The organism is Streptomyces sp. NPDC003393 (assembly GCF_053589015.1).
Genome location: NZ_JBSFRB010000008.1, coordinates 120463 through 176491, shown reverse-complemented (window position 1 = coordinate 176491; position 56029 = coordinate 120463). Strand labels below are relative to the sequence as shown.

General features: G+C 68.2%; 51 protein-coding genes and 6 pseudogenes. 28 read left to right on the top strand and 29 right to left on the bottom strand.

All coding sequences use genetic code 11. The features are described 5' to 3' along the window. Positions 1-38 precede the first annotated feature (38 nt). The 3 genes from ACWDUZ_RS11460 to ACWDUZ_RS11450 all read left to right on the top strand — a co-directional run bounded on the left by ACWDUZ_RS11460 (position 39) and on the right by ACWDUZ_RS11450 (position 2294). On the top strand, positions 39-449 hold the full coding sequence (locus tag ACWDUZ_RS11460; RefSeq protein WP_451631584.1) for a hypothetical protein: 411 nt from the start codon (positions 39-41) through the stop codon (positions 447-449). 274 nt (positions 450-723) lie between these two features. Continuing rightward, positions 724-1665 (top strand): MerR family transcriptional regulator, encoded by a 942-nt coding sequence (locus ACWDUZ_RS11455; RefSeq protein ID WP_451631583.1) that lies wholly within the window; start codon positions 724-726, stop codon positions 1663-1665. Positions 1666-1721: 56 nt separating this feature from the next. Beyond that, the gene (locus ACWDUZ_RS11450; RefSeq protein WP_451631582.1) at positions 1722-2294 is read left to right on the top strand and encodes a GNAT family N-acetyltransferase; all 573 of its coding nucleotides are present in this window, start codon (positions 1722-1724) and stop codon (positions 2292-2294) included. A gap of 191 nt (positions 2295-2485) precedes the next feature. Here ACWDUZ_RS11450 and ACWDUZ_RS11445 read toward each other — a convergent pair whose 3' ends face one another. Further along, a complete protein-coding gene (locus tag ACWDUZ_RS11445) occupies positions 2486-4774 on the bottom strand; it encodes a M4 family metallopeptidase (RefSeq protein ID WP_451631674.1) in 2289 nt (762 codons plus the stop codon). Between the two features lie 744 nt (positions 4775-5518). Between ACWDUZ_RS11445 and ACWDUZ_RS11440 the strand changes: the two are divergent. Both ACWDUZ_RS11440 and ACWDUZ_RS11435 read left to right on the top strand, forming a co-directional pair. Then, positions 5519-5674, top strand: a pseudogene (locus tag ACWDUZ_RS11440) (VOC family protein); the annotation flags it as partial. Further along, positions 5654-6238, top strand: a complete 585-nt coding sequence (locus ACWDUZ_RS11435; RefSeq protein WP_451631673.1) for a 2-phosphosulfolactate phosphatase — start codon at positions 5654-5656, stop codon at positions 6236-6238. The pseudogene ACWDUZ_RS11440 and the gene ACWDUZ_RS11435, both read left to right, overlap by 21 nt. 29 nt (positions 6239-6267) lie before the next feature. Here the strand turns inward: ACWDUZ_RS11435 and ACWDUZ_RS11430 are convergent, their stop codons facing one another. Both ACWDUZ_RS11430 and ACWDUZ_RS11425 read right to left on the bottom strand, forming a co-directional pair. After that, the gene (locus ACWDUZ_RS11430; RefSeq protein ID WP_451631581.1) at positions 6268-6690 is read right to left on the bottom strand and encodes a PPOX class F420-dependent oxidoreductase; all 423 of its coding nucleotides are present in this window, start codon (positions 6688-6690) and stop codon (positions 6268-6270) included. A gap of 297 nt (positions 6691-6987) precedes the next feature. Further along, positions 6988-7455 (bottom strand): pyridoxamine 5'-phosphate oxidase family protein, encoded by a 468-nt coding sequence (locus ACWDUZ_RS11425; protein ID WP_451631580.1) that lies wholly within the window; start codon positions 7453-7455, stop codon positions 6988-6990. A 355-nt stretch (positions 7456-7810) separates the two neighbouring features. Between ACWDUZ_RS11425 and ACWDUZ_RS11420 the strand changes: the two genes are divergently transcribed. Continuing rightward, complete coding sequence (locus ACWDUZ_RS11420; protein ID WP_451631579.1) at positions 7811-8302, top strand: DUF2975 domain-containing protein; 492 nt, start codon at positions 7811-7813, stop codon at positions 8300-8302. Next, positions 8302-8523 (top strand): helix-turn-helix domain-containing protein, encoded by a 222-nt coding sequence (locus tag ACWDUZ_RS11415; protein WP_451631578.1) that lies wholly within the window; start codon positions 8302-8304, stop codon positions 8521-8523. The genes ACWDUZ_RS11420 and ACWDUZ_RS11415 overlap by 1 nt, the downstream gene beginning before the upstream one ends. 110 nt (positions 8524-8633) lie before the next feature. Here the strand turns inward: ACWDUZ_RS11415 and ACWDUZ_RS11410 are convergent, their stop codons facing one another. Continuing rightward, complete coding sequence (locus ACWDUZ_RS11410) at positions 8634-10028, bottom strand: MFS transporter (RefSeq protein ID WP_451631672.1); 1395 nt, start codon at positions 10026-10028, stop codon at positions 8634-8636. A gap of 154 nt (positions 10029-10182) precedes the next feature. Between ACWDUZ_RS11410 and ACWDUZ_RS11405 the strand changes: the two genes are divergently transcribed. Further along, positions 10183-10584, top strand: coding sequence for a winged helix-turn-helix transcriptional regulator (locus ACWDUZ_RS11405; protein WP_451631577.1), 402 nt, complete (start codon positions 10183-10185; stop codon positions 10582-10584). Here the strand turns inward: ACWDUZ_RS11405 and ACWDUZ_RS11400 are convergent. Next, a pseudogene (locus ACWDUZ_RS11400) lies at positions 10562-10699 on the bottom strand (IS701 family transposase); the annotation flags it as partial. The gene ACWDUZ_RS11405 and the pseudogene ACWDUZ_RS11400 sit on opposite strands and share 23 nt — an antisense overlap. Before the next feature lie 113 nt (positions 10700-10812). Further along, positions 10813-11709 (bottom strand): LysR family transcriptional regulator, encoded by an 897-nt coding sequence (locus tag ACWDUZ_RS11395; protein ID WP_451631576.1) that lies wholly within the window; start codon positions 11707-11709, stop codon positions 10813-10815. Positions 11710-11851: 142 nt separating this feature from the next. On the opposite strand from ACWDUZ_RS11395, the gene ACWDUZ_RS11390 reads away from it, so the two are divergent. After that, a complete protein-coding gene (locus ACWDUZ_RS11390) occupies positions 11852-12316 on the top strand; it encodes an ester cyclase (RefSeq protein WP_451631575.1) in 465 nt (154 codons plus the stop codon). A gap of 95 nt (positions 12317-12411) precedes the next feature. Then, positions 12412-12762, top strand: a pseudogene (locus ACWDUZ_RS11385) (transposase); the annotation flags it as partial. A 206-nt stretch (positions 12763-12968) separates the two neighbouring features. Here ACWDUZ_RS11385 and ACWDUZ_RS11380 read toward each other — a convergent pair. The 10 genes from ACWDUZ_RS11380 to ACWDUZ_RS11335 form a co-directional block, all read right to left on the bottom strand. Further along, positions 12969-13448 carry a transposase gene (locus ACWDUZ_RS11380; protein WP_451631574.1) on the bottom strand — a complete coding sequence of 160 codons (480 nt, stop codon included), beginning with the start codon at positions 13446-13448 and terminating at the stop codon, positions 12969-12971. Positions 13449-13686: 238 nt separating this feature from the next. Then, entirely contained in the window at positions 13687-14607 is a 921-nt protein-coding gene (locus ACWDUZ_RS11375; protein ID WP_451631671.1) for a dioxygenase family protein, read from the bottom strand. Positions 14608-14624: 17 nt separating this feature from the next. Next, positions 14625-15689 (bottom strand): maleylacetate reductase, encoded by a 1065-nt coding sequence (locus ACWDUZ_RS11370; RefSeq protein ID WP_451631573.1) that lies wholly within the window; start codon positions 15687-15689, stop codon positions 14625-14627. Continuing rightward, a complete protein-coding gene (locus ACWDUZ_RS11365; protein WP_451631572.1) occupies positions 15686-17479 on the bottom strand; it encodes an FAD-dependent oxidoreductase in 1794 nt (597 codons plus the stop codon). The genes ACWDUZ_RS11370 and ACWDUZ_RS11365 overlap by 4 nt, the downstream gene beginning before the upstream one ends. Before the next feature lie 527 nt (positions 17480-18006). Continuing rightward, positions 18007-18852 (bottom strand): GNAT family N-acetyltransferase, encoded by an 846-nt coding sequence (locus ACWDUZ_RS11360; protein WP_451631571.1) that lies wholly within the window; start codon positions 18850-18852, stop codon positions 18007-18009. A 241-nt stretch (positions 18853-19093) separates the two neighbouring features. Next, positions 19094-19393, bottom strand: coding sequence for an antibiotic biosynthesis monooxygenase family protein (locus ACWDUZ_RS11355; protein WP_451631570.1), 300 nt, complete (start codon positions 19391-19393; stop codon positions 19094-19096). 294 nt (positions 19394-19687) lie between these two features. After that, positions 19688-20572: a helix-turn-helix domain-containing protein gene (locus tag ACWDUZ_RS11350; RefSeq protein ID WP_451631569.1), complete on the bottom strand. Its 885-nt coding sequence runs from the start codon at positions 20570-20572 to the stop codon at positions 19688-19690. Between the two features lie 329 nt (positions 20573-20901). Continuing rightward, complete coding sequence (locus ACWDUZ_RS11345) at positions 20902-22551, bottom strand: AMP-binding protein (RefSeq protein WP_451631568.1); 1650 nt, start codon at positions 22549-22551, stop codon at positions 20902-20904. A 77-nt stretch (positions 22552-22628) separates the two neighbouring features. After that, complete coding sequence (locus ACWDUZ_RS11340) at positions 22629-23600, bottom strand: alpha/beta hydrolase (RefSeq protein WP_451631567.1); 972 nt, start codon at positions 23598-23600, stop codon at positions 22629-22631. Positions 23601-24172: 572 nt separating this feature from the next. Further along, entirely contained in the window at positions 24173-25552 is a 1380-nt protein-coding gene (locus ACWDUZ_RS11335) for an FAD-binding oxidoreductase (protein ID WP_451631670.1), read from the bottom strand. Positions 25553-26170: 618 nt separating this feature from the next. Here ACWDUZ_RS11335 and ACWDUZ_RS11330 point away from each other — a divergent pair. Beyond that, a complete protein-coding gene (locus ACWDUZ_RS11330; RefSeq protein ID WP_451631566.1) occupies positions 26171-26371 on the top strand; it encodes a hypothetical protein in 201 nt (66 codons plus the stop codon). Between the two features lie 54 nt (positions 26372-26425). Here ACWDUZ_RS11330 and ACWDUZ_RS11325 read toward each other — a convergent pair. Continuing rightward, positions 26426-27077, bottom strand: a pseudogene (locus ACWDUZ_RS11325) (transposase family protein); the annotation flags it as partial. A gap of 260 nt (positions 27078-27337) precedes the next feature. Here ACWDUZ_RS11325 and ACWDUZ_RS11320 point away from each other — a divergent pair. Further along, on the top strand, positions 27338-27601 hold the full coding sequence (locus tag ACWDUZ_RS11320; RefSeq protein WP_451631565.1) for a hypothetical protein: 264 nt from the start codon (positions 27338-27340) through the stop codon (positions 27599-27601). After that, positions 27598-27963 carry a hypothetical protein gene (locus tag ACWDUZ_RS11315; protein ID WP_166634730.1) on the top strand — a complete coding sequence of 122 codons (366 nt, stop codon included), beginning with the start codon at positions 27598-27600 and terminating at the stop codon, positions 27961-27963. The genes ACWDUZ_RS11320 and ACWDUZ_RS11315 overlap by 4 nt, the downstream gene beginning before the upstream one ends. Positions 27964-28121: 158 nt before the next feature. Here ACWDUZ_RS11315 and ACWDUZ_RS11310 read toward each other — a convergent pair whose 3' ends face one another. Continuing rightward, complete coding sequence (locus ACWDUZ_RS11310; protein WP_451631564.1) at positions 28122-28313, bottom strand: hypothetical protein; 192 nt, start codon at positions 28311-28313, stop codon at positions 28122-28124. 550 nt (positions 28314-28863) lie between these two features. Between ACWDUZ_RS11310 and ACWDUZ_RS11305 the strand changes: the two genes are divergently transcribed. After that, positions 28864-29262, top strand: a complete 399-nt coding sequence (locus tag ACWDUZ_RS11305) for an MmyB family transcriptional regulator (RefSeq protein ID WP_451631563.1) — start codon at positions 28864-28866, stop codon at positions 29260-29262. Between the two features lie 173 nt (positions 29263-29435). Then, positions 29436-30065, top strand: a complete 630-nt coding sequence (locus ACWDUZ_RS11300; protein ID WP_451631562.1) for a TetR/AcrR family transcriptional regulator — start codon at positions 29436-29438, stop codon at positions 30063-30065. Between the two features lie 397 nt (positions 30066-30462). Here ACWDUZ_RS11300 and ACWDUZ_RS11295 read toward each other — a convergent pair whose 3' ends face one another. Together ACWDUZ_RS11295 and ACWDUZ_RS11290 are read right to left on the bottom strand one after the other, a co-directional pair. Then, entirely contained in the window at positions 30463-31824 is a 1362-nt protein-coding gene (locus ACWDUZ_RS11295) for an FAD-binding oxidoreductase (RefSeq protein ID WP_451631561.1), read from the bottom strand. Then, a complete protein-coding gene (locus tag ACWDUZ_RS11290; RefSeq protein ID WP_451631560.1) occupies positions 31821-32720 on the bottom strand; it encodes an LLM class flavin-dependent oxidoreductase in 900 nt (299 codons plus the stop codon). The genes ACWDUZ_RS11295 and ACWDUZ_RS11290 overlap by 4 nt, the downstream gene beginning before the upstream one ends. Positions 32721-32808: 88 nt before the next feature. Between ACWDUZ_RS11290 and ACWDUZ_RS11285 the strand changes: the two genes are divergently transcribed. The 6 genes from ACWDUZ_RS11285 to ACWDUZ_RS11260 all read left to right on the top strand — a co-directional run bounded on the left by ACWDUZ_RS11285 (position 32809) and on the right by ACWDUZ_RS11260 (position 40164). Then, the gene (locus ACWDUZ_RS11285; RefSeq protein WP_451631559.1) at positions 32809-33174 is read left to right on the top strand and encodes a winged helix-turn-helix transcriptional regulator; all 366 of its coding nucleotides are present in this window, start codon (positions 32809-32811) and stop codon (positions 33172-33174) included. A gap of 388 nt (positions 33175-33562) precedes the next feature. Then, the gene (locus ACWDUZ_RS11280) at positions 33563-34402 is read left to right on the top strand and encodes an oxidoreductase (protein WP_451631558.1); all 840 of its coding nucleotides are present in this window, start codon (positions 33563-33565) and stop codon (positions 34400-34402) included. 295 nt (positions 34403-34697) lie between these two features. Continuing rightward, positions 34698-37079: a SpoIIE family protein phosphatase gene (locus ACWDUZ_RS11275; RefSeq protein ID WP_451631557.1), complete on the top strand. Its 2382-nt coding sequence runs from the start codon at positions 34698-34700 to the stop codon at positions 37077-37079. A 50-nt stretch (positions 37080-37129) separates the two neighbouring features. Further along, positions 37130-37705: a TetR/AcrR family transcriptional regulator gene (locus ACWDUZ_RS11270; protein WP_451631556.1), complete on the top strand. Its 576-nt coding sequence runs from the start codon at positions 37130-37132 to the stop codon at positions 37703-37705. Positions 37706-37819: 114 nt separating this feature from the next. Then, positions 37820-38614, top strand: coding sequence for an oxidoreductase (locus ACWDUZ_RS11265; RefSeq protein WP_451631555.1), 795 nt, complete (start codon positions 37820-37822; stop codon positions 38612-38614). A 539-nt stretch (positions 38615-39153) separates the two neighbouring features. Further along, positions 39154-40164 (top strand): LuxR C-terminal-related transcriptional regulator, encoded by a 1011-nt coding sequence (locus ACWDUZ_RS11260; RefSeq protein ID WP_451631554.1) that lies wholly within the window; start codon positions 39154-39156, stop codon positions 40162-40164. A gap of 196 nt (positions 40165-40360) precedes the next feature. Here the strand turns inward: ACWDUZ_RS11260 and ACWDUZ_RS11255 are convergent, their stop codons facing one another. After that, complete coding sequence (locus ACWDUZ_RS11255) at positions 40361-40837, bottom strand: MarR family winged helix-turn-helix transcriptional regulator (protein ID WP_451631553.1); 477 nt, start codon at positions 40835-40837, stop codon at positions 40361-40363. 612 nt (positions 40838-41449) lie between these two features. On the opposite strand from ACWDUZ_RS11255, the gene ACWDUZ_RS11250 reads away from it, so the two are divergent. After that, entirely contained in the window at positions 41450-41851 is a 402-nt protein-coding gene (locus tag ACWDUZ_RS11250) for a hypothetical protein (protein ID WP_451631552.1), read from the top strand. A gap of 1378 nt (positions 41852-43229) precedes the next feature. Here the strand turns inward: ACWDUZ_RS11250 and ACWDUZ_RS11245 are convergent. After that, positions 43230-43787, bottom strand: a complete 558-nt coding sequence (locus ACWDUZ_RS11245) for a GNAT family N-acetyltransferase (RefSeq protein ID WP_451631551.1) — start codon at positions 43785-43787, stop codon at positions 43230-43232. 157 nt (positions 43788-43944) lie between these two features. On the opposite strand from ACWDUZ_RS11245, the gene ACWDUZ_RS11240 reads away from it, so the two are divergent. Next, positions 43945-44373, top strand: a complete 429-nt coding sequence (locus ACWDUZ_RS11240; protein ID WP_451631550.1) for a VOC family protein — start codon at positions 43945-43947, stop codon at positions 44371-44373. A 60-nt stretch (positions 44374-44433) separates the two neighbouring features. Here ACWDUZ_RS11240 and ACWDUZ_RS11235 read toward each other — a convergent pair. Continuing rightward, positions 44434-44568: pseudogene (locus ACWDUZ_RS11235) on the bottom strand (IS5/IS1182 family transposase); the annotation flags it as partial. A 96-nt stretch (positions 44569-44664) separates the two neighbouring features. Between ACWDUZ_RS11235 and ACWDUZ_RS11230 the strand changes: the two are divergent. The 3 genes and pseudogenes from ACWDUZ_RS11230 to ACWDUZ_RS11220 form a co-directional block, all read left to right on the top strand. Continuing rightward, positions 44665-44976: a helix-turn-helix domain-containing protein gene (locus ACWDUZ_RS11230; RefSeq protein ID WP_451631549.1), complete on the top strand. Its 312-nt coding sequence runs from the start codon at positions 44665-44667 to the stop codon at positions 44974-44976. Next, positions 44976-46511, top strand: coding sequence for a helix-turn-helix domain-containing protein (locus tag ACWDUZ_RS11225; protein ID WP_451631548.1), 1536 nt, complete (start codon positions 44976-44978; stop codon positions 46509-46511). The genes ACWDUZ_RS11230 and ACWDUZ_RS11225 overlap by 1 nt, the downstream gene beginning before the upstream one ends. 142 nt (positions 46512-46653) lie before the next feature. Continuing rightward, a pseudogene (locus ACWDUZ_RS11220) lies at positions 46654-46819 on the top strand (IS5/IS1182 family transposase); the annotation flags it as partial. A gap of 208 nt (positions 46820-47027) precedes the next feature. Here the strand turns inward: ACWDUZ_RS11220 and ACWDUZ_RS11215 are convergent. From ACWDUZ_RS11215 to ACWDUZ_RS11200, 4 genes are all read right to left on the bottom strand, one after another. Then, the gene (locus tag ACWDUZ_RS11215) at positions 47028-47762 is read right to left on the bottom strand and encodes a DUF6193 family natural product biosynthesis protein (RefSeq protein ID WP_451631547.1); all 735 of its coding nucleotides are present in this window, start codon (positions 47760-47762) and stop codon (positions 47028-47030) included. A 247-nt stretch (positions 47763-48009) separates the two neighbouring features. Next, positions 48010-48804 (bottom strand): SDR family NAD(P)-dependent oxidoreductase, encoded by a 795-nt coding sequence (locus ACWDUZ_RS11210; protein ID WP_451631546.1) that lies wholly within the window; start codon positions 48802-48804, stop codon positions 48010-48012. Between the two features lie 423 nt (positions 48805-49227). Then, the gene (locus tag ACWDUZ_RS11205; RefSeq protein ID WP_451631545.1) at positions 49228-49449 is read right to left on the bottom strand and encodes a hypothetical protein; all 222 of its coding nucleotides are present in this window, start codon (positions 49447-49449) and stop codon (positions 49228-49230) included. A gap of 361 nt (positions 49450-49810) precedes the next feature. After that, positions 49811-50719: a LysR family transcriptional regulator gene (locus tag ACWDUZ_RS11200; RefSeq protein WP_451631544.1), complete on the bottom strand. Its 909-nt coding sequence runs from the start codon at positions 50717-50719 to the stop codon at positions 49811-49813. 339 nt (positions 50720-51058) lie between these two features. Here ACWDUZ_RS11200 and ACWDUZ_RS11195 point away from each other — a divergent pair, with 339 nt between their 5' ends. Together ACWDUZ_RS11195 and ACWDUZ_RS11190 are read left to right on the top strand one after the other, a co-directional pair. Continuing rightward, positions 51059-51826, top strand: a complete 768-nt coding sequence (locus ACWDUZ_RS11195) for an enoyl-CoA hydratase/isomerase family protein (RefSeq protein WP_451631543.1) — start codon at positions 51059-51061, stop codon at positions 51824-51826. Between the two features lie 8 nt (positions 51827-51834). Beyond that, the gene (locus ACWDUZ_RS11190) at positions 51835-52647 is read left to right on the top strand and encodes a maleylpyruvate isomerase family mycothiol-dependent enzyme (RefSeq protein ID WP_451631542.1); all 813 of its coding nucleotides are present in this window, start codon (positions 51835-51837) and stop codon (positions 52645-52647) included. A gap of 440 nt (positions 52648-53087) precedes the next feature. Here ACWDUZ_RS11190 and ACWDUZ_RS11185 read toward each other — a convergent pair whose 3' ends face one another. Next, positions 53088-54335: an MFS transporter gene (locus ACWDUZ_RS11185; RefSeq protein WP_451631541.1), complete on the bottom strand. Its 1248-nt coding sequence runs from the start codon at positions 54333-54335 to the stop codon at positions 53088-53090. Between the two features lie 499 nt (positions 54336-54834). Further along, complete coding sequence (locus ACWDUZ_RS11180) at positions 54835-55632, bottom strand: endonuclease/exonuclease/phosphatase family protein (RefSeq protein WP_451631669.1); 798 nt, start codon at positions 55630-55632, stop codon at positions 54835-54837. Positions 55633-56029: the final 397 nt, after the last annotated feature.

The following is a 56029-nucleotide window of genomic DNA, read 5'->3' as shown; positions in this document are numbered from 1 at the left end:
GCGTATGTCCACCCTCCCCTCCTCATCCCGGTGATCCCATGTCCTACACACTGAACAGTTTCACTCACCCCGGAGTGCACTCGCCCGACGAGCAACTGCGGCAGCGGACACGGGCCACCCTCGCCGTGCGGCGGCTCGGAGACGCCGAGTTGGCCATCGACCTGGTCCGGGCCCTGATCCGCGCGGGGTTCGCCATGCAGACCGGCACGGCGGCGGGAGGTGTGGAGATCCGCTCCTGCCCCGAGTATTACGGGCCCCGTTCCGTGCTGCTCAGCTGGGCGCCGCACGAGGCCGCCTACGCCCCCATCGACCCACACACCACCCAGGTCGAGGAGGTCATGGCCTGCGCGTTGCTGGAGACCGTACGGGCCCTCGGCTTCAGCGCGAAGCGGTTGTGTCCGTCGTTCTCCATACAGGTGCAGCCGTGGAGCTCCGACGGTTCTGATTGAGCTCGTGAGAAGGACGTCACGGACGTCCCGGAGCAGCGGTGTCCTGATCCTGGCGATCCTCGGCACGACCGTGTGCGCCATGGTGCCCCTCACCAGCGTGGTGCACGCGCACCGCTTCTCCCGATCCGCTGCGGGTGCAGGCGCGCAGAGATACGACGGACCTCGTCCCGTGTCGAGTCCAGCCAGGAGTCATGGTTCAGACTTGTGGAGGGATCCGTCCTCGCCATGCGCACGGGCTTGAGTCTCCCGTAGGGGGAGACGTCAAGGTGGGGGCATGGACGGCGACACGCTCTACTCGATCGGCGAACTGGCCCGGCGGACCGGCCTGACGGTCAAGACCATCCGGTTCTACTCCGACCGCGGCATCGTGGCGCCGACGGACCGCAGCCCGGCCGGCTACCGCCTCTACGACATCGACGCCGTCGCACGCCTGGACCTTGTGCGGACCCTGCGGGACCTGGGGGTGGACCTGTCCACGATCCGCAGGGTCGTGGACCGGGAACTCTCGCTTCCCGAGGTCGCCGCGACGCACGCCGAAGCCCTGGCCGTGCAGATCCGCGTCCTGCGCCTGCGGCATGCGGTGCTGACGGCGGTGGCCGAGCGCGGACTCACTGCTGAAGAGGCGGATCTCATGCACAAGCTGGCCCAGCTCTCCGACGGCGAACGCCGACGTCTGATCGGGGACTTCCTCGATGCCGTCTTCGGCAGTCCGGACACCGACTCGGCGCTGGTGGGCATCAGACGCTCGATGACCCCCGAGATACCCGACAGCCCCACAGCGGAGCAGGTCCGGGCATGGGTGGAGTGGGCCGAACTGGCCGCGGACCCCGATTTCCGCGCCGGCATGCGGCGGTTGTCCGAGGACCACGCGGCCGAACGGGCACAAGGTGACGTCACGGGTCCGCGGCGCGACCTCGGCGCAGTCGTCCGCGACCGGGTCGGCCCCGCCCTGGCGGCGGGCATCGCCCCGACTTCACCCCGCGCCGATCCGATAGTGGCGGCCATTGCGGCTCACTATGCACACGGCCTCGGCCGCCCCGACGACGCCGAGTTGCGCCGCCTGCTGCTGGCCCGGCTGGAGGGTGCGAACGACCCGCGCCGGGACCGGTACCTCCATCTGCTCGCCGTGATCAACGGCTGGCCCGCTCCGGAGAGCCTTGCGCCGGCGTTCGACTGGTCCATCGAGGCCGTGCGCGTCCGGATGGCACGGCAGTGAACCGGGGATCGTCGGCGTGGGGGGAGAGGGGCGGAGCTCCCGCCTATGATCGGCAGGTGAACGACATCGTCACCCTGCACGCGGGCCCGATGGCATCCGCCCCCGCCCCCGCCCTCGTCCTGCGTCCGTGGTGCATGGACGACGCCACTGCCCTCGTCGATGTGTTCCAGGATCCCGCTCTGCGTCACTGGATCAGCTCGGGCATGCAGAACGAGGGCGATGCGATGCGGTGGGTGCGGCGCCAGGAACGAGGCTGGGAAGCGGGGGACCGGTTCGCCTTCGCGGTTCTTGAGACGCGACATGGTTCGCCCCCCGCCCGGTTGGCGGGACATGTGGTCCTCAAGGAGGTGGCCTCCGTCAAACGGTCGGCCGAGGTGGGCTACTGGACCGCGGCGCATGCCCGCGGACGGGGTGTGGCGCCGCGCGCTGTGGAGGCGCTCACCGGCTGGGCCTTCGACGTCCTGGGGGCCGACGCGCTGGAGCAGCTGGAACTCCTGCACCAGGTGGACAACCAGGCCTCGTGCCGGGTGGCACTCAAGAGCGGGTACGACCTCGGCACGGTCCTGTCCGCGGCGCCGCCCTCCTTCCCCCGCGAGGGTCATCTGCACGTACGGCGCAGGAACGCCTGAGTCCACACGGAGCGCGGCGGGGGAGTCGTAGAGCGCGAGCGACGCGTCGACGTCGGCGGTGATGTCCTTCATGGTCGTGAGCGGACGGCCACCGCATGATGTCCCGGGAGCCACAGGCTCCTGGTGGCCATGCGGTGGCCGTTGCGCTCTCTACCGGGTGGGGTGCCGGTTACGACCGTCGGGCCGCGGCCTCAGAAGGTCAGGCTCCAGCGCAGCAGATGACCCGGGTCCAGGTCGTAGAAGCCCGGGGTGCCGTCGGTGACGCGCAGCTTCCAGGTGCCGACCCTCGTGACGGCCGACGCGTCGACCGTGTAGCTCTCGTGCAGCTCGGGCGTGAGCGCCCAGGGTCCCCAGGGCTTGACGTTGATGACCGTGCCGTCGGGAGCGACCAGGTCGATGACCATGGCGTTGCTGAACTCGTGCTTGAGATCGACCGTGACCGTGAGGTCACTCGGTGCCTTGCCCGGCTGCCCGTGCACGATCAGCGGGGACTCGACCACACCCCACTTGGGGATCACGTACGTGCTGGGGTTGACGAAGTAGTGTCCGCCGGATTCCAGAGCGGTCCAGGTGAACGAGAACTTCCGGGTGTCCCCGGCCGCGTTCGTGATGGCGATCACCGAGGGGTAGTCGCCCGCCTTGGTGGGGGTACCGGTGACCAGACCGGTGGTCCGGTCGAGGGACAGGCCTCGCGGCAGCCCCTTGGCCGAGTAGGTCAGCGGGCCGGGACGGCTGCTGTACGCGGTGATCTGACGGCTGACCGGCTGGCCGACCGCCACCGGCTCGGTGGGCAGCGGGTCGGCGGCGATGTGGTTGACGTAACGGGCCCCGACGTTGACGGCCGCCCAGGCGTTGGCGACGGCCTCGTAGGCGTCGCTCTGGTCGCCGTAGAGGTCGGCGGCGGCCTGGAGCGTCGCGGTCCGGGCGCCCGCGTAGTCGGTGGTGCTGGTCATGTAGACGGTGAGCGCGCGATACACCACCTTGCTCGCGTCGGCCAGGCCGACACCCGCCACCGGCAGCCCGTCGTACGTGGGGCTGTCGTAGTCCACGCCGTTGATGGTCTTGCGTCCGCTGCCCTCGGCGAGCAGGTAGAAGAAGTGGTCACCCACGCCCGCCACCATGTGCGGTTCCTGCGACTTCGCCTGCGGCGTCCAGTAGTCCAGCGGCGCGTAGCCGACCGAGCTGACGCCCGCCTTGGAGGGACGGTCCATGTAGCGGATGGGCTTGCCGTCACCGTGCAGGTCGTCCAGCTCGGCCATCGTGTAGTCGGGCACGTCGTTGGGGTTGTCGGCGTAGAACTCGACGGCGGCGGCCATCATGTCGCTGATCGCCTCGTTGAGGCCCGGTGACTCGCCGTAGCTGCCCAGTCCGGCGGTGGCGGAGGTGACACCGTGCGTCATCTCGTGCGCGGCGATGTCCAGGGACGTCACCGGGTGCTGCCCGTCGGCGCCGTCACCGTAGCTCATGCAGAAGCAGCCGTCCTGCCAGTTGGCGTTGGCGAGCGGGACCCCTGGCGTGGCTTGGTAGTGGACTCGGGAGCTGCTGCCGCGACCGTCGTCGGCTATGCCGTTGCGGCCGAAGCTGTCCTTGTAGAAGTCCCACGTCGTCTGCGCGCCGTATGCGGCGTCCACCGCCGCGGTCTGGGGGCTCGCCGCGGTTCCGTCGCCCCACACGTCGTCATCGTCGGTGAACAGGACGCCGCTGGAGTTGACTGTCGAGTCGAGCGTCCGGTGACCGCCGTGCTTCGGGTCGATCAGGGCGTAGGTGCCGTCGTCCTGTCGGGTGGAGCCGAGCGTGACCTGGCCGCTGTAGAGGCTGTTGCCCTGGGCGGACTTCACGTGTTCGGCGTTCTCCAGAACGGCGTCGCTCGCGGCGTCGGTGACGACGTGACGTTCGCTGGGGGACCCGTCCTGCTGTACGCCGGTGACGACCGTCTCCCAGGCCAGCTTCGGGGCATCGCCCATCATCCAGACCACCTGGTGCGGTCCGGCCTTCGAGCTCGCCTTGCGGGTGCCCTTCGCCGCAGCCTTGCTCAGGGCCGACTTCTTCGCCGCGGCCGCGGAGACCTTGGGTGTGGTCGTCGGAAGTGTCAGCTTCTGCTCGGAGGCGTACGTGACCGTGCGGGAACCGTGTCGCTGATGGACCACCAGGTCGCCGCCGATCACGCGCAGTCCGGCGTAGGTCCGCTCGTACCGGGTGTGGAGCGTCCCGTCGGCGTCCTGGATCACGTCCTTCGGGATCAGCTTCTCCCGCGTGCCGAGCTTCAGCGAACGGGCGGTGTCCGGTGCCGCGTCCGCCGCCTGGTCGAGCAGCTGCCGGCGCTTCGCGGGCGAGAGGTGAACGTTACTGGCCCCGGGTCTGGCCGTCGCCTTGATCTGCGGTGGCGATCCCGCTCTGCGGCTGCTCCCGGCCGCGTCGGAGGCGGTGCCGGCCGAGGCGGGCAGGGCGGAGAACATCAGTGCTGCGGCCGTGAGCACCACGGTAGCGGTCAGGCGCCGCCTGGGCCGGTGCGAACCCTGTGGGGACGCAGCGGCGTTACTGGAGGAATTCAATCTGGAAGGTCCTTCCATTCGGCCGTCTGCCGATGTCGACGGCCGCTGGTACCGGAGGCCGCAGAACACGGCCTCGTAGTGGAACATCGGTTGTGCGGCGCGTCGTTGCGCCCGCGACTCGTACTGCACCCTCGCTGCCGCACGTGCGCCCTGACAAGGAGAAGCCGGATGGGAGAACTCGCAGTTGCGCAGGTGTGAAATCGGCGCCCTCACCAGGACGGACCGGTCCGGATCCGGACACGGTACGTCGGAGCTCGGTCCGAACTGGCAGCCTGGTCACGCGCACCAGGGGAAGCTCACCTCGCACCTCGAGGCGGCCTGGCACTCCATGCCTCAAGGCCCCACCGCCCCGACGTTCGCCCCGCTCAACCGGGCTCAGGCGATGTCTGCTTCGCCGGCGACTGTCCGAGCTGTCCGGACCCCTGGCAGAGCGGCGCGATCTCCTCCGCCCGCAAGGTCGCGACCGAACCGCATCAGCGGGTTCCGGTCGCCTGATGTGCTGTCCTCTGCAGGAGTCCGCGTCGCCCGGCGGCCCTCGGTCCGTCCCGGCGTCTGCCTCGGGTCGAAAACCCTTGGTGGTCACGCGTTTCCCCGTGATCGAGACGGGGGCGGTGGAGCGGGTGATGGTGTGGTGCCGGCCTCGTTCGATCCCGGCCCTGGCAGGAGGGCGGTATGGAACGAGTGCTTGGAATCGGCGGCTACTTCACGCGGGCCGCCGACCCGGCCGCGCTGAGCGCGTGGTATCGCGACTGTCCGGGTCTGGATGCCGACGAGCACGGCCTGTGGCGTCAGGCACCCGGGCCGACGGTGTTCGCCGCGTTCGAGTCCGTGGGGCGGCGAGCGGCCACGTCGGACTCACCGTGGTCGCTGTCTCCGGCGGCACTCCGGCGAGCCCCGTTCACCCCCCGACTCGTGCTGCCCTCGCCCAACGGATCCCCCATCGCCGCGGCGGCAGGCGGTTCGGTGGTCGTCGCCGGCTGTCTCCGTAACGCAACAGCTGTGGGCCGTTGGCTGGCCCGCCGAGGCTACGGGACCCAGGAACGTCCCGTGGCGGTGATCGCCGCGGGGGAGCGGTGGCCGGACGGAAGCCTGCGACCCGCCCTGGAAGACCTGTTGGGCGCGGGGGCGATCATCGCCGCACTGCGGTTGCGAGGCGTGGGCACGCTGTCGCCCGAGGCGGCTGCCGCGCGGTCGTTCTTCACGGCAACCGCGGATGCAGCTGGTGCCGTGGCCGGGTGCTCTTCCGGGATCGAACTGTCCCGCGGCGGGTTCGCCGACGACGTGGCGATCGCCTGTGAACTGGACGCCAGTGCCGTGGTGCCCGTCCTCACCGACGGAGCCTTCGCCGACAGCGCCGACAGCGCCGACAGCGCCGACAGCGCGGAGCCGTAGCGCCGTGGGTTCAGGACGCCGGAGGCTGGTCAGCCTGCCTGACCGCTGTCCTTGTACCTGCCCCACCCGTGCCAGCGCTCGATCTCGATCCAGGCGCTGACCCGCGCCCGGTCCCGTCGGCCGTAGGGCTTGCCGAGGTACTGACGGCTGAGCCGGTCGATACCGGCGAGATCCGTGTCGTCCCTCATCTCGGCGACCCGGCCGATGAGGCTGATGTGGTTGTACCAGTCGGCCTCGTCCAGCACGGTGAGGGTGACTCGCGGATCGTTGCGTACGTGCTCCAGACGTTTGCGGCCCTCGTCCATGTTGACCAGCACTCGGCCGTCGTCCTGCCACAGGTACCAAGTGGCCGTGGAGACCGGGTGGCCGTCCGAACGGAGGGTGGTGATGACCGCCGGGTTGGCCTTCTTGAGCATGGCGACCGCTTCGTCGGTCAGCGGAGGCTTCGACATGGTGCTTCTCCTCAAGAGCGGTACGGGCGGGGTGCCCGCCTTGCTGTGACCGTGGACACGCTGTCACAGCGTGTGCCGAAACGAGCAGCCGCACGCCGCTTCCCGCCGCGATCGCACGCGAATCCGTCCGATGACGTCTCGTGCCACTCGCGGCCGGCAAGGCGCGCGAAGACGCCTTGCCGGCCTGTCCGTACCGAGGCGGCGGAGGGTGGCCGGGGGACAGGCAGAGGCACGAGGGAGCGGCTGACCATCCGCGGCCCATGCGGGCCGGCCGTAACGGTCACGGGCGGTCCGGTGTCACGGCGAGTCGTGTTCCACGCCGTAGGTGTGGGCCCAGGCTCGCTTCAGATCGTCCTCGCTCCAGTGACCGAAGGTGTAGGCGGGCGACTCGACCGGCAGCGCCGTGTCCACCCGGATCAGCACCGCCTCGTGGCACGGATATGCGGGACCGTGCGTGTCCAGCACCCACTGGCGGATCCACGCGTAGGCGGGGTCGCCGTCACCCCGGAGCTCCGCGGTCCCTCGGAAGCGGTAGCCGCGCCGCAGAAGGAAGTCGATCACGTTCACCTCCAGACGGGAGTCGCGCCTGAGGTTCGCCACGGTGGTCGGCGAGGCCATGTTCATGAACACCAGGTGATCGTCGTCGTAGACGAGCAGCGACCCCTTCGGGGACAGATTGGGCGAGCCGTCTTCGCGGACCGTCGCGACGAACGCGAGCTTGGCGCTGTCGACGATCTCGCGCATGTCCTGCGTGATGATTCCCATGGTTCCCTCGCACCTCTGCGCGTTGCTTGTGCGGCGGTGGGGCGTGCCTGTCGGCAGGGCGAGCCGCGGCACCCGCCGGATACCAATGTCGGCGTCACTGTCCCGGAACGCGCGGCGACGTGCGGCGGCGTCCGCCGAATGACGGCCAGCCGCTGGGCCGGACAGGCCGATCGGCTGGGCCGCGGCCGGCTGTGTAGGACCGTGCCGGACCCGTCGCGTCGGCATGTTCCGGCCCCGGCTCGACGCGCCGCCTCGGACGTTGCGGGAGGCACCGCGGCCCCGTGCGCCGCCCAGCTCTTGCCTCACCTATCGAATATCGATAGGTTTCCATCGAAAGTCGATGGAAGGATGAGTCGTGGGAAAGCTGGCAGTGCGTGCGCTGCGCGCCGTGCTCGTGGTGGTGCTCGCGGGCACCGTGTTCGTGCAGGCGGGGATGGTGTGGACGTTGGTCAGCGGGAGCGACCCGGAGGACGGATCGCTCCCGCTGACCCCGCTGCGGGTGCTCACGATCCTGGGCATGGTGTCGGTCCAGGTCGTCTTGGTCTGCGTCTGGCGGTTGGTGACGATGGTGCGACGCGGAACCGTGTTCTCCGACGCCGCCTTCCGGTACGTGGACGGCGTGATCGGCGCGATCGTGGCGGCTTCCCTTGTGTGGTTCGCGGTCACGGCCCTCAATGCGCCGGGCCAGCGGGACGACCCGGGCGTCACCGTCATCATGGGCGGGATCGGCGTGGGGATATTGGGGGTCGCGCTCCTCGTGCTCGTGCTGCGGACGCTGCTGGCCCAGGCCGTCGCACGCGACATCGAAGCGGCGCGGATGCGGGCCGAGTTGGACGAGGTGATCTGATGCCGATCGTGGTCGACATCGACGTGATGCTGGCCAGGCGGAAGATGTCCGTGGGCGAGCTCGCGGAACGCGTCGGGATCACCCCCGCCAACCTCGCGGTTCTCAAGAACGGCCGTGCCAAGGCGGTGCGCTTCGCGACGCTCGCCGCCCTCTGCGAGGTGCTCGACTGCCAGCCGGGCGACCTGCTGCGCTGGGAGGCCGAGGACTCCATGGGCGGATGACGTGCCCCGGGGCGGGGCTCAGAAGTGCGCGGGGGTGACGGACGAGCGAACGACAGGCTCGGTCCTCCCGCCGGCCCGGGAATCCCCGCCCCCGCGGCGGCGCGGCCTGGTCAGTGGGCGGCTTTCTCGGCGACAGGTGTGTCCTCGACCGCTGGATGTTGCGCTGGGGCGGGGGATCGCAGCAGTGCTGCGGCGAGGAGCAGGGAGACGACGACGACGCACGCGCCGGCGCGGAAGGCGAGTTGGTAACCGGCTGTGAGTGCGCAGGCGGAGTCGGCCCCGGAGTCGAGCAGGGCGCCCGTGTGGGCGTCGGCCACCGTGCTGAGCACCGCGAGGCCGAAGGCGGCGCCGATCTGCTGCGTGGTGTTGAACATGCCGGAGGCGATGCCGGAGTCCTCGGGTGTGGCCGCCGACATCGCCAGCGTGGCCACAGCGGGCATGGCGAGGCCGAAACCGATGCCGAGCGGCAGCAGCGCCGGCAGGACGTCCACGGCATAGCTTCCGTCCGCCGGTACGCGGCCGAGCGCGGCGAGACCCGCCGCGATCAGCGCCAGTCCCGGGAGAAGCACGGTACGGGGGCCGAAGCGCGCGATGACCTTGGGCGACAGGCCGAGGGACAGCGCGCCGATCGCGACGGGAACGGGAAAGACACTGAGGCCGGTGTGTATTTCGTCGAAGCCGAGCACCTTCTGCAGATACAGGACGCCCAAGAACTGGAAGCTGAACATCCCGGCCACCATGAGAGCCTGGACGCCCATCGCCCCCGAGACGTTGCGTGACCGGAACACACGTAGCGGCAGCAACGGCAGGGTCGCCCTGGCCTGGCGGGCGACGAACGCCAGGAGCAGGGTCAGCGCCACGGCACCGAAGCTCAGCGTGTGCACCGAGGCCCAGCCGTGGCCGTTGGTCTCGACGATCGTGTAGACGCAGAGCATCAGGGCGGAAGTGACCAGGAGCGCGCCCACCGCGTCGCTGCCCTTGCGGAGGCGGGAACGCTGCTCGGGCGCGAGCACGCGGCCGGCCGCCACAGCGGCCACCATGCCGATGGGGACGTTGACGAAGAAGATCCAGTGCCAGCCGATGCTCTGCGTCAGGACACCGCCGGCGAGGAGGCCCAGCGAGCCGCCGGCGGACTGGACGAAGCTGTAGACACCGATGGCCTTGGCCCGCTCCTTCGGCTGCGGGAACAGCGTCACGATCATGCCGAGGGTGACGGCGGAGGTCGCCGCGCCGCCGACGCCCTGGACGAACCGGGAGGCGAGCAGCATCGCCGGGTCCTGGGACAGTCCGCAGAGCAGGGAGGCAGCGGTGAAGATGCCCAGACCCGCGATGAAGACGCTCCTGGGCCCGATGAGATCGCCGAGCCGTCCGGCGAGCAGCAGCAGGCCGCCGAAGGGGACCAGGTAGACGTTGACCACCCAGGGCAGGTCGGACGAGGAGAACCCGAGGCTGTGCTGGATGGAGGGCAGCGCCACGCTCACGATGGTCCCGTCGAGGATGACCATCAGCTGCCCGGCACAGAGCACGGCCAGAGCGACCCGACGCGCCGTGTGTGCCGATGAGTTGGTTGTCGGCAAGGGGATCCCCTTCCAAAGGTGCACGATTTGTTACAGCGCTCATCTTCTGTAACCATGACGCGCAGCGGAAGGAGGCACTTTCATGTCCCGCAGTCACACCGATGTGTCCGACCAGGTCAGCAACGAGGCGTGCCCGATCACCGAGGTCCTCGACCACGTCGCGGGCAAGTGGAGCATCGGAATCCTCGTGGCCGCAGCACACAGGCCGGTGCGTTTCACCGAGCTCGAACGGACCATCACCGGCATCAGCCGACGCATGCTCACCCTGAACCTGCGCAAGCTGGAACGCGACGGCCTGCTCGTGCGGACCGTGTACCCCACGGTGCCACCGAAGGTGGAATACAGCCTCACACCCATGGCCCGCGAACTCCACGCAACTCTCACCGGGCTCGTCGGCTGGGCGGAACGCCACCGAGCCGACATCACCGCCGCCCGCGCCGCCTACGACACCGCCGCATCTGCTCCCGACAGGAACGGCGCTTGAACCTCTGCCTCGGCGGGCCGGGAAAGAGCTCGTGCACCGGGTGATCGACGGTCCAACGAGTGACGATGGCGTCGTGGCGGGTGGTGGCCATGACGTGGAAAACATCGTCTTGCTCCCAGCCCGGACCCCCGTCTCCGCACCGTAACGGCTGTCACGGGGCCGAATGCCGGACGCGTCGGGCGGAACCCGCCATGGGGATTCTCGCCTTCCACCCCGTCGGCGTCTCAGCTAATCCTCATAGGGTTCCCGCAGGGCCCGGACGATGATCTCGTGCGTTTCCACTCCGTCATTCCTGGTGACCGCAAGAATGCTCCGTCCAAGCCAGTTCGGGTCGTCCACGCGCACCAGGGCGATGCTCTCCGGGACGACCGGGGCGAGAATGTCTGGAATGACGCAGACCCCGAGACCGGCGGCGACGAGTCCAAAGCGGCTGTGCCAGGTCCGCGTACGGAAGGCGACGAGCGGATCGGTCAGCGTGGGCCATGCGCCGAACTGTGGTTCGTCACGGGCCCCCTTGCCCACGATCCATGACGCGTGGGCGAGTTCACCCACCGGGACGGCGCCTTCCGCCGCGGCGAGAGGGTGCCCGCGTGGCACGCCCACCGTCAGCTCGCCGCCCGGCAGCGGGGCGATCCGCAACCCCTCCAGGGCCGGCTGTGGCAGGCCGGGCCCGGAGGCCACGACCGCGACGTCCAGCCGCTTGCTGATGATCTGGTGCACGAGTTGCGGCGAGGACGCCTCGGTGAGCGCGAACGCCAGCCGGGGCTGCTGCTCCAGCGCCCTGGCCAGTGCGAAGGGGAGCAGAGCAGCGTTCGCGGCGGGGAAGGCCCCCACCCGGACCCGCACCTCGGGTCCGTAGGTCAGCTCGTCGAGCCGTTCGTCCAGCCGGTCAAGGCCGGCGAGGGTCTCGGTGGCGAACCGGGCGACAAGCTCCCCCGCGCGCGTCGTCCTGACGCCGCGCGCGCCGCGTATGAAGAGGGGCTGCCCTACGGCTTTCTCAGCGGCCGAGACCTGCCGGGAGATGGCGGGCTGGGAGTAGCCGAGGGTGCGGGCCGCGCGACTCAGGGAGCCATGTGCGGCCACCGCGCGCACGACGCGGAGAGCGGTGATGCTGAGTTCGGGCACGGCACCATCGTAGCCATCGGAGCCATGCACAGCCGTTATGGGAGCGGGCCGGTAATTGCATGTCGCGCAGGGCCAAAAAGGAGTTTTCAGGGTCTAGTGTCGAAAGCGGCGGCAACGCCACTACCCCCGAAAGGATTTTCTGGTGAGCGAGTTCATTTCCCCTGACGACACCCGTTACGACGAGCGGTCGCGCGCCCTGGTGCGGATCGGCCGCGAGGCGATCGCCGTGGCTGACGACGAGAAGCTGGACGCCTACTTCGCGGACGACTTCGTTTTCCACGGCCCCGACGGCGACATGACGTACGCGCAGCTGCGTTCCTTCTTCGCGGCCATGCGTGCCGCGTTCGAGGGATTCGCATGCGAGCGGCGCACCATAGTCAGCGAGGGTGAGTACATCGGTTCGCGTACCTGTATGTCGGGGCGTTTCACCGCGCCCTTCGAGGCGTCCCCGATCGGCACGATCGCGCCGAACGGACAGCCGATGCGACTCGAACTGATCAACGTTTTCCGCTACCACGAGAACGGCCAGTTGGCCGAGGAATGGGTCCAGTACGACAACGTCGGCTTCCTGCGTCAGCTCGGTGTCGACCTCATCGAGGGGCACTGACCGATACTCCGGCGGCTGTCTCGCCGCCCGGCTACCCTGTCGTATCGGGCGGCGATGCCCGGCCAAGCTTTTAGCCTGTTGATCAGGCACTGGACGTGACCATGGCCAAGGCGATGGTCCGACGTGCCCTCGCCGATCGCATCCCGTTCCACTGGGTGACCGCGGACGCCGCTTACGGCGTCAGCAAGGGCTGGCGGTCCGAGCTGGAGCAAGCCGACGTGTTCCACGTCATGGCCACCACCCGCCACGACATCGTCGTCACCCCCTGGGCCGTCGATCACCCCGGGCGCGAGCTCTTTCCCGGCCTGCCGAGGCAGAAGTGGAAGCGCCGTTCCTGCGGGGACGGCGCCCATGGCCGACGCATCGACGACCGGACACGCGTCGAGGTCAGGCCCTGGCACCGTGAGGACCGACGGCAGTGGATCCCGTCTCAGCGACCGCCGTCCCCCACCCGTCGAGCACACCCTGCACTGGTCGACCCGGCGTCGGCGGCGACAACGCCAGGCCCGCACCAGCCACTACATAACGCCGCGGGCACAGCCCCTGACCTGGCCGGCAGTCACGGCAAGCACCGTTGCGGTACTAAGGGCTGTCCCGTAAATGATCTACGATCGGTTTCGGGTGAGGTCGGGCGTTGTACCGGGCCGCTGGCCTATCCGGCGAGGGCGAGGTTGTGCATCCGTGCGGTACCGAGCATGGCGTGGTGGACGCCGTCGCCTCTGAGACGGCAGTCGCGGAGGATCTTCCAGGTCTTCATGTGGGCGAAGACATGCTCGACGCGGGCGCGGACCTGCTTGTGGGACCGGTTGTGTTCCTCTTTCCAGTCGGGGAGTTCGGCCTGGCCCTTGGCCTTGCGGTGCGGGATGACCAGTCCGGTGCCCTGGTAGCCGCCGTCGGCGATTGTGGTGGTGCTGCCGACGGCGTCCTTGGCGCCGGACTCCTCCCAGCCGCGGGAGTAGGCCGCGACCAGCAAAGCCCGTTCTTCCAGCGGCAGGCTCCAGGGCCGGCCCTTGCGGACCGCGTCCGCACCCTCACGCCGCAGAACCGTGACCAGCTTCCCGAAGGCACGCGGGCTCAGCCCGGTGAACGGGGCTATCCAGGACGGCTCCGACGCCGTGATCACACCAGTCACACCAAGAACATCTCACTATGACCAGCAGTTACGGGACAGCCCTTAGCCCCGTGATCAATCTTGCCGATGGCCTCTCTTCCCGATCCATCCCGAGGTCGAGTGACATCAATTCTCATCGACATTGATCATGTTGACGGGCGGCAGGTGACTCCCGCACTCGCGTCGAAATGACATCCAAGGGAAGTGACACGGCCAGCCCGTCGAGTGTGCGGGCCCGCCGAGCGGTGCAGGCGCCCGGTCACGATCCTTCGGGCGCGAGGACGATGTCGAACCTGACCCGTGACCACGGGGTGTCCAGTTCGCGGCCGTCAGGTGTCGCCGTATCGGCCGGCTGCCGGTCGAAGTCCTTCACCAGCGAGTCCTTCACCCCGAACACCGCATCGCCGATCTTGAGCTGTTCGTCGCCCCGAACGAAGACGTGCGTCACCAACCTGCGCAGTCCCGGCGCCGTCACCATGAAGTGCACGTGCGCCGCCCGCATCGGCGACCGGCCGGTCGCCGCCAGCAGGGCGCCGACCGGCCCGTCGTGCGGGATCGGGTACGGCGTGGGGGTCAGCGCCCAGAACGCGTACCTGCCCTCGTCGTCGGTGTGCAAATGGGCACGCGCCGCGGTGCGGGAGTCGTCGTACTGGACGTCGTAGAAGCCGTCCCCGTCGGCTTCCCACACCTCGATCTCCGCCCCCGCGACGACCTGGCCCTCGGTGTCGGTGACCGTACCCTCCACCCAGCACGGCTCTCCCACCGCACCCGCCGACATGTCTGCGCCGATCGCGATCTCCGGGCTGCCCTCCACGAAGAAGGGGCCGAACACCGTCGCCTCGGTCTCGTGGTCGTAGACCTCGTTGTTGACTGCGACGGTCTGCATGGACACACCCAGCACATCCGAGAGCAGGATGAACTCCTGACGCCGGTCGTCGGACCTGTGTCCCGTGGCTGTGAGGAACTCGATGCCCTTCGCCCACTCCTGCTCGGTCAGGCGCACCTCGGTCACGAACGCGTGCAGATGGCGCGTCAGTGCCTGCATCACCTCCGTCAGGCGCGGATCAGGGCCGCCGTCGAACGACCGCAGGACCTGCTCGACCAGCGCGGCCTCCCTGGCCCGCTGCTCGGCGGAGACGGGGTGCGACCCGGCCGTCCCTGTTGTCGGTGTTCCGGCCATCGTTGTCGGTGTGTCGGTCATCGTGGTTCTTCTCCTTCCCAGGCCGCCCGCAGCAGTGCGGTGACGTCCTGAAGTGTCACAGTGCGTGGATTGCCGGCCGGTACGGCCTTGAGCACGGCGGCCGCCGCCGCGTCGATGCCCTCTTCGAGCATGTCGTAGTCGCGCAGCGCGCGCGGTGCGTCGAGCTGTGTGCGCAGCCGGTTCAAGCCCTCCGTCGCGGACGGCGCGTCGAAGGCCGCCGCGATCCGCTGTCCGGCGTCCGGTGCAGCCGCCGCGTTGTAGGCGAGCACATGCGGAAGGACCACGGCGTGGGTCTGGGCGTGCGGCAGGTCGAACATGCCGCCGAGCACATGGCAGATCTCGTGGTGGAGGCCCGATCCGGCCGAGGCGAACGCCGCGGCGGAGAGATAGGCGCCGTACAGGGCGTGCTCCCGGCCCTGAAACCCCGAGGGGTCCTCGGTGATGAGTGGCAGCCCGGTGCGCAGCGCCCGGATGCCCTCGCTCGCCAGGGCGCAATTGATCGGGTCGGCGTGCGGAGCCCACATCGAGTCGACACAGTGGGCGAGGGCGTTCAGGCCGGAAGCCACACTGAGGTCGACGGGCAGGGAGAAAGTGAGCGAGGCGTCGTAGACGATCGTGCGGGGCAGTACCCGGTCGTCGGTGCCCGTTGTCTTGCGCCCGCCCGCGGTGAGTCCCCAGACGTTGGTGGCCTCCGAGCCCGCGTACGTGGTCGGCACCGCGACGACGGGCAGGCCCGAGGCGAGGGCGACCGCCTTGGCCAGACCGGTGGTGGAGCCACCGCCTACGCTGACCAGGGCGTCCACGGCGTAGGTCGCCGAGGCGGCGCGGGCGCGCTCGGCCACTTCGACCGGGACGTGCCGTATGACCTCGTGATGCCGGCAGACCACCGGGAGCCCGTCCGCCACGGCGTGCGCGAGCTCCCGGCCCGACTCGGAGGCGATCACCATGACCCGGGAGGCGCCGAGCACGGCGATCTCCGCGGCCAGGTTGTCGGCGGCGGCCCCGGAGGCGAAACGCACCCGCTGCGCGAGGGTGTCATGGTCGAACCGCGTGTGGCTCATCCTCGACCCAGCAACTCGGCCACGGCGGTACGCAGGGCGCCCGCCGGGTCCTCCGGAAGAGCCATGACCCGCCAGGCTACGTGCTTGTCCGGCCGGACCAGCAGGGCTCCGCTCTCCTCGATCTCCCGCAGTTTCGCCCAGTCGTAGTACAGGTCGGTGACGTCGCGGCCAGGCCCGATCACCACGGCCGTGAGCGGAAGGCCGAACTCCTGGCCGACCTTCTCGGCGGCGGCCTCCCAGGGCTCGCCGGCGATACCGGTGAGGAGCGTCCAGCGCGTGTACGGGGCGAGGTCCATCAGCGCGAGCCTGCGGGAGCTGTCGCCGACCCAGGCGTGCGGCAGGTGCGAGCCCGGCACGGTGGACATCTCGTAGTACAGGTCGGGGTCGCGGGACGGGCGGGGCCGCAGGGAACCGTCGCGGATCACTGCCGACGACGTGTAGAACTGCCCCAGTTCCACGCCGTGCGCGTTGAACTCGTAGTTCTTCAGCTCCATCGCCCGTACCAGGGCCGCCCGCTTCGCCAAACCCTGTGGGGTGTTGGCCTTGCGTTCCTCGATCGCGACGGCCATCTCGGCCTCGGTCTCCGCGTCGAGCACGCCGAGCGCCTTGAAGATATCCACGAACTCCCGGCTGGAGCGGTTCGCCCGCTTGACGATCCGCTCGGCGACCGGCGCGCGTTCCTCGGAGTAGGTGTCCAGCAGGGAGGGGGCCGCCTGCCCACGCAGTACGGCGGCCAGCTTCCAGACGAGGTTGTAGGCGTCCTGGACGGAGGTGTTGGAGCCCAGCCCGTTGCTCGGCGGGTGCCGGTGCACGGCGTCGCCGGCGCAGAAAACGCGTCCGTGCTGGAGGTTGGTGGCGTACATCTCGTTGTTGCCCCACAGGCTGGTGCCCGTGATCTCGACGTCGAGGTCGGGCATGCCGAGCAGGTTCCGCACGATCTGTACGGCGGCCGCCTCGTCGACGACCGGCGGTTCCTCGCCGATGTCGTAGCCCCACACGATGAGCCACTCGTTCCAGGGCCGCACCATCCGTACGAGCCCGGCGCCGATACCGCCGACGTTCGAACCAGGCTGGATCACCCAGTAGAGCACCGACGGCCGGTGACCGACGTAGGGAGTGATGTCGGCCTTGAAGGTGATGTTCATCGACCCGGCGATGTCCATCGCGCCCTCGAAGGGCAGCCCGATGTCCGCCGCGACACCGGAGCGGGCACCGTCGGCGCCGATCAGGTACTTGGCCCGGATCGTGTACGCCTTTCCGGTCACGCGGTCGAGGACGTCGACGGTGACGCCGTCGGCGTCCTGGGTGTGGGACAGGTACTCGGTGGAGAACCGGGTCTGGGTACCCCGTTCGGTCGCGTTCCTGACCAGAATCGGTTCCAGATAGGTCTGCGGGATGTCGACGGTGAGGCACGGCGAGGCGAGCCGATAGTCGGCCTCGCGGTCCGGTCTGGTCCCCCAGGTGCGGATACGGCCGATCTCCTCGCCGGCGATGCTGGTACAGAACACAGTGTCGCCGACGAGATCGTGTTCCGTGGCGTCCCGCTGGACCTGGGGCTCTATGCCGATGTCGCGGAAGACCTCCATCGTGCGCTGGTTGGTGATGTGCGCCCGCGGGGTGTTGGCGGTCCAGCGGTACTTGGTGATCATGATGTTGTCGATACCGAGGGTCGACAGCAGCAGAGCCGCCGTTGCGCCGGCCGGCCCGGATCCCACCACGACGACCTCCGTGGAGACGTCTGGGCCGTCGGGCAGTTCCGTTTCTTCGTTCCCGTCGTTGAACTCCGACATTGCGGTCCCTTTCTCGCCTCCCAGCCGACGGCATCGGTGTGTGCCGCGGAACGGTTGTCGCCGAAGCCGGTGGGAAAGCCAAGTTGTGGCGGATTTCTTGAAGAGCGACCAACACGGTGGAGTTGGTGGTCGCGTGGTGGGTACGGGCGCCCAGGACATGCCGCGGTGGCAGAAGCGAACGACAGGCGTTCACTGGCACACGCCGTGAACCCAGGAAGTGCATCTGCCTGAACCGGCTCGACCAAGGTCGCAGAGCGGCTCACCGCCGCACATCTCATCGTGCCGCGGATCGCAGAGAGCCAGTGTCAGCCGTGTGCCGACTGCTCCGCGAGCAGTTCGTCGGCGGGGTATCCGGGCCCGACCAGGTCGTAGGACTCGGGGACCTCGTTGAGCACTCGGCCGGGGTCTTGTCGGTTCGGGACTTCTTCGGATCGGTTCGCCAGCAGCCGCTGACCGCTGACACGCTACCGTCGGTGGTTCAGGGAAACTGACCCGACCGAATGGGACAGCGCCTGCCCGGATGGAACTCAGCCCGCCGGACGCCATACCCAGTTCCGCCGCTCGTAGGCCACTCGGAAGCCGAGGCGAAGCATGTTGTGGAGGGAAGGGTTGTGACCGCCGTCGGTCTCCGCACCAGTCTCGGCGACGAGTTGACGGCAGCCCAGCTTGCCCCCTACCCGGGCACGTGCGGCCAACAGTTCGGTCTGGCCGCCTCGGTTTCGGGCGTGGGGGAGCACCGCCCCGGCGAACATCTGGGCCGTTTCGCCGTTGTGGTACATGGTTCCGGTGCCCACAAGCTCCCCGTTCAGCCAGACAGCATGGGGATACCAATCAGGGTGTACTGCGGAGGCGGCGACCATGTCGGCATAGTGCTCCTCAGGCATGTCGAAGCCTTGCAGCATCACCGACGCCCACCGGTCGGCGTCACCGGGCTCGACCGGGGCGACATACAGGCCGTTTGCCGGTCGGCGGTCCGGGGCGTCGGCTCGGGCCACCACCTCGTCCACGTCAGCGACGAGTTTGACCCATGACGTTCCGCCTGTCATGCCTTCGCGGGCGCAGATTTCAGTCCAGTCATCGGGTATCACGGAGGGCGCGAGTTGGAGGACAGCCTGAGGGGTGCCTTCCGACCGGTAGAAGGCACACACCTCGGCAATCATCTCCGCGGTGACCGGGGCGGTTCGACCGAAGCCAAGGGCCTTGCTCCAGAAGTGCGTCACGTCATTCCGCATCGACAGCACCACGGCATCGCCGACGCGGGTGGCGTTCACGCCGAGCGCCGCGCGTGCGGCCTCGGGGGCGCCGGACTCGAACTGGAACAGGGCTTCGGCCTCGGAGGCTTCCGCCGCCGACAGCGGCACGGGTGTATTCACGAAGGAGTGCCTTTCTCACATGGGGTGACGCGCGCTTGAAGCCAACACCGCGGTTTGCGGGTCCGTAGCCGACTTCAGCACAGAGATGAACCGCTGGTAGTTCGCAGGCAGGGCGGACGCCGTCATGCACTCGGCCCTCAGCGCCGCCCGCGTGAACCACGCCCGTCTCGTCCGCTGATGGCCGGAGTCCATGCCCACCCGGCTCGAACCGGACGATCGCTTTCGGGAAACGGGTGGCGCCTCAGCCGGCCATCACGTCGCTGAAGTGCTGAACGACTGGAACTGCGGCCAGGTAGGCTCGAAGAGCCTCCCCGTACTTGGTGTAACGGTCGCTGCCGCGAAAGTTTTCGAGGTGGGCTTTCTCGGACTCCCACTCGTTCACGCCGATGAACCGCGACGGGTTCTCACTGCTTTGATACATCTTCACGCTGATACATCCGGGTGTCGTTGCAAGGAGCTCGTAACCAGTGCTCCGGAAAGCGGCGGCAAATGCAGTCTCCTGACCAGCCTGGACATCGATGACAGCGATTTCAGTAATCATAGAACACTCATTGCATGACAGGCGACAATAAAAAACTGCTTCGGCGACGCGGTGGCCAGTGAAATGCACTGATCTCTACGGCGAGACGCGCCTTGACGTCGTCGGTGAGTGACAGACCGTTCTCGATCTGGCAGAGGCATCGGGGCATCCCTCGGTGAGTCGTCTCGTCGTAAGCACGCACGCGTGTACGCTCACCATCCCTGACAAGGGCGTCTGCCACGTCCAGCAGAGCGTCGCCACGTGCACCAGAGGGCCGCGTTCGTCTCTGGCCGCCCCGGCGCTATCCGACAGCGGTCAGGACTGCTGACGGAACTGCGACGGTGTCATTCCCGTGGTGCGCCGGAAGGCGGCTGCCAGGTGCTGGGCATGGCTGAAGCCGCACGAGATGGCGATGTCGGTGATCGACTCCTCCATTCGTGCGAGTCGCGCCTGAGCCTCCTCCAACCGCCGGGCATAGACGTAACGCATCGGCGTCTGCCCGGTCCGCTCCTTGAAGGCGCGCAGGAAGTGGCGCCGGCTGAAACCGGCCACGCGCGCGAGTTGGTCGACGGTCAGCTTCTCGTCCAGATGAGCGCGGACATAGCCGTCGACCCGGGCGAGATCCTCGCCGGAAAGCCCGGCTTCGGCTACGACAGGGTCGCCCAGTCGTGAAAGGTGCGCCAGCGACTGGAGTGCCCACCCTTCGACGAGAGCTTCAAGAGCGCTGTCCGAACGACGCGCTGCGCGGCCGAGCTCGATCAGGCCCAGTTGGATGCGTCCGTGGGCCATCCCGACAAGCGGCCGGTCACCGACCGTCGGCCCGTAACGCGCGACGAACTTCGGCGAGAGGAAGGCGGCGGCGTACTCGGCCACGGGATCAACGGTGAAGACGCCTTCGAGCCGTGTGCCGGCGGGGAAGAAGCAAAGCCCGTTCGACTGCACCATCTCGACGTGGAATCCCACACCGTCCACGTCGATGCGCATCTCACGGACCCCTGAGTGGAACCAGAAGACTGTCGGCGCTCCCTGCTGGAAGCGCCAGTCAATGCGGCCGTCGGAGCTCCTGCGAAGCAGCTCGACCCGTGCATGGTCCGACTCGGCCAGCACCTCGTCGACGAGCATTCCACTCACGGAGCGCACACCCGGCCCGCACCACGGCCGTGTCTGCGCCGCCGGGCGGTGGTCCTCAAGTTCGGTCATGTGTACCTCCGGAGCCATGGATCCCTCACATTGTGCGCCGCTCGCCGGTAGTCGCACAGGGGGCCGGCGGGACCATCCTCCCGGTCGCGGAAGTACGGTATCGAGTCTGATCTCGTCCGTCATTCTCTCGTCGGTGTACCGCCTCTCTGCGCAGGACGAGCATTCTCACGTTCAGCTACCACCCGGAAACGAGCCGGAGTCCCTCGTCCGACAGGCCCGGCCAGGAATTACGGGCGAACCGCCGAGCAGCTCGGCGGTTCGCCCGTTGAAAAATCGAGGTCAGCTGCGCACGAATCAGCGACCGATACCGTGCAGACAGTCGCCGATGGTTACAGCTCTCCGGCGAGCCAGGCCTTCAGTCGGGCCTTTTCCACTTTGCCCATGGCATTGCGTGGCAACGCTTCGACACGCTCCACTCTCGTGGGCCAGTACCATTCGGTCATACCCATATCGGACAAGTATGAGCGCACGTCGTGCAGAGTGATTGGCAGTGCGCTCACGAGTACTGCACATGCTTCGAGGTTGTCCCGGTGTCCGACGATGGCGACGTCGGTGATGTCGGGATGAGCGCGCAGTGCGTCCTCCACGTCTGCGACCGGGATCATCACTGTGCCGCCGATTCGGTCTGAGACCCGTCCGACCACCCGGTATCCGCCCCGTCCGTCCTCGACTGCCAGATCCCCAGTGTCGTACCAGCCTTCGTCGTTGTCAGCCAGCACCCGCAGTGTCCCGCCGTCGCGTCCCATGATACCGAGGCACATCGAGGCGCCCCGGATCATGAGCCGGCCCGGGTTCTCCTCGCTGACCAGCCCTTGCTCGGACACCGGGCGCAACTCGGCCTCTGTGCCGATGCCGGGCCGGCCGATGCTGTGCGCGGCCCAGTCCGGCGGGTCCTCGCGAGTGGTGAAGATGAAGCCGCCCTCGGTCATTCCCCAAAAGGCGATCAGCGGCAAGCCCAGTACCTCAGCCGTTTCGGTGACCAGCTCGGCCGGGATCGCGCTGCCCGCTACGGCGACTTCGCGCAGCCGCGGCAGCCGGATGCCCTCCTCGCGCAGCACCGCAAGAAGCTCACTCAGGAACGGGGGCACCAGGGCCAGCTGCTCTGTTCCCGTTTCGGCCAGCAGCTCAGCGACGCGCCGGGGTTCCCAACGGTCGACCAGCAAGAACGTGCCACCGCTTATCAACGACCGCGTGGCGTACGACAATGCGGCCGCATGCATCAGCGACAACGGGTTGCAGTAACGCGACTTCGCCCCGTCCTCGCCCTGAAGTTTCGGCGCCACCACCGCATAAAGATTGTTCAAGGTCTTGAGTACGGCCTTGGGCTCGCCGGTCGTCCCGGAGGTGAAGAGCACCTGCGCCACCGCGTCGGGATCTGTGGGCGTGCGGGCTGTGGCGGGGCGGTGCTGCCGCTGAAAGAACTCGACGAAGTCCACCTCGCCGTCCCGCACTACGTCGCCGAGTACCACCCGATGGCGCAGTGCGGGCAACCGCGGCGACATCTCGGCCACAGCTTCGGCAAATCCGTAGCCCTCCCACACATCCGTCGTGATGAACACCACGGCCCCCACACTGGCCAGCATTCTCTCCAGTTCCCGACCGCGGATGGTGGTCATAACCGATGCCAACACAGCTCCCCGGTGCCAGCAGGCCAACTCCAAAGCCAGGGCCTGCCACCAGTTGGGAAGTTGGATGGACACCACATCACCCGCCCGGACATCCAACTCGGCCAGCGCGGCCGCGAACTGCTCCACCCAGCCGCTCAGCTCCCGGTAAGTCAGTGTGACCAGGCCATCCCGCGCTCGGGACGCCACGACCGCTGGAGCATCAGGAGTCTGCTTCGCCCACCTGGAGACATCCTCCACGACAGTGTCCCCGCGCCATGCCCCCGATGCGCGATACTGCAGGATCATCTCCTGAGACGGACGAACGGACGGAATCATCATTTCCTCTTCTTCGGTGAAAGCACGGCTGATCATGTTTAATCCATCCTCGACGACCATTACGGCGGTGCAGGTCCATGCAGAGCCAGATGATCGCGACGCGAGCTTTCGGGCTACTCCCGGACGGAGGGAGTGTGCAACAATCGCCTGACTGCTTCGACCTGAGCGGCGATCATGCGGGCGCCGATGACTGTTCCGGGTATTACGTGGGCTACGTGGAATGCGCCGCTGTAGTGGTGCAGTTCTGTCGGCACGCCTGCCTGGATCAGCAGGTGTGCGTAATTCAGCACCTCGTCACGTACCGGGTCGATCTGATAGGCGGCTACCCAGGCCGGCGGCAGACCGGCCAGGTCGTCGAGCTCCGCCCGGGCCGGTGCCGCATACATGGATACGTCCGGAGAGCCGGGCTGTGCCGAGTGACCGAGGTAATACTTCCAGATGAAGGGGGCGTCGGAAGCACTCAGGAAGGGGGTATCGTGAAAACTGCGCATGGAGTGCGTCTTCAGCCGGTCGTCCAGGGCAGGTGCGTCCAGGAACTGCGCGGCCAGCGCGGGCCCTTTGCGGTCCCTCGCGACGAGAGTCAGCGCGGCTGCCAGCCCGCCGCCGGCGCTCTCTCCCCAGACACCTATGCGTGTGCCATCGATACCTCGGTCGCGTCCCGCCTTACCGGCCATCCAGAGAAGTGCCGCGTAACTGTCGTCAAGTGACGCCGGATAAGGATGCTCGGGAGCAAGCCGATAGTCGACACTCACGACGACCGTGCCTGTTCGGTCAGCGATCAGACGGGCCTGGTTGTCGACGCCGGCCAGGTCACCCATGACGTATGCACCACCGTGCAGGAAAAGCAGACCCGGGAGGGGGCCGCTCCCTTCGGCCGGCGCGTATACACGCACCCCGATGCCCGGTGCCCCCCGGTACCCCGGGATCGTGACGTCCTCGACATTCAATGCCCTGCCCGATTCGTACGGTGGCGCTGAACCGAGCAACTTCGTGGCCAGTGCCCGCATACTCGGAACATCAGAGAGATCGAGGGGCGGAATCATCGGCGCTATGGCAGCCAATTCGGGGTCAAGAATGTATTTCATCAGATTTCTTCCAAAATAGCAGAGCGTTCGCCAGCTGTCGTCGAGTTACGCAGCAGCAGAACGGGGAATGTACATGTGGGGAATGCCAAGGAAATCATTGATGCCCGGATCTCGAATCTTCCACCACGGTGTGCCGGGCAACTGCTGGGCCCCCATGGACGTACCGCCGACCTGTCCGGCCGGTCGCCCTAGTTCCCCGGTTCTGACAGGGCAGCGCGTCCCCTGTGGGGGTGATGGTGGAAAAGGGCAATTCCGGCTCCCCGGAGAAGACATGGCACGAGCGCATGACGCATACGCTTGGTTGCACAGCCTCGGACAGCCGTGGACCTCTACGCGTCCGTCGGAGTGTCACAAGGTGCACCAAAACGCCGTACTCGGCGCGTTCCTGCCCGGGGTTGGCCACCAGATCGTGCCTGAGAATGATCTCAGCGAAGCTTCGGTGTCCGAGCTCGAAGGAAGTGTCATGGGGATGGAGCCGGAACTACTCCGGTCGGGGTGAGTTGACGGACGTGGAAGCGACCGGACCGAAGGCGACCGACTCGCACATGGGCTCTGATGCCCCCGTAGAGGTCTTACCGAACCTGCAGTGGTTCAGGCGGGATGTTGTGGTTCATACGAAAGAGATTGCGCGGGTCGTACCGTTGCTTGACGGCGCGGAGTCGATCGTAGAGTTCTGGGCCGTAGACGGTGCGCATCTCCTGCGGGGTCATGCTGCGTGCGGGCAGGAGGTTGACGTTCGTCTCGCCCTGCGCCGATGATGCCAGCGCGTCGGCCAGTGCGGCCAGTTCCTCACGGAACGTCGGCACCATGTCGGGGGCACCGCCGCCGGCGGCAATGACCGCCCAGCGTGCGGTCCGCCCGGCGACCGCGTCGGCCATGGCGGGCGGCTGTTCGAGCGCGCCGCCGAAGGCCCGTAGTTCCAGGAAGCCCAGGTGGGTGTCGGACCCGGGGCCGACAGCGGCGAGCAGTGCCTCGGCGGTTTCGTCGGTGAACTCCCGTAGTGCCGTGGCTCCTTCGGTCATCGGCACGGGTTGGGCCGGATCCAAGTGCAGCGTGGCGGCACCGGCATAGGGCCGTTCGGTGACCGTGTCCCTGGTCAATGGCGCGAGTGCGCGTATCGGGGCCAGCATGTGCTCTGCTTCGTTGCGTGGACCCAGCGAGGAGAACCGTACGTGCAGGGTGAAAGGCTGCCCGGCTCGGCGCAGGAATGCGAGCGAGGAGGTCATCTCTCCGGGCAGGCTGGTCACCCACTTCCGCCAGGCATGCAGCACGGTGGCCGCATACTCACCAGGGAAGAAGAGGCCGCCGCCGTAGAAACGGGAGACGGGGAACAGGCTGAGTTCCAGGGCGGTGATCACGCCGAAGTTGCCTTTCCCGCCGCGTAGGGCCCAGAAGAGTTCCGGCTCGTCGACGGTGGTGACCCGGCGCAGTCGGCCGTCTGCTGTGACGATCTCGGCGGCCTGGACGTGGTCGGCCGCGTACCCGTACAGGCGGCCGAGGACAGGGCTGTGCCCGCCGCCGAGGGTAAAGCCGACGACACCGACGGTGGGGGAGGCGCCGCTGATCGGAGCCAGGCCGTACCGGCCGGCCACATCGACCACGTCACCGCCTCGCGCGCCGCCCTCGACACGGGCGATCCGCTGGGCGGCGTCGACGCGCACTCCGTTCAGGCGGGACATGTTGATCAGGACCGCGCCGTCGGCGGGACGGGCTACCTGGTGACCCGTGGTGAGGACCGCCAGAGGCAGGTCGCGTGCGGCAGCGAACTGTACAGCCGCCTGCACGTCAGCGATGCTCGTCGCGCCGATGGCTACGGCCGGTCTCACCGGGGTCGATAGGTTGAAGGTGGCACATTCCTCCGGATATCCGTCATCACCGGGTAGCAGGACCGGGCCGAGGATGCCGTCTGCGAGGCGGGCGATCTCAGCCCGGCTCGGTGAGACCAGGCTCATCCCGTAGTGCGAAGCCATCGTTCACTCTCGTCTTTCCAGGCATGTCCATGCAGAGCGGCGTTCCGCCAACGGCAGGCATGCACGTGTACGGTCGTGTCGGTTCGGCATGTGACGGTGGTCACCATGCGGAGTGGTATTCACGTTACACGCAATCTCCGTAACGTAATGGCCGACGCGGCTAGCGAGAGCCGACGAGCGCCGCACCGCGGTCGGTGAGTATGTGGTAGAGGTGCAGACGGGTCAGCCGGGTGTCGACCGTGACCCGGGCTGCGTGGCCCGTATCCGGCGGCGACCTCGATGAACATCCGGGACAGCGTTTCCGCGCGCCACAACTCCGCCGGTTTCGGGGCTGACCTGGCGGACTGTCACCTGGTCGAAAAGCTGTCAGCCGAGGGAGAGTGCGGCCATGTGCGGGCGCCATGCGATGTCAGTGCCTTGATCGGCAGCGGACGAGGGTGTTTAGCGACGGTCACCCGATACGGGATGCTACGACCAGTCCGTACTCTGATCCTCGTGCAACTCACGGGAGAGATCACCAGTGACCGTCCTCTGCTCGTACTGGCTGTCTAGGAAGAGGCCCAGTACCTCGACACGTCCCTGCCCGTCCTGCTGACCGGCATGGGGAAGGTCAATGCCGCGACGGCACTCGCCACGACACTTGACCGCGGCCCGCTGCCGTCGGATGTCGTGAACCTCGGAGCCGCGGGAGCCCTGTGCCCCGGCTGGATCGGAACCCACCGCGTCAGCACGGTTATACAACACGACCTGGACAGCGACATCTTGCGCACTCTGACCGGCGAGACCTACGGCGCACCCTGAATGTGGGCGGTGACCCGGGGACCACCCTCGCCACTGGCGACTCGTTGAGCCTTTTCAGCGTTGCTTCTCCAGGGTGAGGATGGCTTTTACTGCTGACGACAGGCGGTTGGGGCCGCAGCGGGCGTGACGGAAGATATGCCAGCGCTTGAGGGTGGCCATGCCACGTTCCACGGATACCGAAGTCGGGCGTGCGCCCGGTTCAGCGATCTTTGCCGGGCGGTGAGTTCCTGGCGGGGCGGGCGTCTGGTCGGCGAGGCGAAAGTGCCGCCGGCGCGGAGGTAGGCCAGGTCAGCCAAAGCGGGAATGTCGAGGCGGACACAGGTGGCAACGATGCGATGGGTGCGGGCCGCGGTCAGGTCGTGAGTGCAGCCCGGAAGAGCGCGGGAGATCCACCCGATCTCGCCGCGCGGGTCGGTGATGACCTCAGGTTCACGCCGTGGCGGCGGTGCTTGCCGGAATAGTCGGTGCGGCCGTCGCCAACCCGGTCGCACTCGGTGAGCGTGCCGTCGATCAGCACATACTCCGCGTCCGCTTCGCGCAGGGCGCGGGTCAGGCCCGGAGCACGGCGGGCGAGGAGATCGATGACCGCGTGCCCGTAGGCGTGAGCAGTGCCGACGCTGATCCGGAAGCCGGCCGCGATCTGCGTAAGGGTGTCGTGCTTGCGCAGGTACAGCAGCGCGACCAGAGCCCGCGGGGAGGGCCGGAGTGGCCGTCCCTTGACCAGCTTCGGCCCCGGCTTGGGCAGCAACGGCTCGATCAGCGACCACAGTTCATCCGACGCGATCCACGGCCGCGACTGTCTCTTCCCCACGTCCAGACCAACGAGCGGACAAGCCGACGGTCACTTGATCAACAACTTCTGTGAGGACCACTTACCCCCGGAACGATCCCACCTTCCGTGCCGGGTCCCGGGCCGACGTCCCGATTTGCTATGTGCTGGTACCGGCATATAGCTACACTGCTGGTATGGGAAAGCAGACGAACATCCGACTGGACGAAGCCGTCAGGGCAGCTGCCGAGGACCGGGCCAAGCGCCGGGGCCTGAGCTTGCAGGGGTACGTGGCTGACCTGATCGAGGCCGACGTGAACCAGTCCCGCGCGGCCTTCATGGCCGGCGCCTCATCATTCCTGGCCGCCTACACGGACGCCTTCGATGCGGAAATCGGAGAGGACCGGTACCCCGGCCTCCCGGACACCCCGGCGGAGACGGCCCCGAGGGACGCCGCGTGAACCTCCGCATCGACCTCGCGTGGATCCTGGCCGTAGCGCAGCAGATTCCGGGAGATCCGCAGGTTGTCGACTACGGCGTCCCCGTCGCGGCGGAGGCACGTCACCGGGCGGAGATCCTGGACCACGAGGTCTACCCCGAGCCCCATCACAAGGCTGCGGCGCTGCTGTGCGAACTGGCGAGAAACCCGAGCCTGGAGATGAGGAACCTGCTTTTCGCAGCCACGGTGACCGCGGCCTACCTGTCGGCGTGCGGCCTTCCGGTGAGCCCCGGTCTGGACACCGTTCTCCCGCTGGCCCGCGCCGCCCGGGACGGGCTCCCGGTGCGGGAGGTCGCCGCTCAGATCAAGACCTGGACGAGCTGATCGAGCAGGCTGTTCCTGCGGTCCGTGCTGGGTCAGGATTCCAAGTCGTCAACGAGCGTCGGCCGGCCATCCGTAGCGGTGAGGCGTGCCGTCAGACCCAGCAGGGCCATCACGGCGATGGAGCCCAGCAGGATGGCCAGCCACCCCACTGTCCACTGTCACGAAGTGATGCGAAGGCGGATCACAAGGGGCGTGAGGAGCAGCATGACTACGACCGCGCCCGACATGAGAAAACAGAAGGCCTTCATGATCACCGTCCCGCCTGTGGTGTCCGCGTCGCGCACAGCGCGGACGGCGCGGGTTGCGGCGGAGAAGTCGGGGTGGCTCTTCCACTGGTCGGCCATGGCCATGACCGCGTCGAGAAGGCGGCGGGCCTCATCGGTGTTGCCCGCGTGAACCGCAGTAGCGCACTCCTGGCTGAGCTCGTGGGCGTCGCGTCAGGACTGGACGTACGCGTCGTGGCCATCCGGGTGCTGTTCGTCCCGGAGATCGTAGCGTCGGTCGCGAACGAACTGGTAGACGCCTACACCGGCCTGCAGATCCAACGTTCTGCTCCCCACCGGAGCCGCGAGCGTTCCGTGCCGTACCCATTCTCCTCTACGCCTCGCATCGCACCTTCCAACTGCCAGCCGATGTAACCGGTTTCGCTGCCAGCAGCGGCTGGCAGCAGCCGCGTTGGCCGAACGGAGCCCGACGAGTTGCTCCTGGCCGGCCGTGGTGCGGGCCTGGTCGGCGATCGCCTCTGCGGCACCGACGGCTTCAAGGGCGGAGTCGGCATTCTTCGAATCTCCGATGCTTGCGGACGCTCGCGCAAGCAGGTGCGCAACACATCGGTAGGGGGCGGCCTCGGAGGGTCCCGGAACCAGTTGCTGGCGGTCTTGCGCGGTGCCGAGGAGGGGTGTGGCCTACCTCCGCATGGACGCCGGCCGCGATCCGGACGATCCCGAACTCGCCCGGCTCGTCGGCGAACTCTCCCTGAAGGACGCGGACTTCCGCCGATGGTGGTCGGACCACAAGGTCCGGGCCCAGCGGCACGGCCGCAAGGACTTCGTCCACCCGATCGCCGGCGAGCTGAGTCTGGACTTCCAAGTGCTGGATCTGCGGGGTTCCGCGGACCAGAGCCTGCTCGTCTACACCGCGGAGCCGCACTCGCCGAGCGAACAGGCCCTGACCTTCTTGGCCGGCTGGGCTGCCACGGAGATACCCGCACGGCCTTCGGGACCGGAAGGACCAGCCCGGCGAACAGAAGCAGCATCTCCATCCCAAGAAGCCGGCGGCGACCCATCACGTCGCGGATGAGAGGCGACCCGCCTGCCGCCCTCCCTGACACTGACACCGATGCGGACCAGGGACATCGTGTCGGACACGCTGTCCGACGCGACGCTCTCGGGTGACCACGCCGGCCCGGAGACCGAGCTCCGCGTCCCGACCGGCGGCCCACGGGCCCCGGCCGGATTCCTAGGATTGGCGGTATGGCTTCCACTACTCGACGTCCTTCCACCGCGAACGACCGACGGGCCGCGCTCGAGAAGCGGATCCTGTCCGTGATCGAAGAGTGTCTCGCCGGTGGCGTGACCTACACCGAACTGAGTGTGGAGCAGATCGCGAACGCCGCCGGCATCTCCCGGTCGACGTTCTATCTGTACTTCCGGGACAAGGTGGACGTGCTGCTCCGGCTGAGCGGCTCCCTCAAGAAGGAGAGCTATGCGATCGCGGCCGTTTGGAAGCCCACCGGCGCCGACGGCGGCGTCGACGGCCTGGCACGCACCTATGAGCTGATCCTGCGGCACTACCGCGAACACGCGGCCCTTCTGGCAGCGATCAACGAGGTGGCGGCATACGACCCGGTGGTGCGCGAGGCGTGGACCGCGGACCAGGACCGTTTCATCGACAACGTGGTGCACCTGCTGGAAGAGGAGCGGCGGGCCGGCCGGACTCCGGCGGACGTCGATCCGTGGCTCGCCGCCAGGGTGATCGTCCAAGGGGGCAGTCAGGTCATCGCTCAGCAGGTGGCAGGCAGTGACGGCAGCGACGACGCGGTCGTCGCCCGCGAACTGGCCCGCGGCTACTGGCACGGCGTCTACCGCCGCCCACCGGCCTGACCGTGATCCAGCCCTGCACAGACCGGCCGGGAGCTCATCGGACAGCGTCGCCGACGCCGCTCCGCGGGCCCAGGACCGCAACCCGGGACACCGCGTTGGACACGGTGTCCAAATGATTTTATGATCAGTATTGCTGGGTGGGCGTAGGCAGGCAGAGGCCGGCGAGGTTCCGCGGACACCGCCTGCGTCGGTCAACGGGCCGATCACCTGCTGCCGCTAATCCTGTCCCGCGAGCCGTGGCCGGCGGTCTGCACCGGCTACGGACAGGGAGATCGGCCGCACACCCCCTGGATCGAGTCCCGGCCGGTCGCCGTCCCCCGAGCGCCGGCCGGGGCTCCTTTTGAGCCCGCTGTTGAGCCGTGCCTCAGGACGAGTGGTCCATCGAGGGGCACGCTCATCAGGAACGGGGAAGGGGAAGCCCATCTGTGGACTCCTTCGTGGCTTCCTGGGTTCCGACAGGAAGGCGGCGCAGCACCCCGTCGGGGTCGTAGCGCCTCCACAGCTCACTGACCCGGGAGCCGGTCGGTCCGGGATAGGCGCGCGCGAAGGTCTCCTGATCGGGGTTGCTCTCGAAATTCACGTACGCCCCCTCCAGGTGCGGGGTGAGGGCGTCCCAGGCGGTCTGCAGTACCTGCCGTCCGCGCGGCGGGAACGTCGAGGCGATGACCAGCGTCCTCTGGTGGCGATGGGCGTAGGCGGTCGCTGCCGCAGCCGTGTCGTTGACCGCGCCGCCGAGCGAGCGCATCTGCACCAGGACCTGCTCGGGGCCTGTCGTCGCCGCCACCAGGGCGCGGGCCGCGTCGGCGGTGATGTCGGTCAGCAGGCCGTTGGTGGTGGTGGACGGCATCTGCCCGGTGTTGGTGTGCAGATGGGCGGGGGAGACCAGGTCCGTGTAGGGCACGATGAAGGCCTGCTGGACCGTGACGTCGCCGATGCCGGCAAGTGGCTGGATGGCACGCTGCACGGTGTCCGGCCTGTTGGACGCCACTACGGCGGTGATGAAGGCGAGCGGCGTCGTGCCCTGGGAGGTCATCATCACGGCCGTCGACAGCTCGCGTGGCGCCTGCGCCATGACGTCCGCCCAGCGCTGCAGGGTCTCGCCGGCCGGATCCACTCGTGCGACGAGTTGCACGAGCCCGACGTCGCGGAGTTCGACGGCTTCGATCTCGAAGGCCACCGCGATGCCCGCGCCGGCTCCGGCGCCCCGCATCACCCACAGCAGATCGGGCTCGGCCGCCGCGTCGGCACGGACCTGGGTGCCGTCGGGCAGCACCACCTCCACGGCACGGACATGGTCGATGGTGAGCCCGTAGTGCCGTACGAGCCATCCGACGCCGCCGGCCGTGGCGAGGCCGCCCACACCGACATTGCCGTGATCGCCTGAGCTGATGACCAGTCCATGAGGGGCGAGCGCCTGGGCGACCTGCGCCCAGCGGGCACCCGCTTCCACGCGGACCAGGCGCGCGTCGCGGTCCAGGACGTCGACCCTGCGCATCCTGCTCAGGTCGATGACGAGCCCGCCGTTGTTCGTACCGCTTCCGGACAGACCGTGCCCCCCGCTGCGGACCGCGACCGGGAGGCTTCGCTCACGGGCCAGCCGCAGGGCCGCGGTGACGTCGTCAGCGGACTCGGCGAGGACGACCGCGGCCGGGTCGCCCGTGGTGGTGTACGTGGAGCGGAGCAGCGCGTAGCGGCGATCGTCCGGTGTGACGATCTTGCCCGCGAGGCCGGCCGGCGCTGTGTCGAGGCTTGTGGTCATCGTCCGCTCCTGACGGCTGCGACGGCCTCACGGACGGCCGGGACGACCTCGGAGGCGAAGAGCGCGAGCTGGTTCTCGGGATCCGTGACGGGCCAGAACACGAAGGTGTCGAAGCCGAGGACGACGGCCCATTCGGTGAGGGTGTCCACCCAGCGGCGCACGTCACCGAGGAGGCCCTGGCCGCCCTGGGCCGATCCGATGACGCCGATCACGTTGTAGACGCGGCGGACGGACCGCGGACTGCGTCCTGCGGCGGCGGCGGACGCGTCGATGATCTCCTGACGGGAGGGCACCTCGTGCGGCGGGACGTAGATGTTCAGCGGAGAGATCCATCCGTCCGCCGACCGACCCGTCACCGTCAGCATCTTGCGCTTCTGGGCGCCGAGCCAGAGCTCGACGGGCTTGGGCGGCACCGGGCCCGCCTGATAACCGGTCACCGAGTGACGAGGACTCTGCAGCCGCACCGCCCCTCCGGCCAGAGCCCGACGCATGATCCCCAGGGATTCCTCGGTGAAGGCGACCATCTGATCACCACGCCGCGGCAGGCCGCCCATCGAGGCGATGGCCTCGGCGAAAGCGCCACCGCCGACGCCGAGTTGGATGCGGCCGTCGGTGATCACGCTCAGCGATGCGGCGGCCTTGGCGAGCATGGTCGGCGGGCGCAACTGCAGGTCCGCGACGTCGGTGAGGAACGAGATGCGTTCCGTGGTGGCGGCCAGGGTGCTGATCAGAGTCCAGGTGTCCAGATGTCCCGGCTGGTAAGGGTGGTCCTGGACGGCGAGGTACTCCAGGCCGCCGTCCTCGGCCAGGCGCGCGAGGCGCCGGGTTTCGTCCAGCGACCCGGCCGAGGGGTTGAGGCTCAGCCCGAAAGTGAGGGGGCGTCCGTAGTCGGTCATGCCCCTACACTCCGGCGGACGGCGCGAAGCGGCAAAGACTGGGTAAGGTGCTAATATTTAGTAAGTACGTAGAGAATCTTTGGGAGTGATGAACGTGATCGGCACCCAGCCCCCGCGCCTGGAGCGCGGCTCGATCCACGATGACTCCTGCCCGCGTTTCGAGGCCGCTCTGGAGCTGATCGGGCGCCGTTGGACAGGATCGATCCTGTCCGCCGCCGCCCAAGGAGCTCGCCGCTTCGGCGAGTACCGGGCCGTGATCGACGGCGTCTCCGACCGGCTTCTGGCCCAGCGTCTCAGGGAGCTCGAGACCGAAGGCCTCATCGAGCGGACGGTGATCCCCAGCACCCCGGTACAGATCCGTTACGACCTCAGCGCGGACGGCCAGGCCTTGCTGAGCGCCCTGCAACCGCTGGCGCACTGGAGTGTCCAACGCGCTGCCCGACCGGGGCGTTAGCCGGGCGGTCCGTCGGTTCCTCCGGCTTGGTTGCTCGGCGGGCGCCCCGCAGGGGGGAGGCGCACTCCGATCCCACGACACCGCGGACCTCTCCCCACCCGTGCTGTCGGCTCGCACGGATCAGAAACCCCTCGTTTCCCGGCGGAGCACCAGCCTGTGAGGCATCATCGGCGAGTACTCAGAACTCCGGGAGGCAGGCGGATGACGACGGTTGCCGGCCCGCTCCCTCTGCTCGGACGCGACCACAGCGGATGCGTCAACGGCGGCTCCAGCCGGACCGCCCGCGCGATGCACGCATGCGCTGCCTGGCTCTGCCTGGAAGAGGGCGCGGCTTCCTCGGCAGGCAGAACGCCCACCGGGCGGGGACAGTTGCATCGGAGGAACTCTCATGCAGGTCTGGTTCATCACAGGAGCATCCCGCGGGTTCGGTCTGGAGATCGCCCGCAAGGCGTTGGAGGGCGGTGACGCCGTCGTCGCCACCGCACGCGATCCCGAAGCAGTGCGCAGGGCGCTGCCCGATGTGGGCGACCGGCTTCTCGCGGTCGGCGTCGACGTGACCGAAGAGACGCAGGTAGAGGCCGCCGCCGAAGCCGCGGTGCAGCGATTCGGCCGCATCGATGTCCTGGTCAACAACGCCGGCCGGGGGCTGCTGGGCGCGGTGGAGGAGGCCTCCGCCGACGAAGTCCGCTCCGTGTTCGACACCAACGTCTTCGGGATGCTGTCAGTCTGCCGGGCCGTGCTGCCCGTTCTGCGGCGGCAGCGCTCTGGACGAGTGATCAACATCAGCTCGGTCGGCGGGTTCGCCGCCGGCGTCGGATGGGGCATCTACGCCGGTACCAAGTTCGCCGTAGAAGGCATCAGCGAGGCCATGCGGGCTGAACTCCTACCGCTGGGCATCCACACCACCGTCGTGGAGCCAGGCGTCTCCCGCACCGACTTCCTCGACAGCAGTTCGCTGCACCACACCCGACGAGCGATCGAGGACTACGCCGAGTCGGCCGCTCGCGCCCGCGACTGGGCGGACCAGACCAATCACGCGCAGCCCGGGGATCCGGTCAAGGCCGCCGCCGCCATCGTCGAGGTCGCGCGGGCCGAGAAGCCCCCGCTGCGCCTCCAGCTCGGCGCGGACTGCGTCGCTCGGGTCGAGGCCAAGCTCGCCTCGGTGGCCGACGAACTGGCGCAGTGGCGCGAGCTGGCTCTGTCCACCGGCTACGACGACAACACCTGAGCGGGCCCGACCCGGCGAGGGCGGCCCAGGGCCGCGCCGCAGACCATGGAGCACGGGAAGCGGCAAGCGCGGACGCGCGGGCTACGGGGAACCGGGTCTTCTCACGGTTCGCCGTATGCGTCCCGCTCCGCGCGGAAGAAGGGACGCATACGGCCTCCGGGCGGCCTGCCTGAGCGCGGAACACAGGGCCAAATAGGACCAACTCAACGCATCGCCGCAGTCCCGGGTACCGTGGACGAATATCGGTCTTCCTGTCGTGTCGGCTCGTGCAGCGGCCACAGAGGGGACGGGATCCGTGAACAGCACACGTGCGAAAGAGCGGCAGTCTCCGGCGGAGGAACGCCGTACTGCGGCCGAAGTCGAATGCGATGAGCGCGGCCTGATCATTCGGTGGAGTACCGAAGCGGAGGCATTGCTCGGGTTCACCTCTGCGGATATGCGCGGACAGCCGGTGACCATTCTCGCCGCCCCTGACGAGCGCCGAACCCTGGCCGACCGGGGCCATGCCGGGGACAGGATGCTCGCGCCCGTCATCAGGCTGTGTCGCAAGGACGGCCGTACCCGGGAATGCCGGGTACTGGTGCACCCGAGTGCGAGGAACGGCGGCTGGACCGTGCTCATGGCTCCCGCTGCGCAGAACCCGGATACGCATGACGTCGATGCGGCAGTGCTGGAAGCGCTCTTCAGCCAATCTCCGGTGAGCTTGTGCGTCTACGATCCCGATCTGCATCTTCGTCGCTACAACCCGGCGGCACTGGGCAAGCAGGGCATCTTCTCTCAGCAGTCGCTCGGCCTGAGGCCCCACGAAGTGTGGCCCGAGTCCAATGCCGGGGACTTTGAGGTGTGCATGGCCGAGGTCCTGCGCTCAGGGATTCCGCACATCGGCTTCGAAAAGCGGGGTCATCCCCCTGATGACCCCGACAACGAGCATGTGTTCACCAACTCCGCCTTTCGGCTGAACGACCGCGAGGGTCACATCCTCGGGCTGGCCACGACCTCGGTGGAGATCACGGAGCAGCGCGTCGCGGAAGAGCGGATCGCTCTGCTGGCCGAGGCGAGCACCCTGATCGGCACGAGCCTGGATGTGATGCGCACAGGTCAGCAACTGGCCGACATCACCGTTCCTCGGTTCGCCGACGCCACAGCCGTCGACGTCCTCGCTCCGGTCATAGCCGGCGAGGAACCCGACGCGTCGGTGGCGGACCTCCGGCGAATCGGTCTGCGGCACACCGGCACCGCACGTGCCGACAGCGATGCACGAGCCCGGCACCTCTTCTACCCCTACCCGCCGTCGGCCGCGGAACGTCTTTCGGACCCGCAGCCACGCCGCATGGAGACCGTGTTGCCCGGCTACGCCGGAGAACCTCTCGACCGCGGCGCAGGGCAGCCTGCTCATGCGCTCGTCGCGCCGCTGTGCGCCCGGGGCGTCGTCCTCGGCCTGGTGACGTTCTACCGGCTAGGACACGGGAACTCCTTCTCGGACTTCGATGTCCTCACCGTACGGGATCTCGCTTCCCGGGCGGCGCTGGCCATCGACAACGCTCGGCGCTACCTGCGGGAGCACGGCGCGGCACGTACCCTCCAGCGGAGCCTCCTGCCGCGGCGGTTCCCTCAGCGCAGCGCCGTCGAGACGGCACACTACTTCGCACCCACGGCCTCCAGGGCGGACTGGTTCGACGTGATCCCGGTCTCGAGCAGTCGTGTGGTTCTGGTCATGGGGACGACCGGTGAACCCGACGTTGCCGGTGCGGCCGCCATCGGGCGCCTCGGCGCGGCTGTCCAGACTCTCGCCGACATGGACCTGGCCGCCGACGAAGTCCTCGCCCGCCTGCACGCACTGGCGACCCGGATCGCCGGCGAGCGATCCCCGGACACAGAACCGCAGGAGCGTAGTTCACTCCTCACCGAGACCGCCTTCGTCTACGCCGTTTACGACCCGGTCTCCGGCCGCTTGACGCTGGCGAGCGCGGGACATCCCCTGCCTGTCGTCGCCACGCCCGACGGCAGCGCGCAAGCTGTCGCGCTGTCTCCTGGCGTCCCGCTCGGCACGGGGGACGACTTCGCCGGATCCGTGGAGGTCGATCTGCCCACAGGCAGCACGCTCGCCTTCTACACCCCCACCGTGGAGGCTTCGGACGGCTTGGCCGCCGACGATGTACCGCCCCTGCTCAGGGCCGCGATCTCGTCGGTCGGTGAGGCCCCGGTGGAACACCTGATGAACGAGGCGGTGGCCGGGCTCGCGGGCGCCTCCACGCAAGGCGCACTGCTGCTGGTACGTACGCGACGCCTTGACGAAGAGGACGTGGCCACGTGGGAGCTGCCCAGCGACCCGGCGGTCGTCGGCACTGCCCGTAGCTTGGCAGCGCGGCAGTTGGACACCTGGGGTCTGGAAGAAGCGTCGTTCGTCACGGAGATGGTGGTGAGCGAGCTGGTCACCAATGCCATCAGATACGCCCGGGGGCCCGTTCACCTCCGGCTGATCCGCGACCGCGTGCTGACATGTGAGGTGTCCGACGCCACCACGACCGCCCCTCATCTGCGCTACGCACGCGCCGGTGACGAAGGCGGACGGGGGCTGTATCTCGTCGCTGAGCTCACCCGGCGCTGGGGCACCCGCTTCAGCAAGACGGGGAAGACCATCTGGACCGAGCAGATCATTCGAACCGCCGCCACGTGAGACGGAACATAGTTGATTGGCCGATCCACAAAGGGTGCTAGTCTCGTGGCATGGCACGCACCAGGGAGTTCGACATCGACCAGGCGGTCGACCGCGCGGTGGACCTGTTCTGGCGCCGCGGCTACGCCGAGACGTCCCTGCAGGATCTGCTCAAGGAGTTGTCGATAGGCAGCGGCAGCTTCTACGCCGCCTTCGGTTCGAAGGAGGAGCTCTACCTCCGTGCCCTCGAGCGGTACACCAGCCTCCAGGGCGGCAGTCTGCAGAAGATCTTCGAGGAGACGGCCGAGCTAAGGCCCGCGATCCGTCTGATGCTCTCCTCCATGATCGAGGCGGACCTGGCCGACCCGACGCGCGGGTGTCTGGTGGTCAACGCCTCCACGCAATGTGGGGGCCAGCCCGCGGCGGCCGATCGTGTCAACACCGCGATCCGGCAGGTCGAGTCCCTCCTCGCCGGCGTCCTCGAAGGGGCGCAGGTGCGGGGCGAGCTCTCACCCGAGAAGGATCCGCGGCAGCTCGCCCGGTTCCTGACCACATTCGTCCAGGGAGTCCGCGTCGTCGGCCGAGCCCGCATGGGACGGCAGTTCGTCGACGACGCCCTGACGGCCGCGATGCGCGCATTGGACTGAGCGCCGCAGCGGGTCGCGGCTGTGGGGCGGCCTTTCTGCCCCGACTCCGTCTACCCTGATTCTGTATCGAATAATCCAGAAAATTTGTATCAGTCAATCCAGAAAAGGAATGTCATGGATCTGCACCTCAAGGACAAGGTCGCCGTCGTCACCGGAGCCAGCAAGGGCATCGGCCTGGCCGTGGTCGAGAAGTTGGCCGGTGAGGGCGCCAAGGTCGTGGCGGGCAGTCGTACCTCCACGCCCGAACTGGACGCCCTGGCGGCGAAGCACGACATCGCGATCGTGTCGGTCGACCTGTCGACCGCGGAAGGAGCCGAGCGGCTGATCCAGGAGGGCGTGGAGAAATACGGCCGCGTCGACGTCCTGGTGAACAACGTCGGCGCGGGCGAGCCCCGGGAGTCGTTCCTCGACGTCAGCGATGCCGACTGGCAGAAGATCTTCGACCTGACCTTCTTCAGCGCCGTACGGGTGAGCCGGGCGGCACTGCCCCACCTGGTCCAGGACGGCGGGGGGGCGATCGTGAACATCAGCTCGATCAACGCCCGGCTGCCCTTCCCCATGGTCGTGGACTACTCGGCGGCCAAGGCGGCGCTGTCCAACCTGAACAAGGCCCTGTCCGAGGAGTTCGCGCCGCGAGGCGTCCGCGTCAACGCGGTCTCCCCGGGCCCGGTCCGCACCCCCTTCTGGACCGCTCCGGGCGGCTTCGCCGACGCCACCGCCCAGGCCGCCGGAGTCACGGCGCAGGAGGCGCTCGACGTGGTCGTACCGCAGAACATGGGCATCACCTCGGGCCGGATCACCGAGGCGCACGAGGTCGCCGACCTCATCCTCTTCCTGGCGTCGCCGGTGGCGGGCAACATCACCGGATCCGAGATCATCATCGACGGCGGACAGGTCAAGACGCTCTGACTGGTCCTCACCGGTCTCCCGGCGGCCGGGTTCGCCCGGCCGCCGATGGCGTCCGTGGTGTCAGGTCCGATACGGAGGTCTGGGGGATGTGACAGGGGATCGAGTCCTTCTCACTGCCGGGAGAGGCGCTGTTGAGGGCGATCTGCGGCTGGGCCTCGGCCGAGGGTCGCCCGTCGCGGCGTAGACTGGGCCGCTGAGCGTGGGGCTGATTCACGATGTCGGTGTGGACGGACAGTACTTCGCCGCGGGGCTCGCTGTCCCCGTCGAGCAGTGGTTCGCCGTTCTCGTGTCGGCCGCGGGTTCCCGGGCGCCGCATGACGTGTGGTGTGGGCCGCCCAGGGACAAGTGGTCGGCCGTGAGCAGCCCTTCGGGGCGGCCGTGTTGCGGCTCGGGGACAGGCGGCTTCGGCGGCCGCCCGCATGCTGTGAGACGAGTCATGGGGAAGATGGGGAGCGGGCACCACGATGTCGTCCTGGTCGGCGGGTTCGGCGAGTCGTTCGCCAAGCTCTGCGTCACCAACCACGGGAGTGTCGGAACGTATGGACGGAACGGTGGACGACTCGTGGGCTGTCACGGGTCTGGATCCACTGGCCGGGCAGGTGCTTGAGCACCTGGTCGCCGTGCCGTCGGCGGACGTCACCGACATTGCGGGGGCGGTCGGGGTGTCCTCCGCCGAGGCCGAACGAGCACTGCGCATCCTTGCCGACTTCTCACTGGTGCTGCGGATCGACGGCACCGCACCGCGGTGGGCGGCCGGCCCCCCGCGGCCTGCGCTCGGCGCCCTGCTGGCCCGGCGGCGTGCCGAACTGGCCCGCGCCGAAGGGCTGGTGGAGCGGCTCCACGAGGTGTACGAGGAGATGTCCGGGCCGCGCGCCGCGCATCTGGTGGAGGTGCTGGAGCGCGAGGACGAGGTGTCCGCGCGCTACGGCCAGCTGCTGAAGGGGAGTTCGATCGAGGTCCTGCACCTGGCGAAGCCGCCGTATGTGACGCATTCGGAGGCGTCCGGCGGGGAGTTCGCGGTGGCGCACGGAGTGCGGATGCGATCGGTGTACGACACGGACGGCTTCACCGACGCACAGTCCCTCGACACGGCGCTGCGCGGGACGGACCAGGGCGGGGAACTGCGGCTGGCGTCCCGACTGCCGGTGAAGTTGGTGGTGTTCGACCGGGCGGCGGCTCTACTGCCGGTGCGCGGGGACCGTCCGGCGGCGGGTTCTTTGGTGGTGCACTCTCCCGCGCTGGTGGTGGCGCTGGTGGCGCTGTTCGAGAGCGTGTGGGAGCGCGCCGAGCCCGTGTCACTGGAGACCCGGCATGACGGTCCGGTGTGGAAGCGCGGCCTGATGGCCGTGGAGCCGGACCGGCGGACACGGGAAATACTGCATCTGATGGCGACCGGCATGAAGGACGAGACGATCGCCCGCGTGCTCAAGGTGAGCCGCCGTACCGTACAGAAACATGTCAGCGACGCGGGTACCCTGCTCGGCGCCCGGACCCGGTTCCAGATCGCGCTGCTGGCGGCGGAGCGCGGGTGGCTGAGTGACTGGGCCTGACGGTCGCGGCCGGGTGTGCCGGCGTGACGGTCTGCGATGACCGGGGCTCCCGCGGGCCTCGCGGCGCCGTTCGATCACGAGTCGTCACCGTGGCGTGGCACAGTGGAACGGCCTGTCGGCGCCTGCCGGCAGAGATGTGCCGACGGCCTGCCGAAGTCGTCCCTCGGCAGGCCGTCGCGTTGCGCTCACCTGACGGTCATTGCTCGGTGCAGACCGGATCGCCCGGTGTCGTACGGACCTTGGCCAGCAGGCCGCGAAGTGCCGTGATCTCCTCCGGGGACAGATCGGCGAAGAGACCCTGCTCGACCTCGGTCACGGCATCCTGCGCCTTGGTCAGCAGGCAACGGCCTTCATCGGTGATGGCCACGATGTGGCGCCGTCGGTCGGCGGTATCGCGACGACGCTCGACGAGCCCGGCGCTCTCCAGACCGTTCAGGATCCCGACGAGGACGCTCGGGTCGACCTCCAGAGCCGCCGCGAGGGCCTGCTGCCCCATGGACCCGGATGTGCCCAGGAGCATCAGTGTCGTGCCCTGGCGTGTGGCCAGCCCGCATGTCTCGAAGGCATGGTGAACGCGGCTGTTCGCGATGGCGCCGTGCCGAGCGAGCAGGAACCCGAGCCGCTGCAGCGGGTCGCTCTCGGCTGCCTGGGTCACGGTTTCGTTCACTGTCATAAGTCCATGCTATCAAGAACATAACCATTGACATCCATAAACTACCTATGGTCGACAACGGCTAGCGTGCTGTCCTGAGCAGGGGGCGAGTCACTCCGCTGCACAGGCCCCTGGCTGTGGCGGGTCGCGCTGGCCGATTCCCGCCACGGTCGGCGGCGCAGGCGGCTCGCAGAGTGCTCCAGTTGCCCCCGCCTGCCTCCACTTCTCCGGCCCGCCCCTCGCCGTACCTGGCACTGGCTATCCCAGGAACCGAATCCCAGGAAGAAGCCTCCCTGTATGCCGAGGCTCCCCGCCGTGAGGATCGGTGCACCAGAAGCCTTCGTGCGCACGAGGGCCGTCCCGGTCCCAGGTGATCGTCTGCTCGTTGGCCGTGGGTTGATTCCCGTCGACGGCAAGATTCAGGTGAGCCGATCGTCACATCTGAGAAATCATTGAGGCTTATCAATCATCTGCTAGCTTCAAGGGCGTGCGGCGGTGAGCGTCGCGGTGGTGAACCAGACCACCTTGGTCAACCACTCACCGCGCGTTCACGGCACACCTCGCTTCGCGGACCGGCCGCACACGTACGTTCCGTCGTTCCGCCGCCGAAGGCGGGCGCACAAGGAGACAGACATGAACAAGCTGATTCGCCGCATCGCCACCACCACTGCCTCGCTGGCGGCGGTCGGCGTCGCCCTCGTCGGCACGGCCGGCGCCGCATCCGCGACCTCTCTTCCCGCCAAGCCGGTGGGGCGGGTGGCCGTCGCAGCCCCCGCGGACCGTGACGGCGGGCATCACCACCACGACGGCAGGGGGCACTGGGGCAACGGGCACGACGGGAAGGACGGCTACTGGTACTGGGACAGCCACGACCATGGCCACCACTATCGCTACGACGGCCACCGTTGGTTCCGCTGGATCGACGGCAAGTGGGTCATCGTCCTGACAGGCCACCACAGCTATCAGGTCGACGCCTGGCACTGGTACGTCAACCAGGTCCTCGACAGCCAGAAGCAGAACGACCACAAGGCCTGAGAAGCGCCCCGGCGCCACCAGCAGAACCCGGAGTCCTCACGATGTTCATCTGTACCGTTTTCCTGGCCACCGACGACGTGTCGGGCGAGGTGAGTGCCGTTGGTACCGGCCGTCACCGGGGTCCGCGCGCCCACGAACAACTTGCTCCCCCGCAAGGCCCGGGGCACGGCAGACACCGTCGCGTGCTGGAGAGCGACGGCCGGCACGGCGCGGCGTGAGGACCGGATCCGAGGCATGCACCGATGGTCCTTGAGTGTGACGATCGGGCCATGACGACCCAGCACTCAGCTCTGCCCGCCAGATCCGGGCGACCTCGGCCGGTCTGCCCGCGCGCCCGCGCGCGGCGCCCCGCATGCACCTCGCGGACAAAACTCTGAAGGACACCCGCGCCGTCCAGGACATGGAGGTGGCGCAGGGAGGCCGCGCCCAAGGGACGGGGCGACGGCCACCGGACACGGCCCTCACGCCGTGTCTGTCGGGGCGGTACCCCCTCGCGCGTGGGAGCGGAGCGCACGGCGTGGGTACCGCCCGCTCTCCCGCAAGATCCGGGACGCGTCCAGCAGCGAGACCCGGGGCGCGCTCGTGAGGCGATGACGCGGGTGGAGGGGCGGCCGGGGGATCAATTGAGCGGTGCGGCGAGCGAGTCGGCTGCCCGAGCTAGGTTCGCGACCATGGACGTAGCCGACCTCGACGTTCAGCGCGGTGAGCCGCAGCAAGCCGTACCCCACGTCCGTGACCGACTCGACGGAACGAAGGCTCCGCGAAGGGAACAGATGCGACAGTCAACGTCCCATCCCGGTTCATGAGTGGACGGTACGTCAGGAGCAGCCTGTCTCCAGCGAGTGTCGTGTGACAAATCCAGAGCACCCGCCGTCATGCCCGCTCGCCCGGTGACTGACGTGACCATGCCGGTGTCCGTGATCCGTACGGCAGGCAGCACGTCCGTCGGATGGCCGACGCCCACTCCCACCGGCGGCATCGGCAGCATCGCCGCCGCCGGCAGCAGCCGCCCGAGGGCCACGGGGATGCCAGACCCGGTCGGGTGCGGCGCAGAGTCCGCGGCACCGCCCCCGGCCAGCGTCGACGGCCGGGAGAGGGGCCCGCTGTGCAAGGAGTCCCTACCTCCGTGATGCCGATCCAGTCGAGGACACCGCGGATGCAGGGGGCGTGGGAGTCCCTCGACGCAATGGTGGTTGTTCGAAGTCACGTACGGGATCGGCAGCCGGTCGCGGCCCTCGCGAGGGTGTTCCAGTCGGCCGAGTCCACCGAGGAGCGCCGGCGTGCGATCACCGGAGCCCATCTGATTGCCCTGGTCCGCTCCGACGCAAGATTCGAGAACGGCGCGCTGGTCGAGCGCGAAAAGCCCGCGGCACCCTTGTCAATCGCCACCCGCTTCGAGGATGCGCTCGTCGTTCCAGTCAGGAACCGTTGCGCTGCCAGAGAGCCAGTCACGTCGCAGAATCGCGTACGCGACGGCGTCATGCACCGTGCCGTCGGCTGCCGGCCACGCGTCGCGGTAGTGCGCCTCCTTGACGTAACCACACCTCCGAAAAGCGCGGCGCATCGCTACGTTGTCCTGACGCGTGGTGCCCTCGATCCTCTGGACCTCGGGGAACTCGGTGAACACGTACTTGGTGAGCCACGTCAGGGCCTGTCCTCCGAGGCCCCGCCCTCGGTGCTCGGAGCTGATCCGCAGATCGAACAGCGGCGTGTTGTCGGACAGGTCCATCAGCCGGACCAGGCCGGCTCGCTCACCGGCAACCGTGATCCAGAACGCCCGGTCGTCCCGGCCGTCATAGCGGCCATCCCCGATCCACTGCCGCGCTTGGGCCTGATCGACGACGTCCGAGCCGTGGAACGGCCACGTGTCGCCCGAGAGGAGGGCGACGAGTTCTTCTGCGTCGGTCGACTCGAAGCGTTCGTAGGTGATCTCCACGGCCGCACTCTATGGGTTGCCTGATCTTGGCGCGACGGTATTCGATCAGGACGGGATCCTGGGGAACTACGGGTGAGCTCCGCCGCCATGTGGCTCAGAGCACGACGGCCCGCAGGCGGGTCCATCCAGCGGCGGCACCCCCTGCTATGGTGCGCCGATGTCAGCGATCAAGAAGTTTCAAGTCACCTTCGACTGCGCGGAACCTGAACGTCTCGCTCGCTTCTGGTGCGAGGTGTTGGGGTACGTCGTACCGCCGCCTCCGGAGGGGTTTGCCACCTGGGACGAGTTCGAGCAGTCGCAGCCACCCCAGCAGCGGGATTCATGGTTCGCCTGCATAGATCCCTCAGGTGTGGGCCCGCGGCTGTACTTCCAGCGTGTCCCCGAGGGGAAGGCCGCCAAGAACCGGGTGCATCTCGATGTGCGGGTCGGCACCGGACTCGTGGGCGAAGAGCGCCTCGCCGCACTCGAGGCCGAATGCGCACGACTCGTCCCGCTGGGCGCGGTACACGTGCGAACACTGTATGACGGCAACGACTCGTGCATTCCGATGCTGGACATCGAGGGCAACGAGTTCTGTATCGACTGACGTCTCTGAGCCGGAGCCGTCAGGCAGCCGCTCCCCTTGAACCTCTCACGTCTTGCATGGGGCGGAAGTTGTCCCGCGGTCGCCCGCAACCGGCCCGCCGGCGGCGACAACGAGCCGGGTGTCGGCGTCGATGACGACCTGGTGGCTGGGCGAGTACCAATGGCTCTTCGACTGCTCGGCAACCGCATGATCCCGCATGGCGCCGAATGCGGTCGACCGAGTCATACCTCAGCAGAACTGCCGATGCGAAATCCGCATGATTCATCAGTCTCCCCTGCTATGGTCATCGCTATGCGCATGAGCCTCGACGAGCGGGTGCGGTCTTCTGTGGCCGCGCTCCTGCACGCGACCGGCGAGTCGCAGACCGACCTCGCCGCGTCCCTGGGAGTGAGCCAAGCCCAGGTGAGCCGCCGGCAGTCCGGCACAGCGGCATGGAGCCTGGCCGACTGCGACGCGGTCGCCGCGCACTACGGCATCGATGTCCTCGAACTCCTGGCGGGACCCACCCGCGCCTCGGAGGCGCTGCCCGAAGAGCGCCGTCGCGGTCAAGGGCGCCGCGTCGACACCGCCCGCGCTGCGGCCGTACGGAACGGGGGAGCCTGATGGCGGATTTCGAGGCGATCGACGCTCTGCTCGCCGCGGCCAAGAAGGAGGCCGCGCTGCCGTCCGCCGAGGAGCGGCGCGCCCTGCGTGAAGACCTGAGCCTTTCGCGCGCACAACTCGCGCAGGCCCTGAATGTCAGCCCGTCCACCATCGGGGGCTGGGAGTCCGGACGGGACCCGAGTGGTGACGTACGGGAGAAGTACGCGTACTTCCTCGAGGGCGCGCGGGCCAAATTGGCTGCCGCCGCGGTTGAGCAGGCCCCCGCCGAGGAAGCTGCGGACGACACCCAGGTCGAAGTCGTCACCACGGAGCAGGAGACCGGTCAGGACGACGGCGACGACGTCGAGGCGTTGTCCGTGCTCCAGCCCTGTGTGCTGTGCGGGCAGCCCGCCTCACACCAGGTCGCGGGATTCCCGCAGCACCTGAACCCTGCCGACTGCGGTTCGGGCGAGCGCACACGGACGCGCGAGCCCGCGCGGCCGTCCAGGCCCGCGCCGGACAGAGAGCCCCGTCGGCCGGCGCTCGGCGGGGGACAGGACCAGGCTGCGCGGGGGGTTGAGGTCGTGCCAGCCGGCCGCCGTCTGAAGACCGCCGACACCCCGGATGTGATCGGCTCCGCCGTCACGGCCGCCCTCGCGGCGCACTCCGGCGACGTCGAAGCGGCGACCGCGGCGCTGGTGAAGCGGGCCATCCCGGACGCGATGGCGCTGCTGGACGAGAGCCGCAAGGGCGGCCGGTACGACATCGTCGCCCACCCGTGGCTGCCCGACATTCTGCGCAAGCAGAGCGCGCGCGGCCCCGACCAGATCTGGGAGGCCCGGCCCAAGTGGTCGCGCTCCGAACTGCCGCCGGGCGAGCACGAGGTGACCGCACTCGACGTCAATGGCGCCTACCTGTCCGCTCTCAAGACGCACCTGCCGATCGGTCAGTTGGAGCACTCCACGGGCAATCACCACGACCGTCGCCGCGCCGGCGTCCACCTCATCACGCCGCCCGCCTGGGAGCACGACGCCTATCTGCCCAACCCGATCGGCAGCCGTGACGAACCCGGACCGCTGTGGGTGACCGAGCCGACCCTGCGCCTGCTGCTGCGTCTGGCAGGCCCGAAGTACGCGCTGTGCGACCCGCCGGAGATTCACGAGTCCTGGACGTCAGGGGCCACGGAGAGCTTGCTGGAGAAGTTCCGCATCGCACTGAAGGATGCCCGGGAGCGGGCCATCTTGGAGAACGACGAGGTGACACTGGAGTACGTGAAGGCGATGTACTCGAAGTTCGTCTCCACGATGGGGGAGTCGAACTACAACCGGGAGATCTACCGCACCGACTGGATGCACCTCATCCGCTCCCAGGCCTTCGTGAACCTGTGGTGGAAGGCGCACCGCGCGTACGACGAGGGCCTCATGGTCGTCCGCGCGATGGGCACCGACGAACTGCACGTGATCGGCGACTGGCGCGCGGTCTTCCCGGAGGGACGCGGCGTCACCGAGGTCAAGGTCAAGGACCTGTACACCGTCGGCACACCCGCGACAGCCTGAGGGCCGAGGAAGCCGTTCACGGCGTCGTTCGGGAGGGCGAGGCGGGACCTGCAGGCAGGCCCAGTCCCGGCTGCCGGGTAGGACTTGCGCACATCGCCCGGTATGGACAGCAAGATCGTCCCTGGCCCGCACTCGCTTGGCGCGGGGTTTCAAGAGCGCGGTGGTTGCGCACGGCGCCCACCCTGGGCATCGATGTCGAGATCGTCGAGCGCAACCCGGCAGAACGGGGCTTTGTGCCGCAGACGAAAAGATGGGTGGTCGAGCGCACGTACGGGATCTTGATGCTGCACCGGCGCACCCCCGCCGACGAACCCGACCCGCGGCCCGCTGTCCCGCAGCACCCCGCCTACCAGCAGGTCCTCGCCGCCTTCGCCGAGGCACGCAATCCGCTGCGGGCCCGTGACCTGTGCCAGGCCCTCGACCTCGACATCGTCCCGAAGAACATCGAGAGCACACGGCACAGGCTCAAGCGCCCGGTCAGTCGCGGCATTCTTACGGAGTCCGAGCCTGGCTTGTTCACCCTGCTCCGAACGTGACGGGTCCGAGATCGGAAGGCAGGAGGCTGGCAGCGATCGACACGGCCTCTGCCGCCGTCGTCGCCTCGGCGAGGCCCTCGTCCATCATGTCGGTGCTGACGGTGAATGGCTTCTGCCGATGAGCGGTCAGGCACAATCGGACAACGGTGAGGTGCGGACGGGTGCTGGTGGAGAACCGAAGGACCCAGTGGCTGGTGAAGGGGTAGAGCCTCCGCAGTGCCGGCTCGGCGTATGCCGCCTCGATCAGCGCGCGGTACTCGGGCCAATCCACCTCGCCGGCCTCGGTGAGCAGATGCTGCCACTCTGATTCGGTCAGTCGCTCCGGATCGTGGTCGGCCACCTCGAAGCGACCCGTGAGGTGCACGAACGGAGCGGCCTCCCGAATGGCGGTCAACTCGTTACCGTTGTGCCAGGCATGCGCGGCCCGCACGATTTGGGCCAGCTCGTCCGTGTCTCCTTCGACAAGCGCCATGTCCTGGAATGACTCGCACCCGCGGATCGACCAACGCCGTTCGACCGCCCAGGCGCTGATGGCCAGAGTGGTCCGGCGCGGAGCCATGCTCGCGACGGAAGCCGCTTGCAACGGGACCCTTTCGGAGACCGTGAACGACACGGAAAGGCCGTCCCTGTCGGCTACCGCCTGGAGTGCCGCGGCAAGGCTGCCCTCAGCCGCAACGTCGGGATACAGAGTGGCGGGATCTTGGGAGGCGGCCATGAGTCAAGATTGTGCCCCAGCCACGACCTGCGGCGTACTCCGATTCGAGGCATCGCCGCGACCTCACTACGCAGACTGGGAACGGCGAGCCGGGTCGCTTGCGCCCACAGACGCGGACGCGCCCCGGCCTCATCGCCCTCCCACAGGCCGCCTCGCCCAACGCCAAGCCCGAAACGGGTATTCACTCGCGAATCACCCTCTCAGGTAGCAAACTCGGCTGGGCGGGGGCGCAGTTGGCTGAGGAGGATCAGGGGAGGATGGAGTCGACGTAGCCGCCGTCGACGCGCAGGGCACCACCGGTGGTGGCGGAGGCGAGGGGCGAGGCGAGATATACGACCATGTTGGCGATCTCCTCGGGCTCGATGAGGCGCTGCAGCAGGGACTGGGGACGGTACTTGACCATGAACTCCCGTTGAGCGGTGTCCCAGGGCGTCTTGTTGCCGACGAGCTCGCGGACGAACTCCTCGACTCCACCGGTGTGGGTCGGTCCGGCGATGACGGAGTTCACAGTGACGCCTGTGCCGGCCGCGTCCTTGGCGAACCCGCGGCTGACGGCGAGCAGCGCGGTCTTCGTCATGCCGTAGTGGATCATCTCAGCGGGGATGACCACCGCCGAGTCGCTGGCGAGGTTGAGGATCCGTCCCCAGCCGCGTTCCTTCATGCCGGGCAGGTAGGCGCGGACGAGCCGGACGGCGGACAGGACGTTGACCTCGAAGTAGCGGCGCCATTCGGCGTCCTCGATCTCCAGCGGTGCGGCGGTGCCGAAGATGCCGAGGTTGTTGACGAGGATGTCAACCGTGGGCACCGCCTTCAGCACGGCGGCGGTACCCTGCTCGGTCGCGAGGTCGCCCACGGCACCGGTGACGTCGTCGCTGCCGGAGTCGGCACGCACGGTGCTGACTCCGCCGGCGACGCGCTCCTCGCCGCGCCCGTTGACGACGACGCGGGCGCCCGCACGGGCCAGAGCGGTGGCGATGGCCAGGCCGATGCCCTGGGTGGAGCCGGTGACCAGAGCGGTGCGGCCGGAGAGATCGATCTGCATGATGTGTTCTTCTCGTCGAGGCGGGTGGCGCTGCTGCGGCGTAAGTGGTGCTGTCCGTCTTGCCTGACGGGACCGGTGCTTTGAAGGTTTTCGGTGTCAGGTGAGGGCATCGTTCCGGGCCGGGATGCAGACCCGGTCAAGTCCGCGAGGACAGAACTGCGAAGCCGAAGGTTCTGCCGGATGCGGTCTGGGCGGCTGACTTGGGGGTCACGATGTTCTCAGCCCGCAGGTGGCGGCGCAGCCCGACCTGCGCCGGGGTTACTCCATGCGCCTGAGCGATGTCCCACGATCGCTTCGCTGCGGACGGCATCCTGGTGCCCACGCGCGGCCACCTCGTCGCCGAGGAGTCCAAGAACTACCGTGTACTCGACGAACCACCAGGTCGTCCATCTGCTCCGCCAACGCCTCCACCCATCTTTGCTGTCAGCAGCCGTCCTCGGCCCGGGCGGTCCTCTTGCTCCTCGCTGCCATGGTCTTGCGGATCTCCTCGGTGGCTGCCCGGAACGCGGGCGCCGCGTGTTCGAAGTAGTCGAAGAGCAGGTTGCGCTGCTCCGGGGTGTAGCGCGACGGCACCTCGGCGATGTGACGGCGGGCGGGGCCCACGACCTCCTCGATACGGGTGAGCGCGTCCGGGATCGGCTCCACGATGACGCGTCTGCGGTCCTCGGGGTCCGCGGCGCGCGTACCCGGGCCCGTTCAAGAAGGGCACCAAGCTTGCGAACGAGGTACTCGATGTCCTCTTCCTGGGACCGGACGTGGCCGTGGTGAACGGGCGCGGCGAAACCTTCAAGGGCAGTCGGCCACGAAAGCTCACCAAGATCCAGACGTACGGGTTGGTCCGGCAGAAGGACGGCGAGTGGCGCATCGCGGCCTTCCACAACACGAAGCGCAAGCCGCTGGCGGAGTCGATCTCCTACCGCTTCGCCCCGGCCTCGTCCCGGCCGCCGGAAGATGAATCCCGGCGTCGCCGTACACCGTCTCGTCCGGGACAGGCGATGACCCGACTTCAACTCACGTTGCCTATGGGATCCTTCCTCGCGTCGGGCTGGTCGAGGACGGCGATCAGGTGACCGAGGTCGCGGCGGTGGGAGTCGGCGTTCCATACGGCCCAAGTGCGCCGCACGATGGGATGGCCGGCCAGCGGGAACCAGGTGACGGTGTCGGGCAGGGGCTGAGACCAGCCCGGAGGCGCCAGCGCAAAGGCGTGACCGGCGCTGACGGAGGCGAGTTTCACCTCGGCGATCAGCGGTTGCCCTTCGGGGAGGGGCGGGCCGGGGTCGATGCCATGGCTGCGCAGGATCGCGGTGAGTTCGTCGTACCACGCGGGGCTGCCGTCGCGGGGGAAGCCCACCCAGTCCAGGTCGTTCAGCGCCTCGAGACGGATACCGTCGCCTCCGGCCAGCCCCGCGGCGCGTTCCGTTGCCAGCAGGACGCCGAGGTGTTCCCGGACGACCAGCATGGCGTCGAAGTCTCTGCCCGGCGGGCGTTCCCGCAGCAGGCCCAGGTCGAGGTCTCCGGTCCGCAACTGCGCGACTTGCGCGGCGGTGGACAGGTGCCGTGCCTGTACACGGGTGGCGGGATATTCAGCAGCCAGGTCCAGCAGCGCCCTGGACAGCAGATCGGCCGGCAGTTCCAAGGGGATGCCGATGCGCAAGGCGGTTTGGGAGCGTGTGGTGCGGGCGGCCATGACCGCCTGCGCCTGGTCGTAGCGCGCCAGGACGGCTCGGACCTCGGCGAGCAGCACCAGGCCGGTATCCGTGGGCCGCACGCCGGTGGAGGAGCGATCCAGCAGTCGCACCCCGTGCTCGCGCTCCAGCGCGCTCACCGTCTGGGACAGAGCGGACTGGCTGACATGCAGCCGCCGCGCCGCGGCGGACATGCCGCCCTCCTCCACCACCGCCACGAAAGCGCGCATCGCCCTGATCTCCATGCCCCCATCGCATCACAGGCGCCCGGCGGCCGGCCAAGCCGCTCCCCGCAAGGGAGGGGATGTCACCATCGATGACCGCATACCGCGGCCGCCCGGGCCCGAAGAGTGGTACAGACCTTCGCGGCCGTGCGCCACGGCGGATCGCGCGTGCTCGCGCACCGGGCGCGGGGCGCGGCGTACCGGCTCGGCGCCCGAGGCCATCACCGATGCTTATAGGGGCTTCGTCAACCGCGCTAGCCAGGCGCTGTGCGAATCGCCTGGGCAGGAGTCGAATAGAGGGCACCGGGCGGAACGACCGCCCGGACCGTTACCGAGGAGCCCTCTGTGTCCGACCAGAACCCGTCCTACTTCACCGCGTTCGAGAACCTCGCGATGAGCCGCACTGCCTCCGGCGTGCTCACGCTGCGTTTCCACACCGATGGGGGCCCGGCCACCTTCACCGGCACCACCCACACCGATTTCCCCCGCGCACTGTTCGAGATCGGCGAGGACCGCGACAACCGGGTCCTCATCCTCACCGGCACCGGCGACCGTTTCATGACCGACATCGACGGTGCGAGCCTGGGCGACATCACCAAGCCCGCCCAGTGGGACCGCACCCTCGCCGAGGGCCGCCGCGTACTCCAGCGTTTGGTCGACCTGGAGATGCCCATCATCGCCGCGGTCAACGGTCCGGCCTCCGTCCACAGCGAGTACGCCCTGCTCGCGGACATCGTGATCGCCGCCGACACCACCGTCTTCTCCGACTTCCCCCACCTGACCTTCGGCATCGTCCCCGGCGACGGCATCCAGATCGCCTGGGAGGAAGCCCTCGGCGTCAACCGAGCCCGCCACCTCACCCTCACCCAGGGCTCATTCACGGCCGAACAGGCCGAACGCTGGGGCGCTGTCGCCGAGGTCCACCCCCTGGAAAGGGTGCTGCCCCGCGCCCAGGAACTCGCCGAGACCCTGGCCGCCAAGCCGCAGCTGCTCACCCGCTACCTCGCCGTCACCCTGCGCCAGCGCATCAGCCGCCGCATGGCCGAAGGCCTCCAGGTCGGCATGGCCCTGGAAGGCCTCACCGCCGCCGACCTCGCCCACCAGAGCAGCTGAGGCAAAACATGACCGCCCGTACACCCATCGTCGACGAGCCCGGCACGCTCGACCCCTGGCTCCATGCCCTGCACGCCAGTTCCACGCGCCTGGCCGACACCGTCGCCTCCCTGTCCGAGCAGGACCTCAATCGGCCCTCGACGGCCGAGGGATGGAGCATCGCCCAGGTTCTGTCCCATCTCGGCAGCGCCGCCGAAATCTCCACCACCCTGCTTCGGCGCGGCATCGCGGGCGACACGAGGGGACCGAGCCGGCAGGAGGTGGAGCCGGTGTGGGAGCGGTGGAACGCCCTGTCCCCGCTCGCCCAGCGGGAGGCGTGGCAGACGGCCGACGCCCGCCACCTGGACCTGCTGGACTCCCTCGACACCCGACAGCAAAAGTCGGTGCGCGTGCCGTACTTCGCCGGACCGCTCAGCGTGCCCGTCTACGCCGGCTACCGGCTCTCGGAACACTCCGTCCACGCCTGGGACATCGAAGCCGCCCTCAGCCCGGAGGCGACGATTCCACACGCGGAGGTGGAGTTGCTGTGGGAGCGGCTGGACCTGGTCGCCACCCGCTTCCGGGACGCCGACACCCTCACCCGCCTCGCCCCCGCACAACTCGCACTTCACCTCACCGGCCCGGAGCGCACCGTGCTGCTGGACCTCGGGGCCGAGCTCCATCTGTATCCGTGCGAGCCGGCCGAACCAGCCGCCACCGTCACCGGCACCGCGGAGACCGTCCTCCGGCTCGTCTACGGCCGTACCCGGCCCACCGACAGCATCATGACCAGCGGAGCCGTCACCCGGGCCGACCTCGAAGCCCTCTTCCCCGGCTTCTGACCCGCGCACCACCGCCCACGGGTGCCGATGCCGTGCACGGCACTGGCACCCGCGCCCCGCCCGACCTGCGCATCGCAAACATCACCAGCTGGCCACCTTCGGCAAACCCGAGCGCACCGCTATGGAGCGACGCAAACACCGGCTGACCGTAACCTCATCCAAGGTCCGGCATCTGCGCACACGGGAAGACAGCGACTCTGCCTTGCGCGAGGTTGGCCAACTCCCAGTTCGAGACACGACGACGGTGCACACCTGCCAGGAGGTCCTCGAGTTTGAGGTCGTCGTGGCATCAGTGCAGGGGGCCTGGCTGTGTACGCACGTGGTGACGTCGTGGGCCGACGGGCCGAAGAGGCTGAGGACAGCGATGCCTTATGAGGCAAACGCCCTCTCCGCCGGATCTCAACTACGTCCTGCTCGTCGCTCCGCCCTGGGACGAACTATCAGGCGGAGGCGAGGGCGCCTTCATTCGTTTGGTTGGTGGCGACCCGACGAACATTCCATACGCTCGGGGCAAACAAGAGAACGAGAGTGGCCACGGTCATCAGGATGGCGCTTGTGATCAGAACGTAGGTGGTTCCAAGGGTGGTTGCAGTGACACCGACCAGGATGTAGCCAAGGGGCACTGCCGCGAGTTCGCCGATGGAACTGAACGAGCTGACGCGTCCGATCATTGCTTCGGGCAGCTGCTCCTGTATGGCGGTGTTCCAGCAGACGATGGCGATGTCGAGGCCGATACCCGCAAGAGAAGCCGAGACTGCCAGAACAAGGAGGTGCGCATGAACGGCCAGTGCAAGCAGAGGCAGCGCTAGGGGAAGGTTGGCGCAAACGCAGACGACCATGATTCTGGAGGGCTTCCACTTGAGGGACATGAGGCCACCTACAACCAGGCCGGCGGCAAAAGCTCCCTGAATGGTCCCCCATACGGCGGCACTACGGTGCTGATCGTGGATGGCCACCGGTCCGAGAAGCTGGTAGCCGCCCAGCCAGAGGGCAACGACGACTGTTCCGGAAAGAACGTAGGACCACAGCCAGGCGCGGCTTGCGAATTCTTTCCATCCATCCTTGAAATCGCGTACTACTGAAGTGCCGGCCTTGGGTGTCCCAGATATATTGAGGCGGCTGCACAGTGCTGCAGCTATGGCGAAGCTGGCCGCATCCCATGCCAAGGTCCATCCTGGACCGATAAGTGCGACAAGCGCTCCTCCGACAGCCGGAGCCACGATTCTGAGTACGTTCGTCGGGAGGCGGAGCAAGGAGTTCGCCTCCTGCAGTTGGGCAGGGGCGACAAGTTGAGGCAGGAGACCGTTCATGGCCGGCTGCATCATGGCCGACGCGCTGCCCGCGACGGCTGCGAGCACTGCGATTCGAGCGGTGTCCGCGGCGCCTGAGGCCACGAGCAGCGCAACTCCTGCCTGGGTTACGGCCAGCATGAGATTGCAGAGGACGATGAGCCGGAGTCGAGAGAATCTATCGGCCACCACGCCACCCACCAGCAAAAAGATCAGCTGAGGGACGGTGTTGCTGGCCAGAACGATCGCCAGAGAATTTGGTCGGCTATCGAACCCGAGCACGCTGAACGCCAAAGCGACAGGTGCCATTGCCGATCCGCTCATCGATACAATTCGGGCAAACGCGAAGATGCGGAACGGACGGTGCCTCAAAACAGCCAGCGATCCCTGAAGAGCCATAGTGGGCGCACACTACATCAGTTGCCCAGCTGCAGGTGTTCGCGGCTCGCGTGATGAATCACGCCGTGACGGCGAAGGATGCCGAACACTGCTACCCACCAAGAATGAGTGATGAGCGTCACGTTTGTCATCCGTGACGTCCGGATTGACACTCCTGGAGTTGCTTTTGCTGAATGTGCAGCGGTTTGATCTGCGGTCGCAGCTAAGTCCTTGACACGTCATTTATGTCTCCGCAGGGGTACGGACCGTGCTGCCCGCGCCCGGATACGCCTTTCCGCCCAGCGATGGACACCGGTCTCGGTGAGGGCGTCGGCGACGCCATGTTCGCAACGCGCGTGAGCATCGGTCTGTGGCAATGCTGTCGATCGGCAGGAGCGTGCCGTTGAGGAGGCATACCGTTGGTCGGGCTGGGTCTGGGGCTGTGTGGGTGGCCGGTCGGGTGGTTTCTGGGAAGTGTTTTTGGGGTTGGTGGGGTGCCTGTTCGGGTGTGGTGGGGTGGTCAGTGGTTCTGTGTCTGCAGGTCGGTGTGCAGGGGGTCGTGGTCGGAGTGTGGGGTGGGTTGTACGTGGTGCTCGATGGGGGTGATGCCGCGTAGGAAGATGTAGTCGAACTTGCTGTGCCAGTGGGTGGTCGGCTCGCAGGTGGTGTGGGACGGGGGGTGGCACCGGGCGGAGGTGTCTGTGGCCAGGGCCCAGATCGGGGTGAGTTCGGGGGCATCCGGTACGGCGTTGAAGTCGCCGAGCGCGATGGCGTGGTCGTGTCGGGTGATCGCGGCGGCGAGGACACGGGTCTGCTTCGCCCGTACGTGTTCCTGACGCCGTTCGGCGAGGTGGGTGTTGAAGACGCGGACGCGCTGCCCGCCCACTTGGGTGGTGACCGCCATGTATCCGCGGTCCTCCGAGCCCCCGTGGGGGTACTCCACGGTGACGGGGTCGGTCATGGGTGCCGCCGAGAGTACCGCCTGGCCGTATCCTCCCGGACTCCACGGCCATCCTCCGCACCGGCTCCAGCTGCGCAGGACCGGCCCGTGGGCGAGGTGGTAGCGCAGCCCGTAGAACTCCTCCAGGTGGTCCCGGATGCTCTTCACGTCACGTGTGCACGCCTCCTGCAGAGCGATGAGCTGGGGGGCGTGGGCGGCTATCTGTGCCGCCCGGTCGAGGTTGCGTGCGCCGCAGGGATTGCAGAGGTTCCATGTCATGACGCGGCCGGGCACGACAGCCGTGGCGGTGCCGGCGGGCAGCGCCCTGGCGGAGGGCTCCCCGCGGTGTGCGCTGGGGCCGATGAGCGCCAGGCACATCACGGCCACCACGCTGGGGCCCAGCCGTGTGCCTGCTCTGGACACGATCGCCTCCCCCGCACGGACACCGGCCTCTTTGATACGAGGGTAGGGGAGGGCGGCGCCCTTGTCCGGTTGCGTACCCGAGCGGGTGTCCGATTTGCGGGCGGAGCGTCAGTTCCATGCCCTCGGAGTTCTGTTCGGCTCGTGCCGCGGCGGCCGGCGTCCTGTTCGGCTCGTGCCGCGGCGCCCTTGTCCGGCTGCGTACCCGAGCGGGTGTCCGATTTGCGGGCGGAGCGTCAGTTCCATGCCCCTGGTGTCCTGTTCGGCTCGTGCCGCGGCGGCCGGCGTCCTGTTCGGCTCGTGCCGCGGCGCCCTTGTCCGGCTGCGTACCCGAGCGGGTGTCCGATTTGCGGGC

Excerpts from the sequence above, each read along its gene's own strand:
- ACWDUZ_RS11460 (WP_451631584.1), top strand. The coding sequence starts at position 39 with ATGTCCTACACACTGAACAGTTTCACTCACCCCGGAGTGCACTCGCCC.
- ACWDUZ_RS11455 (WP_451631583.1), top strand. The coding sequence starts at position 724 with ATGGACGGCGACACGCTCTACTCGATCGGCGAACTGGCCCGGCGGACC.
- ACWDUZ_RS11430 (WP_451631581.1), bottom strand. The coding sequence starts at position 6,690 with ATGTCGAAGCCTCCGCTGACCGACGAAGCGGTCGCCATGCTCAAGAAG.
- ACWDUZ_RS11425 (WP_451631580.1), bottom strand. The coding sequence starts at position 7,455 with ATGGGAATCATCACGCAGGACATGCGCGAGATCGTCGACAGCGCCAAG.
- ACWDUZ_RS11415 (WP_451631578.1), top strand. The coding sequence starts at position 8,302 with ATGCCGATCGTGGTCGACATCGACGTGATGCTGGCCAGGCGGAAGATG.
- ACWDUZ_RS11410 (WP_451631672.1), bottom strand. The coding sequence starts at position 10,028 with ATGGTCATCCTCGACGGGACCATCGTGAGCGTGGCGCTGCCCTCCATC.
- ACWDUZ_RS11405 (WP_451631577.1), top strand. The coding sequence starts at position 10,183 with ATGTCCCGCAGTCACACCGATGTGTCCGACCAGGTCAGCAACGAGGCG.
- ACWDUZ_RS11375 (WP_451631671.1), bottom strand. The coding sequence starts at position 14,607 with ATGGCCGGAACACCGACAACAGGGACGGCCGGGTCGCACCCCGTCTCC.
- ACWDUZ_RS11370 (WP_451631573.1), bottom strand. The coding sequence starts at position 15,689 with ATGAGCCACACGCGGTTCGACCATGACACCCTCGCGCAGCGGGTGCGT.
- ACWDUZ_RS11365 (WP_451631572.1), bottom strand. The coding sequence starts at position 17,479 with ATGTCGGAGTTCAACGACGGGAACGAAGAAACGGAACTGCCCGACGGC.
- ACWDUZ_RS11355 (WP_451631570.1), bottom strand. The coding sequence starts at position 19,393 with ATGATTACTGAAATCGCTGTCATCGATGTCCAGGCTGGTCAGGAGACT.
- ACWDUZ_RS11350 (WP_451631569.1), bottom strand. The coding sequence starts at position 20,572 with ATGACCGAACTTGAGGACCACCGCCCGGCGGCGCAGACACGGCCGTGG.
- ACWDUZ_RS11345 (WP_451631568.1), bottom strand. The coding sequence starts at position 22,551 with ATGATCAGCCGTGCTTTCACCGAAGAAGAGGAAATGATGATTCCGTCC.
- ACWDUZ_RS11340 (WP_451631567.1), bottom strand. The coding sequence starts at position 23,600 with ATGAAATACATTCTTGACCCCGAATTGGCTGCCATAGCGCCGATGATT.
- ACWDUZ_RS11335 (WP_451631670.1), bottom strand. The coding sequence starts at position 25,552 with ATGAGCCTGGTCTCACCGAGCCGGGCTGAGATCGCCCGCCTCGCAGAC.
- ACWDUZ_RS11330 (WP_451631566.1), top strand. The coding sequence starts at position 26,171 with ATGGGGAAGGTCAATGCCGCGACGGCACTCGCCACGACACTTGACCGC.
- ACWDUZ_RS11320 (WP_451631565.1), top strand. The coding sequence starts at position 27,338 with ATGGGAAAGCAGACGAACATCCGACTGGACGAAGCCGTCAGGGCAGCT.
- ACWDUZ_RS11310 (WP_451631564.1), bottom strand. The coding sequence starts at position 28,313 with ATGGCCATGGCCGACCAGTGGAAGAGCCACCCCGACTTCTCCGCCGCA.
- ACWDUZ_RS11300 (WP_451631562.1), top strand. The coding sequence starts at position 29,436 with ATGGCTTCCACTACTCGACGTCCTTCCACCGCGAACGACCGACGGGCC.
- ACWDUZ_RS11295 (WP_451631561.1), bottom strand. The coding sequence starts at position 31,824 with ATGACCACAAGCCTCGACACAGCGCCGGCCGGCCTCGCGGGCAAGATC.
- ACWDUZ_RS11290 (WP_451631560.1), bottom strand. The coding sequence starts at position 32,720 with ATGACCGACTACGGACGCCCCCTCACTTTCGGGCTGAGCCTCAACCCC.
- ACWDUZ_RS11285 (WP_451631559.1), top strand. The coding sequence starts at position 32,809 with ATGAACGTGATCGGCACCCAGCCCCCGCGCCTGGAGCGCGGCTCGATC.
- ACWDUZ_RS11280 (WP_451631558.1), top strand. The coding sequence starts at position 33,563 with ATGCAGGTCTGGTTCATCACAGGAGCATCCCGCGGGTTCGGTCTGGAG.
- ACWDUZ_RS11270 (WP_451631556.1), top strand. The coding sequence starts at position 37,130 with ATGGCACGCACCAGGGAGTTCGACATCGACCAGGCGGTCGACCGCGCG.
- ACWDUZ_RS11265 (WP_451631555.1), top strand. The coding sequence starts at position 37,820 with ATGGATCTGCACCTCAAGGACAAGGTCGCCGTCGTCACCGGAGCCAGC.
- ACWDUZ_RS11260 (WP_451631554.1), top strand. The coding sequence starts at position 39,154 with ATGGACGGAACGGTGGACGACTCGTGGGCTGTCACGGGTCTGGATCCA.
- ACWDUZ_RS11255 (WP_451631553.1), bottom strand. The coding sequence starts at position 40,837 with ATGACAGTGAACGAAACCGTGACCCAGGCAGCCGAGAGCGACCCGCTG.
- ACWDUZ_RS11250 (WP_451631552.1), top strand. The coding sequence starts at position 41,450 with ATGAACAAGCTGATTCGCCGCATCGCCACCACCACTGCCTCGCTGGCG.
- ACWDUZ_RS11240 (WP_451631550.1), top strand. The coding sequence starts at position 43,945 with ATGTCAGCGATCAAGAAGTTTCAAGTCACCTTCGACTGCGCGGAACCT.
- ACWDUZ_RS11230 (WP_451631549.1), top strand. The coding sequence starts at position 44,665 with ATGCGCATGAGCCTCGACGAGCGGGTGCGGTCTTCTGTGGCCGCGCTC.
- ACWDUZ_RS11225 (WP_451631548.1), top strand. The coding sequence starts at position 44,976 with ATGGCGGATTTCGAGGCGATCGACGCTCTGCTCGCCGCGGCCAAGAAG.
- ACWDUZ_RS11215 (WP_451631547.1), bottom strand. The coding sequence starts at position 47,762 with ATGGCCGCCTCCCAAGATCCCGCCACTCTGTATCCCGACGTTGCGGCT.
- ACWDUZ_RS11210 (WP_451631546.1), bottom strand. The coding sequence starts at position 48,804 with ATGCAGATCGATCTCTCCGGCCGCACCGCTCTGGTCACCGGCTCCACC.
- ACWDUZ_RS11200 (WP_451631544.1), bottom strand. The coding sequence starts at position 50,719 with ATGCGCGCTTTCGTGGCGGTGGTGGAGGAGGGCGGCATGTCCGCCGCG.
- ACWDUZ_RS11190 (WP_451631542.1), top strand. The coding sequence starts at position 51,835 with ATGACCGCCCGTACACCCATCGTCGACGAGCCCGGCACGCTCGACCCC.
- ACWDUZ_RS11185 (WP_451631541.1), bottom strand. The coding sequence starts at position 54,335 with ATGGCTCTTCAGGGATCGCTGGCTGTTTTGAGGCACCGTCCGTTCCGC.
- ACWDUZ_RS11180 (WP_451631669.1), bottom strand. The coding sequence starts at position 55,632 with ATGTGCCTGGCGCTCATCGGCCCCAGCGCACACCGCGGGGAGCCCTCC.